Origin of the sequence: Methanolinea sp. (genome assembly GCA_030055515.1) — an archaeon.
GTDB lineage: Archaea > Halobacteriota > Methanomicrobia > Methanomicrobiales > Methanospirillaceae > Methanolinea_A.
In genome coordinates, this window is record JASFYI010000002.1 from 281587 (window position 1) to 337585 (window position 55999).

A 55999-nucleotide genomic window follows, 5' to 3' on the forward strand; every position below is an offset into this window, starting at 1 on the left:
CCGCTCGCTCGTCCCCGCGGGCGCGGTCGTCCTCTCGGCATTCGCGGACATCGCGGTCACGGCGGCCGCGATGAACCTCGTCGGGATCGAGCTCTCGCTCGCGACGGTCGCCGCGCTCCTCATGCTGATAGGGTACTCGGTCGACTCCGACATCCTCCTCACGATGAGGGTCCTCAAGAGGCAGGGGAAGCTTGACGAGAAGCTCGCCGGCGCCTTCCGGACCGGCATCATCATGACGACGACGACCATCGCCGCGGTCTTCGCGATGTGGGTCGTCGCGTCCGTCGGGCAGATCACCGTCGTGCGGGATATCGCGACCGTGCTCCTCATCGGGCTCGCTGTCGACATGGTGAACACGTGGCTCACGAACGCGGGGATCATCAAGTGGTACGTCCTCGCGAGGGGTGGGAGATGAACGCGGACCGGCTGAAGGCGATCCTCGGCCACTGGCAGGTGGCGCTCATGGTCGTCCTCCTCGTGCTCGCGGTGGTCTCGATCGCCCCGCGCGTCGAGGACGGGAAGTTCACGACGAACCTCCAGTACGGCCTCGACCTGCAGGAGGGGACGTGGCTCCAGATGGAGTTCAAGGCCGTGGTCGCGGGGTTCGAGACGAGGGAAGACCCCGACGCGTTCGCCGACGCCGTCCGGCAGAGACTGGATGCCGAGGTGTACCTGCTCGGCGGGAACAAGCTCGAGGTCCGGAAGTTCGTCCCGAGGGAGGAGCTCGAGGCCACCTTCGCTGCGGCGGGGGGCAGGCTCACCACGTACGAGCAGGGGGTCTCCCGGGCAACGGCCGAGGAGGTGAAGAGGATCCTCGAGAACAAGCTGAACGCGCTCGGGACGAAGGACGCCCGCGTCAACCCGCTCGTCGGGCTCTCGGGGGTCTCCCACTACGTCCGCGTCGAGCTTGCGGGCGTCTCGCTCTCGCAGGCAAAGGAGATCGTGGGCAGGCAGGGGAAGTTCGAGGTGCGGATCCACACGGTCGGCAACGAGACCGAGAACGTCTTCTACGGCGACAGCATCACGACCGTGGGGGTCCCGAGCCACGATGCGCCGGGAAGCCCGGTCTGGGGCGTCTCCTTCACGCTCAACCAGGAGGGCGCGGAGAAACTCCAGAAGGCAGCAATAAGGACGGGCGCGGTCCAGGACCCCGAGGCCCACTACCTCGACATGGTCCTCGACGAAAAGGTCGTGTACAGTGCGCCGCTCTCCCCTGACCTCGCGGCGAAGCTCGCCCGCGAGCCGATCCGCCAGCTCTTCGCTTCCACGGGGACGGGGACAGCGGGGCTCGAGGCCGCAAAGAACCTCGAGATCCACCTCCGGGCGGGGGCGCTCCCCGTGGACGTCATTGTCGCGGGATCGGGGTTCGTGCCCGCGGAGCTCTCCGATTACTTCAAGTACATATGCGCGGTCGCCTTCATCGTGGCGGCGATCGCGGTCGGTGTCGTCGTCTACTTCCGGTACCGCGAGCCCGCGATCGTCCTCCCGATGATGGCGACCAACCTCTCGGAGATCGTGATCCTCCTCGGCATCGCGGTCTACATCCAGCAGCTGGACCTCGCCTCGATCGCCGCGCTCATCGCGGTCCTCGGGACGGGGATCGACCAGCTCGTCATCATCACGGACGAGATCCTCCACGAGGGCAAGGTGCCCTCGCCCACGCTCTACACCAAGCGCCTCACGAGGGCGCTCGGGATCATCCTCGTCTCGGCGGCGACCGTCGTCATCGCGATGATCCCCCTCGCGCTCATGGACCTCTCGAGTCTCCGCGGCTTTGCGATCATCACGATGGTCGGCGTCCTCGTCGGGGTGATCATCACCCGGCCTGCCTACGGGGAGATAATCAAGGAGATACTCTCCCGCTGACGCGGGAGAACAATCTTTATCACTCTTTTCCTTCCACTAAGTCTCTTGGGAATCGTGATGGGCAGACCGGTTTTAATCGACTTTTTTGCTGAATGGTGCGGTCCGTGCAAGAGGCAGGGCCCGATCCTCGACGAGCTGAAGCGGAGGTTGGGCGAGAAGGTAGAGATACGGAAGGTCGACGTGGACCAGCACATGGAGATGGCGAACAGGTACGGGATACGGGTCGTCCCGACGCTCGTCATCGAGAAAGACGGCAGGGTCATCCGGAGCTTCGAGGGCGTGACGAGCGCCGAGACCCTCGAGGCGATGCTCGCGCCGCTGGTGGAGTGAGCCCGTGCGGGTCGGGATAGTGGGGGGGACCGGGGACATCGGCGAGGGCCTCGCGATGCGCCTCTCCTCCCGGCACGAGGTGATCATCGGGTCGCGGGACGAGGGGAAGGCGGCAGAGTGCAGCCGGTCCTGCGTCGAGACGCTCCGGGGGAGGGGACTTGCCTGCTCCTGCGAGGGGGCGACGAACCAGGAGGCAATCGACAGGTCTGACATCGTCATCCTCGCGATCCCCTTCCGGCACGTGGAGTCAACGCTCCAGGGCCTCCACGGGTTCTCGGGCAAGATCGTCGTCTCGCCGGTCAACCCGATCGAGAAGGGCGAGTACTTCCGGTACGCACCCCCGCCCGAGGGCTCGGCCGCCCTGATGATCCGGAGGCTGCTCCCCCCCGACGCCCGGCTCTGCACGGCGTTCAACACGGTCGCCGCGAACAAGTGGCGGGCGCTCGACCAGGACCTCCACCTCGCGGTCCCGGTCTGCGGGGACGACCGGGAGGCAAAGGCGGTCGTGATGGCGCTCGCCGCGAGCATCGAGGGGATACGCGCGTACGACGCGGGCCCGCTCGCGGCCTCCTGCATGGTCGAGTCGCTGACCCCCCTCCTCCTCAACATCGCGCGGTTCAACAGGATGCGGGACGTCGGGATCGAGTTCCGGTGAAGAAGGCGGCAGAGGGGGTGGACACGCCCGTGACGGATGTCGCCGCGGAATTTGCGCGCGTGGGAAGGCGCCTCGTCCGGGAGAGGCTTGTCGCGGCGAACTTCGGGAACATGAGCGTGCGCACCGGCGACGGGTTCCTCGTCACCCGGACGGGATCGTTCCTCGACGAGCCCGGCGAGCCCGTTTTCGTCCCCCTCGCGGGCGAGATCCCGCCGGGGGCATCGAGCGAGTCCCGGCTCCACCGCGAGGTGTACCGCCGGACCCCGCACGGCGCGATCGTCCACGCCCACCCCGTCCACGCCGTCGCGCTCTCCCTCTCCTGCGGCGACCGGGTCGTCCCGCGCGACAGCGAGGGCCAGATGTTCGCGCCCGAGATCCCGGTCGTCGGCGGCGCGCCGGGGAGCGCGGAGATGGCGGGAAACGTCGCGGAAGCCCTCACGCGCGTCCGGGTCGCGATCGTCCGCGGGCACGGGACGTTTGCGGCCGCGGGAACGCTCCGGGAGGCATACGTCCTCACCTCCCTCGCGGAGCACAGCTGCGCAGTCCTCCTCCTCTCGGGGCTGGCCGGGAGTGCCGCGCCACCGGGAGATTGAATTATCCGGCCGGGGGGAATAGTACAGGATGGTGCCCGGGAATCCCATGGAAGGAATCGGCGAGAAGTTCGCGAGGCTTCCCCCCCACCTCCAGCGCGAGGTCGAGGACTACATCGACTTCCTCCTCGAGCGGCGCGTCACGGTGGACGACGCGGCCGCCCCGCCAGTTCCCGCGGAAATCCCGCGCGAGGAACCCCCGCTCGGCCCGTCCCCAATCATCGCGGCAGAGGAGATCCCGTTCCGGCCCGCGGGCGACGACCTCTTCCCTCCCCCCGACCCTCCCGCGCGGGCGACGACCCCGGCAACCCCCGCGAGGATAATCGAGATCACCCGGAGGGCAAGGAGGGACAGCGAGGAGAGGGGGAGGGAGATCCTCGAGTGGATCGACTGATGCGCCGGCCACCAGGCGGGGGGAAGACAACAACTATATCCTGCCGGCGGAGAAACATGTACATCCATCCTGTGGGCTCGTAGATCAGGGGTAGATCGTCACGTTCGCAACGTGAAGGCCACGGGTTCGAATCCCGTCGAGTCCATGGTTTTTCGCAATAAAATTTTTCAGGTGGTCTTTTTTGGCGACCGGGGGTCGCGGCGGGGATCATGCAGGGGAAACCTTTTATCCGTTCCCGGTCCACAATTCCCGCATGAACCCGAACGGCCAGAGAATCGTCCTCGCGGCCGTGGTCGCGCTCCTCGTCGCCGCGCCAATCGCCACGGTTGCGTTCTCCAAGTTCCAGGGCAAGGGTATCACGCTCGAGTTCAAAGTGCCGCAGCTCGCGGTCCCCGGGGATCCCTCGCGTATCGTGGTCACGGGGCCGTTCAGCCTGCCGGGCCCGAGAATGGACCTCTCCCTCCTCTCAGGGGCGCAGAACGTCGATTACGGTCCTCCCCCCTCACCCACCCCGGTTCTCTCCCCGCACATGGGGTCAAGCGTGACGTACGAGAACCTCTTCCAGCCCAATACCTGCCCGGGAGGATGCTGCAACTGCTACTGCAGCAGCTGCCGGTGAGGAACGGCAAGCATTTTTTCCCACCGGCGGGGGAATCCCCCGGGAAAAAAGGGTTACCCTACTTTTTTGAGCATCGCTTGGACCTCGGCCTCGAGGGTCGAGCGGAGCCTCCCGATGGCCTCGTCCATGTCGGTGGTCACGGTGATGGTGAAGGAATTCTCGGTCTTCTTGTCGAGGTAGTTCACGGTGTACTCGACCTGTCCGTCCTTCCCCCTCTTCGGTTCGATGATCAGCTGGGCCATGCGACAACGCCTTCTCGCGTGGGTCCCGCGTCCTCATCAGCCTTCCGGTTCCCCGCGATCAGTAACGGCTATATGGATCCCGCCGGAAACCTGAGTGCTGCAGCGGCGCGGCCGCGGGGGCTCGTAGATCAGGGGTAGATCGTCACGTTTGCAACGTGAAGGCCACGGGTTCGAATCCCGTCGAGTCCATCGTTTTTCGGGGTGATTTTTTCCAGGCGACCCCCGTGCGGCGAAAATAGGACGTCCGGGTCACAGCCCCCGGTTGCCTGGGACACCGGGAAAAAAAGGGCGGGGATATCCCCCTTCAGAGGATGATCTCGATGTCGAGCTTCTCGGCGAGTTCCTTGTACCTGTTCCGGATCGTCACCTCGGTGACGCCCGCGACCTCTGCCACCTCGCGCTGCGTCCTGCGCTCGCCGCCGAGGATCGAGGAGATGTAGATGGCCGCCGCGGCAACGCCCGTCGGCCCGCGGCCGCTCGTGAGCTCCCTCTCGCCCGCCTGCCTCAGGATCTCCACGGCCCGGCTCTGGACCTCGCCCTTCAGGTTGAGGCCCGAGCAGAACCGCGGCACGTAGTCGATCGGGGACGTGGGGAGGAGCTTGAGCCCGAGCTCGCGAGAGATGAACCTGTACGTCCGCCCGATCTCCTTGCGGGAGACCCTCGAGACCTCGGCGATCTCGTCGAGCGTGCGGGGGACGCTGCACTGGCGGCAGGCCGCGTACAGGGCGGCGGCCGCGACCCCCTCGATGCTCCGCCCGCGGATGAGGTTCTTGTCGACCGCGTCCCTGTACACGACCGCGGCGGTCTCCCTCACGTTCCGGGGCAGGCCGAGGGCAGACGCCATCCTGTCGAGCTCGGAGAGGGCGAACGCGAGGTTCCTCTCGGTCGCGTTGCTGACGCGGATACGCCTCTGCCACTTGCGCAGCCTGTAGAGCTGGGCGCGGTTCTTGCTCGAGATGGCCCTCCCGTAGGAGTCCCTGTTGCGCCAGTCGATCATCGTCGAGAGGCCCTTGTCGTGGATCGTGAACGTCATCGGGGCGCCGACGCGGGACCTCTTCATCCTCTGGTCGTGGTCAAACGCCCTCCACTCCGGCCCCCTGTCGATGAAATCCTCGTCGATCACGAGGCCGCAGTTCTGGCAGACGAGCTCGGCACGCTCGTAGTCGTGGACGAGCTGGCGGCTCCCGCACTCGGGGCAGACGGACTCCGTGTGGTCCTCTGCCTTCTTCTCCTGCTCCTTTACCCTCTCTTTCAGCCTGCTCTTGAGGACTTCCCTCTCCTTCTGGAGGAGCTTGATCTTCTCGACTTCTTCCACGGCGAATCACTCCGTTTCCCTACCGGGCAAACATCATTTCCCCAGCCGTCACCGCGCACGGCCTCTCGCAGAGAACTGCGGCGAGGGGAGAGGCGACATTCCCAAAAACGTCCACCACCCTGCCGACCGGTTTCATGCGCCTGTCGACGACCTCGCTGTGGAGCCGGGGGAGTCGCGCCGGATCGCACCGGACCACGAGGATACGCCCCCCTACGACGTGAACAGCGGGACCGACTGGTTTCACACGAAAAACCCCTTATTCCTCTGCCTGCGTGGACAGGCTGAAGGATTTAGTAATTTATATATGTGGAAATTTTTAGTATATAAAATTATTGAAAATGTATAAATATCACTTTTTCACCGCGAGGAATTCCCCTATATGAAACGAGAGGATCGACTCGCACTGGGCGGGAGTGAGCCCGGCACCCATTCCCACCACCCTGCGCGCGCGCGCGTCCATGAGGTCGCCGGGCGCGTGGGCGTCCGAGTCGATCACGAGCGTGCACCCCGCCTCGAGGGCAACCCTCGCGACGTGGCCGTTCGTCCTGTTGTGGCCGCACCGCGCCGTGAGCTCCACGGCGACCCCGTTCTCGCGGGCGAGGGCCGCCTCCTCCGCGGTGAGGAACCCCGGGTGCGCGAGGACGTCGACGTCCCTGCAGGCGCACGCCGCCCGGTTCGTCCCGGGCGCGACGGGCTCCGCGGTCGTCTCCCCGTGGACGACCACGATCGCGGCCCCGAGCCTCTTTGCCTCTCGCGCCATCGCGGGAATCATCGCGGGCGGGACGTGCGTGAGCTCGACGCCCGGGTAGAGCGTCACCCCGTACTCCCGGGCGGCGGGGACAAGCCTCCTCACCGCGGCGACGAGCCCTTCGAGGTTCGTTGCGTCCGCGTGGTCCGCGATCCCCACCTCCGTGTACCCGAGGGCCGCGAGCCTCCGCACGAGCTCCGCGGGGAGCATCTCGCCGTCGGTGAGGACCGTGTGGGTGTGCAGGTCGTACATCCCCTCACTTCCTCCCCCCGAGGTGGGCAGAGATCACCCTGAGGAGCTCCTCCTTGCCCCCGTTCCACTCCACGACGAGCCTCCCTTCCTGCTTCCACCAGCGCCCGGGGTAGTGCTTCTGCTCGGCCCGGAAGGAGAGCCCCGCCCTCCGCGCGGCCCGCTCGAGGTCCGCGAGGGAGGGGTCCCGGACCGCCGCCGGGAGCGCGACCCTCCGCCCCGCGCTCCTCGGGAGGGCGGCGTCGAAGTAGCAGGGGTAGACGATCCTCTCGTTCCTCGTCCCCATCCTCTAGTCACCGGTCTCCTGATCCCATTTCAGTCGGATTGTGAACCTATAAACTGTGCAGGAGCGAATGGATAGGTATGCACCACATCGACGTCCGCATCGAGAGGGATGTCTACGATGCCAACCGGCGGATCGCCGGGGAGAACGCGCGGCACCTGCGGGAACACGGCGTCCGCGCCTTCGACCTCCTCGGCGCGATCGGCTCGGGCAAGACTGCCCTCATCGAGAGGCTGGTCCCGCTCCTGCGGGAGAGGGGTTTCAGGCCCGGGGCCATCGCGGGAGACGTCTACGGCGACGACGACTACAGGAGGATCAAGGCGCTCGGCATCCCGGTCGTCAACGCGAACACCGGGAAGGAGTGCCACCTCGACGCGCACCTCGTGGGCCACGCCCTCGAGGAGCTCGACCTCGACGCAATCGACATCCTCTTCATCGAGAACGTCGGCAACATGGTCTGCCCGACCGACTTCCCGCTCGGCGCGGAGAAGAGGGTCGTCATCGTGAGCGCGACGGAGGGCGACGATGTCGTGAACAAGCACCCCATGATGTTCCGGGAGTGCGCAATCGGCGTGATCAACAAGGTGGACCTCGCGCCCCTCGTGGGCGCGGACCTCGAGCGGATGGAGAGGGACATGGCCCGGTACCACCCCGGGATGAAGGTCTTCCGGACGAACCTCCGGAAAGGGGAAGGGGTCGTCCCGCTCCTCGACGCCCTCCTCGCGTGAGCGGGCATGTTTAAGAGGGCTGGACACAAATAATTTAAGACCCGGGCAGGAACAGTTCCTGCCGCGATACGCGACGAAGATGAGGGAAAGGTGAGACACCATGCTCTGGCAGGGGAGGTCAGTGAGGAAGTACACGGGCGCGCGGTACCACCAGCGGCTCGTGAAGAGGAGGAGGGAGATCGGTTCTGCGCCGACAGATAGCCACATCGGGAAGGACCGGCGCGTCGTCGTGAGGACGACGGGCGGCAACGTGAAAGTGAGGACGATGCGCGCGGAGTACGCGAACGTCGCAGACCCGGCGACGGGGACCGTCCGGCGCGTGCGCATCGAGACGGTGGAGGAGAACGTCGCGAACCCCAACTACGTCCGCCGCAACCTCCTCACGAAGGGCGCGATCGTGAGGACCGAGATAGGCCGCGCGCGGATCGTGAGCAGGCCGGGGCAGGAAGGCGTGATCAACGCCGTCCTCCTGAAGTGAGGTCCCGGCGCGTGGTCTGCGCCGGCCGGTCACCGACTCTTTTCCAAGGTACAGGAACGGTGCGCAGGGCTGCCGGGGTCCCGGCACCCGCGGGCGAAAAAGGGGAGATTTAATCCGTGGCCACGAAGGCGGTCTTCCCGACCTTCGCGTAGACGCCGCAGACGGGACAGGTGTACGTGTCGGGCAGGTCCTCGAAGGCCGTCCCGGGCTTTATCCCGTTCTTCGGCTCGCCCCTCTCCGGGTCGTAGATGTACCCGCACACGACGCAGCGGTACCGCCCCGTCGGCGCTTCCAGCGCGGTGAACGCACTCTTCCCGATCTTTGCCTTCCCGCAGACCGGGCACGTGTAGCTGCTCGGGAGATCCTCGAACGCCGTTCCCGGCGGGATCCCGTTCTTCGGTTCACCCCGCGCCGGATCGTAGATATAACCGCACGCTTCGCACCTGTAGGGTTTCATCTTTTTCATGCCAATCCCTCAGTAGTTCCAGTTGCGCGATGCAACACATGAGAGGAAGGCCGGTGAGGGTAATAAATATACCCAATTGCGAATTGCGGACAGAGAATGACTCCCCCGCGGACAACCGCTCGCGAGGGATCGCACTCCCGCCGGCAGCACGCAGGGCACCGCGCGTTCCCGGGCGTTCAAAAGTCGTATCCGGAAAAAGGTGTGCGTGGTGTAGGAGGAGGACTGTGACGGATACGACTTTTGCCGAATATTTTATTCACATTATTATAATATAAATATTTTGATAATGGATAATACCCCCATTTCCCTGCCGGGAAGTCTTCCCTCGTGCCCCCTCGTCTCCCGGCGCGACCCGGGGATCGCCGCGGATTTTCCGCCGGCAGAAGAGGGTCTCCCCGGCCAGTGGCTTCGTCACACGCGGGGGACCGGGGATGCCAATTCGTCGATTGCACGAGTCACCGCGGCCCTCCCGGGAATCCCGTGTCCCCTGCCCGCCGGCACGCCGAACAGTTGATAGCGTCGCGGGAAAAACCATTCCTCCGATGCACGGACGGCCGGGGTGGACGCGGTGAGCCTCTCCATCACGATCGCGGCGCCCTTCCGCCACTCGCACAGGACGGAGCTGCGGAAGAACGAGATCGTGTACTACCTCGCGTTCAAGCAGCACTGGATGAACATCGAGCAGGCGAACCAGGTGATCGCGCGGGCGCTCGAGGAGGGGCTCGTCGCGGTGGAGGGCGACATGATCCGGCCTCTCTTCGACGTCTCGGGCGTCGAGATCCCGCTCGGTTTCAAGCCCGGCCCCTCGGTCTTCCGCAAGTCGGACCCCCTCGACGACCTCGTCGAGCGGATCGCGGAGCGGGCGGGGATGCAGAAGGGGGCGGTGGTCTCGGAGGTGAACCGGATCGTGCAGGAGAAGTTCCAGGGCAACCTCGCGCCCGAGGCGGCGGCTGTCATCCTCGCGAAGCGCCACGGCGTGGAGTTCCGCGATCTTTTGCCCGCGCTCCGGGACCAGGTCCTCTCGTCCTGATTGCGACCCCGGGCCGGACAGCCCTCGGGGAAAAAAGGGAAAGGGAAAATTACTTCTTCTTCTCTTCCGCGGCGGGCTTCGGGATGAGCTCGTCGAGCGGCTTTTCCCCGTACTGGACGACGCGCGCGTTGATCTGGACGAACTCGGGGGTGATCTCGTTCCCGCGGAGGGTCTTCCTCTTCCGCTGCCCCTCGCGCGTGGGCCTGAACCCCGGTCCGCCGGAGAGGAGGACCTTGCGCCGGCCCGCGAACGGGAGGTTCTTCCGGGCAGGGGTCCCGTCCCTGTCGGACCCTCCCGTGATCTCCATCCTGTACCCCGGCAGCCCGAGGATACCCATGTCGACCTCGTCGCCGATGCGCTTGCCTATCAGGGCGCCGGCCGCCCCGCCGCTCACGTCCACCTTGTAGGAGCGGCCCGTCTTCTGATCGGACAGAACGATCTTGAACTCTGCCATCCTGTTTCACACCCCTTGAAAAGGAGCCACCCGCTCTCCCGCGCCCGGCCGGGACCCCGCGGGAACGCGCCGGTCCCCTGCCCGGCAGGGCATCCACGAAGTACCTCTACAATTGGGCGGGTGCCTTAATAAGTCTATTTCCCCCAGAACGGGTTCTCCCTCCGCCTCATCGCGGTGAACTCGGCGAGGACTTCCTGCGTCGGGATGGGGAGGTGGGAGAGGAGCTCTTTCTCGAGGACTTTCACGTGCTTCTCCGGGATGTCCACGAGGAGCTCGTCGCCGACGTCGCACTGCCTCCCCACGGTCGCCCCCTCTATCGCGATCGCGATTTCCGCGCCCGCCTGCGCCTCCCTGATGTTCTCCTGGTTGAGCTGCATCGACTTCACGTGCCCGACCTTCCGCCCGTCCCGCTGGATCAGGTCCACGCCGGTCCGCAGCGTCCCCGCGAGGACCCGCACGCCCACGACGGCTGGGTTGCTCTGGCGGAAGACGCAGTGGGGGAGGATCCGGATCTTCGCCGGGTACACGATCTGCTCGAACTTCTGCTGTTCCGTCCGGCGCCGCAGCTCGTCCCTCCATTGGACGTAGTCCTCGACGAGCTTGTAGATGACGCGCCCCTCGAAGATCTTCACGGGGAAGGAGGGGTCCTTTGCCATCTCGGCCGCGTCCGGGAGGAGGGGCGTCGAGAAGGCGATGATGGCCCTGTAGTAGGGGTTCTTGATCGTCACCGCCTCGACGAGGTCGTGCCTGCTCACCGACCCGACGGCCGCCCGCATCACCCCGATCCCCTTCTCCTCGAGTTCCTTGCAGAGCGCCTCGAGCGCACCGATGGTGTCGGCCTTGATGATCAGCCCCTCGGGCGAGAGGGTGACGTGGATCGTCGCCATCTCCTTCCGGATCTCCTCCATCGCGGCCTCCGCGTCCCCCCTCACGACCCTGATCGGGGAGCCGGCGATCGCGCCCTCGAGGTTCGGCGCGCTCACCTTGATCCCGGCCGCGGCCGTGACGGACCTGACCCTCGAGAACCTGTCCTCGATGAGGATCTCGTGGAGCGGCCGCGGCTGGAGGAGTGCGCGGACCTTCGTCACGGCGAGGCCGTCCTGCTTTGCGACCACGATCTCGTCGCCCACCGAGAGCGTCCCGTCGTACAGGATGACGTCGAGGGTCGTCCCGAGGCCCTTCTCCTCCTTCACCTCGAGGATCGTCCCCATCCCCGGCCCGTCGACCGAGAAGGAGAGGGCCTTCTCCATGTACTTCTGGGCAAGGCCGATCATCACCATCAGGAGCTCGGGGATCCCCTCGCCCGTGTGGGCACTCACCGGGACGATGGCGAGGTTCCGCTGGAAGTCAGTGATGCGGTCGAACCGCTCCGCCGAGAACCCGAGTTCCGAGAGCTGGCCCACGATCTCGTACACGCCCTTCTCGAGGAGGTCTTTTACCCTGTCGTTCTGCCGCGCGAAACTCGCGAGGAACGGCTGGTCGCGGTTCACCTTCCAGCCGTGGATCCGGTCGATCTTCGTCGCGGCGACCACGAACGGCGTCTTGTACGTCCTCAGGATCTGGATCGCCTCGACCGTCTGGGGCTGGAATCCCTGGGTGATGTCCACCACGAGGACCGCCATGTCCGCGAGGGCCCCGCCCCGCGCGCGCAGCGTCGTGAACGCGTGGTGGCCGGGGGTGTCGATGAAGAGGAGGCCCGGGACATTGAGGGGGAGCTTCTCCATCGAGCCGCTCATCTTCCGTATCGCCTCGATGGGGACGAGGGTCGCCCCGATGTGCTGCGTGATCGCCCCGTCCTCCGTGCTCACGACAGAGGAGCCCCTTATCCGGTCGAGGAGCGACGTCTTGCCGTGGTCGACGTGCCCGAGCACGCAGACGATCGGCGTCCTGATGCGCTGTGCCTCCTTCACCTCTCTCCCTCCGGGCCGGCCCACGGGGTCGTGCGCGCGGGGACTGCGCGGGGATGCGCGGGGACCGGTCCGCCCCGCGGGCATCTCCCCTCCAACCCCCCTCCGGTCGTGCATTGTACTAGGAGCCGCATGAATTATATACGCAGCGCAGAACCGCCGCGCCACGCGGGGATATCTTAAAGTCTGCCCGGGTGAAAAAGAAGAGGGTACATCCTGCCAGGGTGGGGTAGTTGGTTATCCTAGGGGACTGTGGATCCCCCGACCCGGGTTCGAGTCTCGGCCCTGGCCTGCTCCCGTTTCTCCCCGGTTTTCGCCCGTAGCGCGGGCTTTCCCGCGTTCCCGGCGCCGCACCCTAGCCCGGGACCATCCGCGCCTCGCACCGCGGGCAGGCGAGGGTGTGGCAGGGGACCGTCACGTGGGCCGCGACCCTGTACCCGCAGACGGGGCAGACGCAGAACGAGGGCGGGACTCCCCCCTCCCCCGTCCTCCATCCCCTCCCCTCTCCTCCGTTGCGCATGCTCCACCCGGGCGTACCTCTCCCGTGCCACCCTATAAACCTGTCCGTCCGCGAAAAAGGGAGGGGAGAGGGACACTTCGGACTGATACCTTTAAATAATGCCAGCCCCTCCCAATATATATAGTTGATTGGTGGAGTGTATGGAGAGTCCAGTTTTGAGGGTCGTCGTCCTCTGCGCGGTCCTTTGCATCTTCTCACCCGTGGCGGCAGAGTCCGCGGCGGGAGCAGCGGGGAATACGGGGATATACAGGTTCCACACGAACGTGGACGGGGCAGAGGTCCTCCTCGACGGCCAGCCTGCGGGCACGACGAGGGACTACATCCTCGACGTGCCGGTCAACCTGTCCGGCCCGTTCTACAGGACGTACACCGTCCAGAAGGAGGGTTACGAGACGTACCGCGGTGTCATCCAGTCCGTCCCGAAGAAGGGCGAGGTCCTCCACGTCTACGTGGTGATGAGCGCAAAGCCCCCGGTCCCGTACGGGAAGGTCCACCTCCTCGTCTCGCCCGCCGGCGCGGACGTGACATTCGACGGGAAGCCCGCGGGGCAGGTCCCGCCGTCTGGGGTCCTCGTCATCTACAACGTCGCCCCCGGTTCCCACCCGGTCGTCGTGAGCAAGGACGGCTACGAGCCTTTCGAGGGGTGGGTGACGGTCTCGCCGAACGAGGCCGTGAAGTTCCCTGTCACGCTCGCCGAGAAGGAGACGGGCACGCTCTCCGTCATCTCTGACCCGCCGGGCGCGAGGGTCCTCGTGGATGGCGCGGAGAGGGGTGTGACGCCCCTGTCGGTCACCGGCCTTGCGGCCGGTCCCCACTCGGTGCGGATCGCGGGGGCGGGGTACCAGGAGTACGTCTCGTCCGTCGACGTCATCGCGGGCGAGACCGCGACCGTGCAGGTCTCCCTCGTCCCGGTGGGGACCACCCCGAACCCCGCCGGGCGGTCGCCCCTCCCGCCCCTCCTCCTCCTCGCGGGGCTCGGCATCGGTGCGGTCCTCGCGGCGAGGAGGTCCCGCTGACCGACCGGCCCCCCCTTCCCCTCCCCCCTTCCCTGCAGCGGGTGACGAAGACCCCACTCTCTCCACCCCGGCCCCGACCGGCACCCTCTTCTCCCCCGGGCACCGAACCGATCACCCATGGGCAGGGAATGGTCCCGGGCGATAGCCCTCCTCCTCGCGGCGGCGTGCATCGCCCTCCCCGCCTGCGGGGCGCACGGGGACGCGCAGCCACCGCCGTGGAACGCGACGTCCCGACAGGTCCAGGGTGGTCTCCCGCGGGAGTTCCGCCCGTCAGTGACGTTCCCCCCTCTGACCACCCCCGCGACGTTCCCCTCGCTCACCCCGTTCCCCACGGTGACCGTTCCCTCGAAGGGGGCGATCCCCACGTGGCCCCCCGCCGCCCCGCAGGGGCCCGCGGCGCGGACAACCCCCGTTCCCGCACCCGCGCGGCCTTCCGCGACGACACCCACCCCCGCGGCGACTCCCCCTGCCACGACCCCCGCGACGCCGTCGCCGTCGGGGACTCCGGCGCCCGCCCCCGCCCCCGCCCCCGACGGGGGAGGAGGGGGACTTCCCGGCGTAGGGGACGGGCTCGCGGTCCACCTCGCCGCCCTCCTCGCCCTCTCGGCTGCAGGCGCCCTCCTCGCCGCGGCGGCCCGCGGGGAGGGCCGGGTGCAGGGGAGAGATCAGGGCGGACCGTCTCCCGAGACCACGCTCTTTGAGGACGGGCCTCCCGGCGGCGGGGGGCCCCCGTTCCCTGCCGCCCTCGCATCCCGGTACGAGGGCGCGCGTTTCCTCCACGAGGGCGGGATCGCCCGCGTCTACGCCGCGCGCAGGAGGTCGGACGGCGCGCCCGTCGCGGTCAAGGTCCCGCTCCGCGGCGATGAGCAGACGGGGAAGTCGTTCCTCCGGGAGATAAGGGCGTGGGAAGCGCTCTCCCACCCCGGGATCGTGAGGGTCTACGGCGCAAACATCCTCCCCGTCCCCTACGTCGAGATGGAGTTCCTCCCCCGCAGCCTCGCGGACATCCCTGTCCCGGTCGACCCCGCGGAGTCCCTCCGGATCGTCGGGAAGGTCGCGGAAGCGCTCGGCTACGCCCACGACCGCGGCGTGCTCCACCGCGACCTCAAGCCCGCAAACATCCTCCTCTCCGCCGGCGGGGAGCCCAAGATCGCGGACTGGGGCCTCTCGCGGGACGAGAAGGCACCCCCGCAGTCGACCATCCACGGGTTCTCGCTCGCCTTCTCCGCCCCCGAGCAGCTCGATCCCGGCAGGTTCGGCGCCGCGTCCCGGGAGACGGACATCTACCAGCTCGGGATCGTCTGGTACTGGCTCGTCACCGGGAAGCTCCCCTTCCCCTCGGGGGACGTCGGGGAGGCACTCCGGTCCCGCCTTGAGGGGAGGGTTCTCCCGCCCTCCGCGCACGTCCCGGCGGCAGCACCCCTCGACCGCGCCATCCTCCGCTGCCTTGCGCCCGGAAGGGAAGACCGGTACAGGGACGCCCGCGACCTCCTCGCGGAGATCCGCGAGATCGGGCGACGCGTGCGGGCCGGGGAGGCGGCCGGGGACGCGGGCACGCCAGGGCAGGGCGATTGAACCGCGGCCATCCACCGAATTTAAGTGCGCCCCCCGTCCAGAATTGGGATCGGGGTGGAAGAAGATGAGAGACACACCGTTGCGCGTGCTCGCGATCCTCGCGTTCGCTGCAGTCCCCCTCGTCCAGCTCCTCTTCCCGTGACGGGGGGAAAAGGGTCCTCCTCCCTCATGTCCACGCCCGGCGGTTCCACCCGGCACACCCACCTCTTTTATCCCGCCGGGCGGCACCAGTGGGTACCCGGGAAGCATGGAGACGTCACGCACCGCCCGGCTCCTCGCGAGGTACAGGGAGAACCCGCGGCTCGCGCGCGGGATGGTGCTGGCCCGCAGGGCATTCCGGGAGGCCATCGCGGCGAACAGGTGGCCGCAGCGGGGGACAGGATAACCTTATCACGTGGCCTCCCCATTCAGGTAGCTGAGGTGAGTCTCGGAACCATGTGCACCGTCGGAGGCCCGGTTGACCTCGAGGTCCCCCCCGAGAGGGTGAAGGGGAACAACTACAGGTGCAGGGAGTGCGGGGAGAAGTTCAGGGGCGTTGGGAAGCACCCTGTCTGCCCCTCCTGCCAGTCGGAAGACGTCGAGGAAGCCTGAAAAAACCTGTTTTCCCGCGAAAATTCCGGGGGGTCGGGAGACCCCCCCCTCAATCCGCGCGATTCTCCCCGCCGAGCCGGAAGGAGCCGGGCGGTACCGCGATCTCCACGCGACAGCCCCCGCCTTCCGTCCGCGTCTCGTAGACCCTGAACCCCTCCGCCGAGAGGATCTCGGCCGCGAGGGAGAGGCCGGGATCGCTCCCCTCCCCGCCGGCCGCGCCGGGGGAGCCCGCGCCGTCGTCCTCGCAGGTGAGGACGATCCCGTCCCCCTCCTCCCTGTACGAGAACGAGATCCGGGTGACGCCCTCCTTTCCGAGCGCGTGGCCGATCAGCGCCGAGATGCCCCTCTCGACGAGCGGGTCGGCGCGGACCGAGAGTCCCCCGCAGTCGAGGTAGATCGCGACGTCCCGGAGGTCGTGCACCGCGGCGGCCTTCCGCACGAGCGACCCGACGTCGTGCCACGCGGGCGGACCGCCCGCCCCGCGCGCGTACTCGCGCAAATAGCCGAGGACGGCCGCGAGTGCCCCCGCGTACTTCTCCTGCTTCTTCACGTACGTGCGGAGGAGCGGGTCGTCCGTCTCCCTCTCCATGCGCCCGAGGTACGCGCGGAGCGCGGAGAGGATCCGGCCGCCGTCCTGGGCCGCCGCGCGGGAGAGGAGGGAGAGCCTCTCGGCGCGGGCCGCGAGCGCCTCGCGGGCGCGGTGGAGATCGGTCACGTCGACGGCGATGACCGCGGCCCGCGCGACCGCCCCGCCGTCCTTGACCGGGCACACCTCGAAGAGGAACCGGGTCTCCCCGCGCGGTGCCTCGAACCGCCGGGCGCGCCCCTCCGAGAGCGCCTCGCGGACGCGGGCCATCACTTCCCGCGCGAGATCCTCGCCGAGGATCTCTGAGAGGAGGGTTCCCCCTCCCCCGGCAGCCCCGCCGGAGAAGACCTCGTGGAACGCGTCGTTTGCCGCGGCGACCTGCCCGTCGGCCCCGACGAGGAACGCGGGCGACCGGAGGCCGTCGAAGAACTCCCGCAGCGCCCGCCCGCCCTCGAGGAGTGCCCTTTCCCTCTCCTTCTGGGCGGTGATGTCCATCGCCGAGAAGACGATCGGGGACCCGGGATCCGAGGGGTCGACGGGCGACGTGCTGATGAGGACAGTGATCTCCCTCCCGTCCCTGCGCACCCACGTCGCCTCGACCGTCTCGCCGGCTGTCTCCCACATCCGCCCGGCCATCTCCCTGCCGACCCGCTCGAACTCCCCGTCGGAAGCGTAGAGGAGGCGGCTCGACTTCCCGAGGAGCTCCTCGCGGGAGTACCCCGTGATCCTGCAGACGGCGTCGTTTGCGAAGAGGAACGTCCTCTCCTTCACGAGCCCTATCCCGATGGGGGCGACCCTGAAGATCCCCGCGAGGAGCTCCTCGCGCTCCCTGAGCTCCTCCTCTGCGACTTTCCGCGCGTGGATGTCGGTCGCGGTCCCCGTGCAGCCCGCAAACCGCCCGTCGCGCACGATCGGCCAGAGCGAGGAGCGGCACCACCGGATCGTCCCGTCGCGGTGCATGACCCTCCACTCGACCTCGACCGGCACCCTCACATCCCCGTCACGGAGTTCCTCGTACTTCCGCAGCGCACCCTCCGCATCGTCAGGCAGGAGGACCTCGGCGAATACCCGCCCCTCCAGTTCCGCGGGCGCGTAGCCGAGGATCCGGGTGACGGCGGGGCTCACGTACGTGATCCTCCCGTCCGCGTCGAGCGAGAAGACGACGTCGCTGATCGTCCCGAGGATCTCCCGGAGCCTCTCCTCGCTCTTTCGAAGGGCCTCCTCCGCCTGCCTGCGGGAGGTGATGTCGACCAGCTGGAGGAGGACTGCAGGCGCGCTCCCCGGGCCGCCCCCGAGGGGCTCGACCGCGGCCGAGGCGCACCACGGGGAGCCGTCCTTCCTCCTCCCGCGGAACTCGAGGTCCCGCATCCCCGCCCCTGTCCCCGCGCACCGGGCGATCGCCTCCCGCACCCGCGGGAGGTCCCCCGCATCGACGATCCCGGGGAGGCCGAGGTCCCGGATCTCCTCCGGGGTGTACCCGGTGACGGGGAGGGCGCGGGGGCTCGCGTAGGTGACAGACCCCTCCCCGTCGAGGACGAGGAGGAGGCTTGGCGCTGTCTCGACGACTTTCCGGAACTTCTCCTCGCTCTCGCGCAGCGCCCGCTCCTCTTGCTCGAGCCTGTGGCAGTACCCGGCGAGCGAGTCCTGCGCGACCCGGAGTTCCTCGAGCGTCGCAGACATGCGCTCGTTCGCGGCGAGGAGTTCCCTCTCCGTCTCCTTGAGAGCGGAGACGTCGGTTGCGAGCACCACGAAGTAGTCGACGCTCCCGTCCGCCTTCCTGACGGGCATCGCCGAGACCTCGACCTCGGCGATCGTCCCGTCCTTCCTGCGGAGCCTCTTTCCGAGCGCGAGCAGCTGCCTCTCGCCGGAGACGACGCGGGCGATCTCGGCCGCCTCGCGCGGCCAGTCCCCGGGGGGCGTGAGATCCTCCCACGAGAGGGAGGAGAGCTCCTCCGGCGTGTACCCGGAAAGCTCGCAGAACTTCCTGTTCACCTGCGTCCACCGCAATTCGGGCGAGGCGACCGCGATCCCTGCGAGGGGGAGCTCGAAGTACGAGCGGAACCTCCTCTCGCTCGCGGCGAGCGCCTCCTCCGACCTCTTCCGCGTGAGGATCTGCCAGAGGCTCGCCATGAGGAGCGTCACCTGCTGGGCATCCGCGTCGGTGTAATCCCACTGCTTGTTCGCGACCCCCGCGACCATCACGACTCGCGGGCCGTCGAGCACGGGGATCCCCATGAACCGGGTGAGGGGCGGGTGGCCGGGCGGTGTCTCCCTCTTGCCCGCGACCTCTCCCGCGTAGTCGTTCACGATGACGGGTCTCTTCTGCCTCACAGGGTCCCCCCACAGACCGGTCGTCTCGAGGGGGTACTCGGTCACCCTCCCCTCGACCCTGCAGACCTCGAGCGCGGACTTCGACCACGCGTGCATCGTGAGGAGGGATCCGTCCCCGCTCACGAACGCGAGGAACCCAAGACTGCTCCCCGTGAGGGCGATCGCCTTCTCGAGGGCGTAGGTGCAGAGGGCGTCCTCGCTCTTCTCCGTCATCTGGGAGAGGTCGATGACCGCCTGGAGACGGACCTGGTTTGCGCGGAGTTCCTCTTCCGCCCTCCTCCTCTGGACGGCCTGCGTGATCATGTTCCGGAGTTCCGCGAACTGCGACTTGGGGTCGCCGCCCTTCTGGAGGTAGAACGAGGCGCCGAGGTTCAGCGCCTCTATCGCGACGTGCTCCCTCCCCCGGCCGGTGAAGACGATGAACGGGATCTCGTACCCCCTCGCCTTCACCTCTTTCAAAAGTTCGATCCCGTTCATCCCAGGCATCTCGTAGTCCGAGACGATGATGTCGAAGTGGCCCTTTTTGAGCTTCTCTAGCGCGTCCCTCCCCGACTCGGAGAGCGTGACCTTCATTTTCCCGTCTCGCTCGAGGAAGATCTGGGTCACGTCCAGGAGGGCGGGCTCGTCGTCAACGAGGAGTACGGAAATCACGGGTGTTCCTCCGGCACGCGCGGGGATAAGTGTATGATAAAGTACCCGCCCGGTCTTAAAAAGGGCACGGGACCGCGGCCCGTCACGGCCGGATCTCTCCCTCCCTCACCATGAGGGTGCCCTTGCCCCTGTTCGCGATGTCCCCGCGGTACACGGCCATCCGGTACCTCTTCCCGCCGAACTCCACCTCGGCCGTCCCCTCGCGGACGAACGAGGGGAGGATCTCGCGCGCCTCCCCGAAGACCATGCAGGTCCCGCCCGTCATGTTCCCGCAGGGCCGGGTGCAGGACCCCCCGATGACGAGTGTCCCGCCCCGCATCTCGACGCCCGGCAGGTCGCCGCAGTCCCCGTGGACGATCACCTCGCCGCCCGAGAGGTACTCGGCGACGAAGTCGCCGGCGCTGCCCATCACCTCTATCCTCCCGCCGCGCACCCCGCGCTTCTCCCCGCGGTACCCCGCGCCGCAGTAGTCGCCGGCGTTCCCCTCGCAGAGGATCTGCCCGCCCCGCATCTCGCGGCCGAGCCACGCGTCGGCGTTGCCCCGGATCAGGATCTCGCCGGCACTCATGAAGTTCCCGCAGTGCATCCCGATGTCCCCCTCGACGACGATCCTCCCCGCGTTCATGTACTCGCCCACGCGCTTGATCCGCCCCGTGTCCCCGGAGAGGACGATCTCGACCTGGTCCGGCGAGACCGCCGGCCCCTCGACCGTGACGAAGAAGAGCTCTTCGAGGAGCCGCTCGCGGTTCCCCTCGTGCACGCGGATGTCGTTTCCCCGCAGGAAGTTCATCGGGACGATCGTCTCTGCCTCGACCGGGACGAGGGGGTTCTCCCGGGGCCTCGTCTTGAGCGTCACCTTCACAGCGCCGCCTCCGTCTCGATGCAGATCCCCCGCGGCACGTACTCGTCCTGCACGGGGTAGTTCCCGAACCTGACCGTGTAGTACTGCTCGAACTTCTCCCGGAATCCGGGGTCGGACGCAACGTCATACTCGGGCGGGACCCGTGCCCGCGTCCAGATGGTGCTGTTCGCCCCCTCGACGACGACGTCCCCGTCCCTCGCGACGACTCGTCCCCTCTTGATCGTGTAGAGCGTCCGGGAGAAGCCCGCGACCACCTGTTGGTAGTCGGCGGAGGGGTCGACCTCGTCGGGCCGGAGCGGGTAGATCGCGACGTCGGCCTGCGCGCCGGGGGCGAGGTACCCCTTCCCGACCCGGGTGATCCCGAGGGCCTTCGCCTGCCCGGCCCGGGTCATCACCGCGATGTCGTACCAGTCCAGTTCCCTCTCGATCGCGAAGAGCGGGACGTAGTGCTCTGTCCTCGGCTCGATCTCCCTCCGCTCTGCCTCGCGCATCCGCCTGCTCATGAGCAGCCCGATCACCTCGGGGTATTTCACGAACGGGGCGCCGTTCGGGTTGTCGGTCGAGAGGAGGCACTGCCAGGGGCTTTTGGCGAGGAGCGCGAGCTCTAGGCCGATCGCCCACATCACGCAGTTGACGAGGCTCTTCCTCCTGTAGGTGACCGGGATGATCCCTGACCCCGTCTCGAGCTCGACGTCGTGGTTGCTCCACTTGTTGTGGTGGAGGAGGTAGAGCCGGAACTCCATCGGGCCGTCGGCGGTCATCGTCGTCGTCCGCCCGAACATCACCTGCCCCATGTCGATGACGACCTGCGGCTTCCCGTTGAGCGACCGCGCGATCTCCTCGGACTTCGAGCAGATGTCCCGCCACGTCGTCCCGCCGTACGAGTGGAACTGGACGTGCGTGAGGTAGAGCGTCTGGCGGTCGCCCCGCGCCGGCGGGGCGAGCTCCATCGTCTCGAGCGTCGTCCTGTAGTTGCCGGGTATCCCGAGGTTGTTGCAGTGGAGGTGGACGGAGTGGGGGAGCCCGAGGAGCTCGTTCGCCTCGATCAGCGTCCGGATGATCTCTGCCGGCGTCACCCCGAAGTGCGGGACAGGCTCGTGGATGCCCGCGAGGTCCTTGCCCCAGCCCCACGCCTCGGTCCCGCCGGGGTTCGTGAGCTTGATCGCGAACCCCTTGACCGCGGCAAGGGTCCAGGCGACCACCGCCGCGGCCCTCTTCACGTCCTTCTCCCTGACGGCCTCCATGACCGACCAGTTCCCATCAAAGAGGGTGTTTGCGAGCATGTCCTGGTGGGGCGTCGCGGCGAACTCCTCGTGGGTGTGCCGCGCCTCGAGCGGGGCCATCGCGCCCTCGAGGACCGTCGTGTACCCCATCGCCGAGTACCTGTACGAGTTGCCGAACGTCGTGGGCACGCTGTAGCCGGACGTGACGTGCATCACGCCCCGGCGCGCCGTCCTGCCCGCCCGCATGTCCTCGGGACTCATGTACCGGCCGAAGTTCACCTTCGTCCCGCAGACGTGCGAGTGCGAGTCTATCCCGCCCGGGAGCGTGAGGCACTTCTTCGCGTCGATCACCACCGCGCCCGGCGGCGCCTCCTCGACGATCCGGCCGCCCGCGATCGCGATGTCCATCACCTCGCCCCTCACGCCGGAGAGGGGGTCGATCACGTACGCGTTCCGGATCAGCATCCCGGCCGTCATCCCCTCGCCTCCCGTACAAGGGCGTAGATCTTCCCGAGGACCTCGACGTCGTCGGGGACGTTGCGGGAGAGGACTTTCCTCGTCCGGAGCGGGACGCCGTCCATCCGGTACGCCGTCCCCTCGGCGTCGATCCCCGTGACCCCCACCGGGATCTGGATGCGCGAGAGGTGCGTCGTCGCGTTCACGTGGGGGTCGATCTGGACGGTGGGGATCCGGGCGAGGTGCGCGGCGCAGGCACGCGGGAAGTGCGCGCCCGGGTCGCTCGCGACGACGAGGCAGGCGTCGCACTCGCCCCTCCGGAGGATGTCGACTGCCGTCGTCTCGCCCGGGTTGTAGAACGCGATCCCCCGCGAGAAGTCGATCGCGAACGGGTAGCCCGTGATCCACGTGAAGACCTCGTTTGACCCGTACACGTTCCAGTGGCCCCGGAGCGGCGAGATCGTGAACTTCGTGTGGCGGTTCAGCTCCTCGACGAGCTCGATCGCGTTGCGGACGTTCTTGTACTTCCCGCGGGACATCGTGAGCCCGAGGCCGAAGAAGACCGCCCCGAACTTCGCGGAGAGGCAGGTCTGCGCGACCCTCTCGAGCTGCTCGCGGGGGACTCCCGCGACGGTGTCCGGGACGAACTCTCCCTTCCCCCGGACGATCATCCGGAGCGCGGTGAGGACCGCGTAGTCCCCGCCCGGCGCGACCCTCACGAACTCGTCGGCGACCTCGGAGGAGTCGGTCTCCCGGACGTCCACGACGATCACCTTCCTCTCGCGGAACGCGGACTTCACGAAGAACCCGTCGGCGTAGGTCGTGTACCTGCTCATGTGGCGGGGGTGGGCCTGGATGGGGTTTGCGCCCCAGTACACGATCACGTCGGCCCTGTTCTTCACCTGCCCGAGCGTGCAGCCCGGGTGGCCGACCTCCTGGATCGCCATGATGGAGGGGCCGTGGCAGACGGTGGAGGTGTTGTCGATGACCGCGCCGAGGAGCTCGGCGAGGTGGACGCCGATCGTCTGGGCCTCGACGACCGTCCCGCTCCACCCGTAGAGGAGGGGGCGCTTCGCGGAGAGGAGGATCTCGGCCGTCTCGCGGATCGCCTCGTCGTACGTGGTCTCCTCCCACTTCCCGCCGCGCCGCCGGATGGGGTGGGGGAGGCGGTGGTCGCCCGTGAACTTCTCGTTCGCGAGGGTGCACCCGTTCTCGACCGCGACGACCCTCTCCCCCTCGACCGTCACGGCGAGGTCGTCGCAGAGGCAGCCGCAGAACGGGCAGACGACGTCCTCAACCCTCGTAGGGCACACCCCCGCAGGCCCCCATCAGCTCCGCGACGGTCGGCGGTCTCTCCTCGGCCGGCTCGATCTCGACGGGGACGGTCTTATAGTCCGGCATCCCGGTCGCGTGCGTCCACGGGTCCACGATCGCGTTCGCGTGCGGCCCGAGGCAGGCGAAGACGATCCCCCTCGGGAGCAACGGGTCCCCCGCGACCCGCATCACCACCGATCCCCCGGGCCCAGTCACCCTGACGGGATCGCCATCCTCGACGAGGAGATCGAGCATGTCGACGGGGTTCATCCGGACCGTTGAGGCCTCCTCGGCGTACACTGGCGTGTTCTTCCGCTCGACGAAACTGCCCTGCCGGATGGTCCTCCCCGTCGTCATCAGGAACTTCATTGCCCCTCCCCCTGCACGTGGACCGCCGAAAGAAGCCTCGCGACCGAGATCGCGCCATTCGGGCAGTTGTCCTCACACGTCTTGCACCCCGTGCACTTCTCGGCGTGCAGGACCCTGCATTTCCCGTCGCTCACCTTGAGGAGGAGGTCTTCGGTCGACGCGTGGCCGCCGTGCGCCATCTGGGCGTCGACCAGCTTGTTGACCGGGCAGGAGACCGCGCAGTTCCCGCACCCCATGCACCGGGCAAGGTCGACGTCGATGCGGAAGGAGAAGGAGAGACCCGTGCGGGCGAGCGCGACGGACTCGAGGATCCGCCCGCTCGAGAGGACGCCGTTCGGGCAGGCCTCGACGCAGAGCCCGCACCGGATGCAGTGCCCCTCGTGGATCCGCGGCTCCCAGCCGGTGGGCGTCCGCACGACCTCGATTGCGCCCGGCGCCGGGCAGACCATCATGCAGTGGAGGTGGTGGGTGCAGGTCTTGCCCGAGAGGACGGGGAAGTTGCGGAAGTAGGGCGGGGCGACGAGCGGCGCGGTCTTCGCCGCGAGGAACTTCTTTACCCACTCGAGCCGGCAGAACTCCCTTGCGTACGCGACGATCGAGAGTGGCATTCCTCACCTCTCCGTGCAGGCGATGCAGGGGTCGGCCGAGACGAACGTGGACGTCACGTCCGCAAGCGACGTCACCCCTTTCAGCATGTAGTGGCAGCACGCCTCGATGTTCATGATCGAGGGGGTCTGGATGGAGATCTCGCGGATCCTGCCCGCCGCGTCGGTCTTCACGAAGTACGTGAGCTCCCCGCGGGGCGCCTCGCCGGAGTATGCGATCTCCCCCTCGCCCGGGATCCCCCCGCCCCGGATCGGGCCGGGCGAAAGCGCGTCGAGGCACTTTTCGATGAGCCCGATGGACTGGTCGATCTCCATGAACCGGACCATCACCCGCGCGAAGTTGTCGCCCTCGGTCCGCGTGACCGGGGAGAACCCGAGGGACCTGTACGTGGGGTGCTCCGTCCGCCTGTCGACGGGAATCCCGCTCGCCCGCGCCGTCGGGCCGACCGCGTGCGCCTCCCGCGCCGCCTCCCGCGTGAGGATCCCTACCCCCCTGCTCCGGAGGGCGATGAGCGGCCCGCCCTCGAACATCTCCCTGTACCGCCGGACCTCGGTCCCTATCCCGGCGAGTGCAGCCCGCAGCGCGGCAGCGTCCTCGGGCCGGAGGTCGAACCGGACGCCCCCCGGGACGATGTACGCGCACGTCACCCTCGCCCCCGTGATCCGCTCGAGCTGGTCCATCACTTTCTCGCGCACGTCGAGGAGGTACATCGCGAGCGTCTCGTGCTCGATCGTGTAGCAGTACGAGAAGTTCGCGAGGAGGTGGCTCTGGATCCTGTCGAGCTCGTTGACGACCACCCGGAGGAGCGCGGCCCGCGGCGGGACGGGGATCCCGCTGATCCCCTCGAGCGCCTCGATGAAGACCATGTTGTGGATGACCGAGCAGATCCCGCAGACGCGCTCGGCGAGGAACATCACCTCCTGCCACGGCCTCCCGCGCATGATCCTCTCGATCCCCTTCTTCATGTACCCTAGCTCGACCTCGGCGGAGAGGACCATCTCCCCCCTCGTCTCGCACTTCACCCGCGCCGGCTCTTTCCAGCAGGGGTGGACCGGGCCGACCGGGATCGAGACGTCGACGGTACGCTTCACTTCGCCTTCACCTCGTAGTCCTCGAATACCGTGGGCGCGACCGCGAGGATCGCGGAGATGATCTCGGTCGGCCGCGGCGGGCAGCCGGGCACCTGCGCCGCGATCGGGATGTGCTTTGCGACCGGGGGGTCGACGAGGGTGCGGGGGCGGGCGAAGAGGCACCCCGAGATCGGGCAGTTCCCGATCGCGATCGCGGCCTTCGGCGGGGGGATCTTCTCCCACAGCCCCCGCAGCTTCTCTTCCCAGCCGGGCGTGAACGCCCCGATGACGAGGAGGATGTCGGCCTCCCGCGGGTTGTTGTGGACGAAGATCCCGTACTGCTCGATGTCGTACCGCGGCGAGAGGCATGCGAGGACCTCGATGTCGCACCCGTTGCAGGACCCGACGTCCACGTACGCGACGTGGATCGACCGGGCGCGGACGAAGTTCTTGACCTTCTGGAGGATCGTCACCCGAGGACCGCCTCCCTGACGAGTGCCTTCCCCCGCGCGACCGCCTCCGCGGGGGGGACGCCCGACGCGGCGAGCGCCTTCGTCCCCTCCACGATCTCGGCCATCGCCCGCGGGGGGACGATCGGGACCGCCCGGGTGTAGAGGTGGGCGGAGAGCGCACCCTCGATCCCGCCGGCCTCGCGGTCGACCCTCTTCCCCTCCTCGTAGCGCGCCGGCAGGTTCTCGAGGAGGATCATGTCCAGCCGCTCCATGAGGATCCGCCGGAGCCGGAGGTGGGGGATCCCGAGGTCAGACGCGATCTCGCGGACGACCCGGTCGTGCCGCGCGCTCTCGAGGATGTGGTACTTCACCGCGGAGAGGTCCTTCTCGAAGAGTACTTCCTTCATGCGATCCCTCCCAGCCGCGCGAGGGTGTACCCGAGGAAGAGGAGGACGGCTGCCCAGAGCGCTGCCTTCTCCCACGCCCCGAGAATCACCCTGTCGCGGACGAAGTACATCGCGGTCGCCGCCGCGAGCGCCGTTCCCGCGAGCAGCCCCTCGACCCAGAGCGAGGGGCGGGCGGCGACCTGCAGCCCGATGATCACGAGATAGATCGCGCACGCCGCCCCTAAAATGACGCGTATCATGCCACCACCCCGAGCACCCAGACGTAGGCGAGGACGAGGCCCGCGACGATCGTCTGGACCGTCACGCTGTCGTACGGCGAGAGCATAGGGCTGAGCGCGCAGGCGAACGAGAGCGAGAGGAGGAGGAGGAGCATCCCCGCGAGCACCGCGAGGAATGGGAGCTCTCCGAGGAAGACGACGAGGAACGCGGCGAGGAGGACGTACGTCTTGAGCCCGTTGCAGACCTCGAGGCCCGCCCGCCACGCGCCGAAGTGCTCGGTCTTGTACCCGCTCACGAGCTCCTTTGACTCGACGATCGAGAACGGCCCGAAAGGCATCTTCGAGAGGAGGACGAGCCACATCGCGATTGCTGCCGGCGGCGCCGCGAGGAGGAGCGGCCCGTGGACCGCCTGGTACGCCACGATGTCCCGGAGCGAGAGGGAGCGCGTGAAGACCGCGATCCCCGCGACGCTCACGAAGAGCGGGATCTCGGACGCGGCCGAGATGACCGACCGGACACCCCCGAACTTCCCGTACGGCGAGCCCGACGAGAGCCCGAATCCGTGCTCCACGATCTTGTGGAGCATGTAGATCGCGAAGAGGACGAGGAGGCTCCCGCCCGAGAGGACGACCGCGAGCGCGGCCGTCCATATCCCGATCGCGACGAGGACGATCCCCACGAAGAGGGCGGCGCTCGCGGTCGCCGGCACCCACGTCGCCTTGAAGGAGAACTTGAGCGCGTGGAGGATCTCCTGCCAGACGGGGGGCCCGGGCCTCCGCTGGATCCGGGCGATCACCTTCCGGTGGATGCCGAGGAGGAGGAGGCCGAAGACCGTGGCAAAGATGGTCTCTGCGATCATGGCTAGTACCCCACGAACGGGATGTCGGGATCCCCCCTCGGCGCCATCCACGCGAGGAAGAGCGCGAGCACGAGGACGGGGAACGCCGCGACCCATGCCGCGACCTCTACGGGGTGCGGGAGGACACCCGCGAGGACGAGCGCGTGCGCGCACCCGCCCGCGAGCGCCGCGGAGACGGCGGCCACGCGGGCATAGTCCCTCACCTTCCCGGGCGTCACAGGAGGAACACCACCTCCGCGACGCGCAGGAAGATGAGGAGGGACGAGAGCGAGCACATGATGACGTACGGTGCCCCGGGCGCCCGGAACATCTCGGCCTTCGCCGCGTAGAACGGGGCCATCCCCTCGCCCATCACCCCGAGGACGAGGAGCGCCTTTGCGACCGGCGGGACGGCGGGTGCCCCCGGCTCGGCGAGCGCGAGCATGGAGAGCGTCCCGGTCGTCCCCGCGACGAGTGCCGCGGCGGCGAACATCGGGACCGTGCCCGCGAGCGCGACGAGCCCGTACTGGAACGCGGCGTCCTGCACGTGCCGCGTCCTCACCGCCGCGACGATCCCCACGTTCGCGATCCCGACGAGCGAGACGAAGAGCGTGTAGTCAAAGACGTCGCCCGTCACCATCGCGCCCATGCAGGCGAGGCCGCAGGCGACCGACATGAACCTCCGGAACCGGAGCTCGGGGAGCGTGATCGTCTTCGCGAGGAGTGCATCCGCCCCGAACGCGATCTCGAGCTGCCTCTCCGGCCTGCTCGCGAGGGCAAAGACCGTGAAGACGAGCGCGAACAGGAAGAGCGTGACCGTGAACGGCGTGAAGTACGCGACGATGTCGCCGAACTCGAGGAAGAAGAACGGGGCGCCCCCGGGCGTGTTCATCCCGGCTCCCCCCACATCGCCCCGACGAGCGAGATCTTTGTGATGACCTTGAGGAGGATCCCGACCGCGGCGCCCATGAGCGCGAGGTACCACAGGTCGGGCGCGAGCATGAAGACGAAGAACGATGCGACCCAGAGCGCCCACGATATCCCGCTCGCGAGCTCGAGCACGTGGAAATCGCCCGAGAACGCGTTGTTCATGAAGTAGAAGACGAGCCCGAGCGCCGCGATCCCCCCTCCCGTGAACCCCGAGAGGACGATCCCGTACACGACGAGGAACGCGGGGATGACGACGGTCGCCGCCGACTTCCGGACGACCTCGATCTCGAGCCCCCGGCAGGGGACCGCCGCGATCCCCTCCTTCGCGATGTAGAGCTGGGAGAGCGCGAGGAGCTCGGCGATCCCGACGACGAGGCCCGGGAGGATGAGCGCCTCGGCGAGGTCGGTCGCGAGGAGGGCGATCGCCGCGATGGACGCGACCTCGACGAGGTCGACGAGGAGGAGCTTGTGGAGGTCGTCGCGCTCCCTGCAGAGCGCGGAGAACCCGACGAACGCCGCGGCGAAGACGACGAGGAGCCCGAACGAGTACTCGTTCCACTCCATGGGGCTACTCCTCCCTCCTGTGGTAGAGGTACGCGGCGACCGCGAACGCGACGAAGAGGATCGTCGGCTCGACGACCGTGTCGAGGCCCCGCGTATTGTACAGGATCTCGTCCAGTATCCCGCCGGGGTGGCCGACGATCGTCGTGCCCATGTACATCGTGTGCTCCGCGAGGAAGAGGGAGAGGGGCGTGAGGTACGCGGTCACGTATCCCGCCGTGGGCGAGTTCTCCGGGTACTGGACGTGGACCTTTGCCTGCGTGAACGGCGGGCCGCCCCTGTCGTAGGGGTCGAGCGGGCTTTCCGGGACGGTCCTCTTCGGGTAGAGCGGGTCGCCATGCGGCGCGAGGGGGAGCGAGAGGAGGGCAATTATCGAGAGGACCGCGCACGCCCCCGCAAAGAGCGGGAGGATGTTTTCGTAGTCGGAGAGGACGCGCGAGATCCGCGGGATGATCACGGCCGCCCCTCCCTCTTCTGGATGACGCGGGCAAAGATGTAGACCGAGAGCGCCGAGACGCACCCGTACGTGAGGAGGGCGAGCGCCTCGTTGTACGCGAGCATCAGGAGGAGGACGCCGATCCCCGGGACCTCGAGCGCGATCAGCCGCGAGAGGTACGTCCTCGGGCGGGGGAACGCCGTCCCGAGCGTCCCGGCGAGGATCAGGAAGAGCCCGAGCGCGAACTCCGGGGTCACCCCTCACCCCCCGGGCAGGCCATCAGGATGAAGATGGTCGAGAGGGGGAAGACGAGCGAGACGGCGATCGCGACGTCGAGCAGCCCCCTCCCGACGACGAACGGGATCGCCCCCGCGACCACGAGCGAGAGCGCGATGATCTTCCTGTACGGGTCCTCCTCCCGCAGGACGAGGATGCAGCCGAGCACGACGAGGAACGAGAGCATGAGGGCGAGCGCGGGGTTCATTGCCTGCCGATCCCCCCCGCGTACGTGCTCGCGATGGCGTTCGACTCGAGCGTGGACCCGACGAAGTACGCGGCCGCGGCCACGATCGCGAGGGGGTGGGGGAGGAGGAGCGCGATCACCCCCGCGATCGCGAAGGAGAGGACGTTGAGGAACGGGAGCTTGCGGAGCGTGTCGGGCTCGAGGGCGACCCGGACCCCCGCGTAGACCGCGATCCCCCCGCACGCGAGGAGTGCGACCTCCCCCGGCGTCACCCGCTCCTCACCCTCCATATCCTGTCGAGCAGCCGGCTCGCGTGGACGTGGGAGATCCCCTGCACCGTGAGGATCGCGACCACCATCCCCGCGATGAACTCGGCCGGCGAGAAACCGAGGAACGAGAAACCGTGCACGATGAACGTCGCGGTGACCGCGCCCGTCGTGCCCGCGTAGCCGGGGTCGTGGCAGATCCTGTTCCCGACGAAGACGAGCAGGGCGGAAAGGAGTCCGCCCGGGATCCCCGCGATGTACACCCCGCAGGAGGCGAGGAGCGTCCCCGCCGAGGCGTCGGGGGAGGAGACGATGTTTCCCATCATCGTCCCGCCGGCAAGCGATCCCCCCTTCGCCTCGATGTGCCGGGCGATCGCGGTCGCCCCGACGACCCCCCCGCGTTCAGGGAGCTTAAAAATCATGTCTATCGTCACGAAGTTGAGCCAGCAGACGGCTGCGGCGGCGAGGATGTGCACTGTGGTCAGGAGAACGGGGTCCATCGGGCCGTCAACATACTGGTGATAGGGTGCCGGAGTCAATAATGTTTTGTTTTGCACATTCGGCGCGATTGGAGGGTTTCTTCCGCGCCGCCTCCCCCCCTCACCGGGCACCCACGCGGGGCTCAAACCCCCTGATCAGCCCGACCGCGAGGATGAGGACCGGGATGATCTCGAGCCTCCCGGTCCACATGAGGAAGGTGAAGACCCACTTGACCGGGTCGGGGCTCGCGGGCGTGAGGTACCCAAGGCCGAGCCCCACGTTGCTCATCGCCGAGATCTCCTCGAAGATGACCTCGTGCGTCCGGAACTCCGTGGGCGCGAGGTGGAGGCAGACGATGGTCGCGAGGAATATCGTGAGCACGTAGAGGACGACGATCAGCATGTTCTTCGAGAGCTCTACGTCCGTGATCCGCTTCGGGATCGCCCTCCCCTCGTGCCGGAACGGGACGACCACCCTCCCCCGCGCGAAGAACCGCCGGAACCACCACACGAGCCCCTCGTACGCGAGGATGATCCTGTTCGCCTTGATGCCCCCGGAGGTGCTCCCCGCCGCGCCCCCGATCATCATGAGGAGGCTTATCACGATGAGGGGCGATGCGACCCACCGGAGGTCCGAGTTCTGCAGCCCGCAGCACGTGAGCCCCGAGACCGTGCAGAAGAAACCCTGCCGGGCAGCCTCACCGAGCGTCATGCCCATGAAGAGGTGGAGGTCGAGGGTGACGACGAGGGAGCCGGCGAGCGCGAGGGCGAGGATGAGCCAGACGACGCGGTCCTGCAGGAACGGCTGGATCCTCCCCCTGTAGATGAAGAAGTAGAGCTTGAACGGGAGCGCCCCCGCGAGCATCACGGGGATGAGGAGGGCCTCGAGGAGCGGATTATGGTAATACAGGATGCCCGCGTCGTGGAGCGAGAACCCGCCGGTCGCGAGGGTGACCATCACGAGGTTGAGCGCGTCCCAGAGCGGGATCCCGGCGAGCATCACCATCCCGGTGAAGACGAGGGTGAGGAAGGCGTAGATCACCCACATCCGCCTCCCCGTCGAGACGACGCTCGGCATGAGGTCCTCGGGCCGCCCCTCGGCCCGGTAGAGCTGGTGCTGGGTGAGGCCCGAGCGCGAGAGCATCGCGATCCCGAACGCGATCACCCCTATCCCCCCGACCCACTGCATGAACGACCGCCAGAAGAGGAGGGTCTTAGGGACGCTCTCGAGCCCGTGGATCACCGAGAAGCCCGTCCCCGTCCAGCCGGACATCGCCTCGAAGATGCTGTCCGTCCAGCTCATCCCGAGGCCGAGGACGAACGGGAACGCCCCGATGACGGCAACGGCGAGCCACGTGAGCGCGACGGCGGCGAGGGCGACGGAGAGCTGGGGGACGTACTCCCTGCGCGGGATGTGCGAGATGAGGAGGCCGAGGAAGAAGAACGTGGCAGGGACGGTCGCCATCGGGAGGAGCATCCCCCACTCCGAGAAGAGGACGAGGACGAGGAGGGGGACGAGGGTGATCCCGCCGAGGAACTCGAAGATGATCCCCATGTCGTGGGCGATGATGGCGAGGGTCTCGAGCCTCTTCATGGCATATCCCCGGTAGGGCGGGCGACGTTATCTTCGTTCTCCCCCACGCGTTCCCGCGCTGCAGGCGGCAACGGGGGATGCCGGAGCTCCATCCCGCGTGACGTCCCGGCAGGAAAAAACAGAAAAGGAGGGTCAGTGCGAGGCTGCACCCGGTGACCGGGGCTGCGGGTCAATCACCAGGCCAGCCCTTCTCCTGCCAAAAAGGCAGAAAAGGTACCATATATGAAGTCACAGAGGCCCGGCGCGGAGGCGCTTGAGGACATCCCGGACGTCCTCCTCCTCGAGCTTCTCGAGGAGTTTCGCGCGCAGGATGGCTCTCCCATCTTCCTGAATGGCCTGGCCGAAAGGTGGCGAACGTCCAGGTCCGCGTATCGTATTGGTTTCTCTCTCCCTCTCCATCCATCCTCTCCGCCGGGATACCTCGCCGGTCTCCCGCCGGGCCCTCATATATGGCACATTTCTGTTAAATCTCAATGTATATAAGAATTGCGCAGAATATTTTTTCTACGCGAGGGTTATCCTTCTCCCAAATTTAATCGGGCCTCTCGCGGACCTGGCAGATATCCTTCGAGAAAAAGGTGCGCAAAGATCGCGTTCCCGCGAGGGGGAAGCGTTTATCCCACCCTGCCGGTCACATGTACAGGGGCGAGGGTTGCCGAGCGGTCAAAGGCGATGGATTTAGGGTCCATTCTCGGAGGAGTTCGGGGGTTCGAATCCCCTCCCTCGCACGTCACGTTCCCCCCTGTTCATCCCCGCGGGACCGGCGCGAGATGGGCAGTTTCCCGCGCAGTGATATCCGCGCGAACCGGAAAAAGGATGAGAGGATTGTCAGGAGTGGATCTGGACCGATCCACCCCCGGGGGTCATCGACGGGGAGGCACCCTCCGGTGCACCCGGCTGGGTGTCGAAGAGGACTTCGCCCGTCGCGCGGTCCCAGATCTCCACGCGGAACCTGTCGACACCCCCTCCGCCCGGTTTCCGCCCGTCGATCGCGGAGAGGATGAAGTCAAATCCGCCGCGACCGTTGACAGTGCCGGATCCCCTGATGTGGGCGCAGGGGCCGGAGATGACGAGGTACCTGAGTTCCGTGCTCCTGAAGTCGATGTTTCCGGCCTTGTACCTGAAGTTGACCTTCCCCGCCGGCGTGGTTGCCCCCTTCTGGTACCTCGCCTCGAATTCGCAGTGGGCCTTGTCCGGGGTGAGGTTCGTGCGGCCCGCGGAGAACGGGCACACCAGGGGTTCGATCCACAACCCGCCGGTCACGAAACCGCCGTTCGGATCGTACACCACGATGTACCGATACTCGGACTGGCCGACGCCGCCATCGTCGTCGGTGACCACGAGCGTGACGGTGTAGATGCCGGCAGTTGCATAGGCATGGGTTGCGCTGACCGGACCCTCGGCTACCGGGACCGTCCCGGATGACCCGTCACCCCAGTCCCACGTCGCGGTGTGGGTATCGTCTCCCGGGTCACTGAAGGAAGATTCCACGCTGACCACCGCGTTAACGGGAACGGGTGCAGCCGGCCCGGATACAGGGCCGACCTCCGGCGCGACGTTGCGCACCGCGATCGCGAGCGTCTCTACGGATGTCGCGCCGTCCTTGTCGGTGGCGGTGAGGGTCACGGTGTAGAGGCCGTTGTCCGCGTAGGTGTGGGAGGGGGAAAGGGTGTCGGAAACGGCCGGGGACCCGTCGCCGAAGTCCCAGGCGAACGTCGGGTCATCGTGGATGCCCGCATCGGTGGCAGTCCCGGTGAACGAGACGCTGCCCCCCTCGTCGATCTCGGTTGCATCCGCACCGATGGTCACGACCGGCGCGGTGTTCGAGACGGAAACGACGATCGACTTCCGAGCAGTTGCCCCATCGTCATCGGTGACGGTAACGACGACCGTGTAATCCCCGTCGTCCGCGTAGGTGTGGGTGGGGAATTCCCCCGTCCCGGAGCTCCCGTCCCCGAAGTCCCACGCGACCGAGGCGATGGTATCCTCGGATCCCGGGTCAGTGCAGGTGACGGAGAACTGCACGGGGGCTCCTTCCGCGACCGTTGGGCTCCCCACGGTCACGGTATTGATTGTCGGTGGCTGGTTCGAGATTGCAACCGGGGCAGAGGCAGATCTCACCGACGTTCCATCGGATACCTCGACGGTGACCGAACCGCTCCAGTCGTCGGTCCAGGTGTGCGTGAGGGTCGGCGAGGAAGACCATGCGGTGTCGAACGAACCGTCCCCGTCAAGGTCCCAGCGGTACGTGAGCGGGATCCCCTCGGGATCAAACGATCCCGCCGCGTTCAGCGTCAGCGGCGTCCCCTCGGATCCCGCGTAGGGACCACCCGCGCTCGCGACGGGGGGATCGTTGGTCGACGGGTAATCGATGACGAGGTTTCCGGAGACGACCAGCTCGACATCGTTGTAGTCCCGGTCACCCCCGCCGGGGAGGTCCTCGAACCCGAGCCACCAGCGCTGGTTGCCCAGGTAGGTGACCGCCGCGTGGACGACGCCGTCAGAGTTGCGGGAACCGGGGCCGGTGTACCACGTGCGCCCACTGTCGTAGTGGATGTCGTAGAAGACGAGCTCGGTCCCCGCGGGGTAACGCCCGATGTTCCACGTCGTCCCCACGGGGGTCTGGTGGATGAGCCCGAGCGGAATCCTCTGGGGACTCGCGAGGCCGAATGCATTCTCGGACCCCGCGTCCGATTTGTAGTACTGGACCGTGACGTCGCAGTCCTCGGAGAGCACGATTGATGCGGGCCTCCGGGTAAATCGCGGCGGTCACGGGGAGCACGAGGCCTCCGGCGAGAAGGAGCGAGCAGAGGCCTGCCATTACGATACCAATCGAATTTCGTCTCATGGATCCCCTCCGGGAGAGGATTGAAAGTCCTCTCCGCGGGAGGGTATATAAAAAAGTGCACGGCAAACGCAGGATTGGAATTTGCCGAAATTACCCTGTATCACGCCTTTATCTCACATTTTCCCACCTCTCCTCTCCATTCCAAATGCTCCCGCTTCCCGGGGGACTCTCACTCCAAGAGTGCCCTGAGCTTCTTCTCGATGTGGGAGGAGACGCGGTAGGAGCCCGGGTCGGCCGCGCCCCCCGTCCAGTACCGGACCGCGAGCTCGAGGTCTTCGTCGGAGATCCCGTGCGCCTCGTGCGGGACGACCTCTGTCAGCCAGGGTCTCCCCGCGCAGCCCTTCGTCCGGCAGAGAGCGACGGTTTTCCCGTCGGAGTAGAGGAAGTACTCCCAGCCGCCGATCATGACCCTCTCCTGCTCTCTCTCCCTCTCGCTCACCCTCTCGAAGTAGTCGTCGATCCCGTTCCTGTCGCCGGGTTCGATCCACAGCCACTGCATCCGTCCGCCGGATTTCGCATGCATGCGTCCTTCACCATCCTTTTTCCCGTCTCTCCCCGAGCCCGGTCGTGCCCTCCCGCGGGCGCGGCAGGAGGGGGAAACTTAATATAATGTATGGTATAGAAGGAAATAGCTTTCCTATAATATATATAATTTACTATTCTTATATAATATAAATATATCTCACGCGGGGACTGTCCACGACCTCCCGGCTCCCTCCCGCGGGGGACGGGGGATGGTCCCCCACGCTCCCCTTTAATAAGCGGGGAGACCCACCTTTCCCCACACGATGCGCGAGCCCCCCGTGAAGAAGACCCTCTACTGGTGCGACGCGTGCGGCGTCCCCCTCCTCGCGAAGACCTGCGTGTGTGGCGGGACGGGGAGGGCGATCCCCCTCCCCGAGCCCTACGACGTCCGCCCCGCGCTCCGGCACGACCGGGAGGTCCTCTCGGCCCTCCTGCGGGAGAGGTTCGGCGACGTCCCGCTCCCCCGGATCGTCCTCCTCAGCAAGGCGGGGGGGCCTGACCGGACCGAGCTCGTCATCGCCCGCGGGGAACGGTTCGGGTGGCTCTCGTTCGACCCGGTCGCCCGGGAGTTCCGGTTCGACATCGCGGCCGGCGGGATCCCCTCCGTCCTCCCGCACGCGACGCGCGGGGTGGTCACGCTCGAGGACGCGGTCGCGCCGGGGAGCGCGCTCCCCGCGGGGAGGCTCGGGGGCAAGAGGGTCAGGGTCCGGACGGACGAGCCCGACGGGACGGTCATCGTGCGGTACAGGGGGCGTGCGGGGACGGGCGTCCTCCGGGAGGGGTACCTCAGGGTGAGGGAGCTCCTCCCCCTCCGCGGCCCGCCCGCCCCGGACCCCCCGTGGGAGGAGGCGGTCCGGAGGAACGCGCACCACCTGCGGAACCTCGAGCGGCACGCGGTCCGCGCGATCCGGCAGCACGCCCGCGACCGGCCGCACGTGAACGTCTCGTTCTCCGGCGGGAAGGACAGCACCGCCGTCCTCGCGCTCGCCCGGAAGGCGGGGGTCACGGACGCGTTCTTCATCGACACGGGCCTTGAGTTCCCCGAGACCCTCGCGTTCGTGAGACAGCAGGGGATCCGGACGGTCCTCCGAGGCGGGGACTTCTGGAGCGCCGCCGAGAGGGACGGGCCCCCCACGAAGGACCGGCGGTGGTGCTGCGACCTCCTCAAGCAGGCGCCCCTCCGCGAGTACATCGCCCGGCAGGGCCCGACCCTCACGGTGCAGGGCAACAGGTGGTACGAGTCGAGGAACAGGGCGGAGCTCGCGCTCGTCCGCGAGAACCCCGCGATCCCCCTCCAGTGCACCCTCTCGCCGATCCGGAACTGGAGGGCCCTTGAGGTCTTCATGTACCTCTGGTGGCGCGAAATCCCGTACAACCCCCTCTACGACCTCGGGTTCGAGAGGATCGGGTGCTACGTCTGCCCCGCGATGCTGGAAGCAGAGGCCGAGCGCCTCGCCGAGGTCCACCCCGACCTCTCCGCCCGGTGGACCCGGTTCCTCGAGCGGTGGGCACGTTCCCGCGGGCTCCCCCCCGCCTACGTCCGCTGCGGCCTGTGGCGGTGGGAGACGCTCCCGCCCAAGATGCGGGAGCTCTGCAGGGTGCACGGGATCGCGGGGGGCAGGACACCCCGGGCGGCGCCCGCCCGGCAGGGAGGATGATGCGAATGGACACGGAAAGGATCCGGAAGGATTTCCCCCTCGTCTCGGAGGCGATCTACCTTGACAGCGCGTCGACCAGCCTCTCGCCCGAGCCCGTCCTCGCGGCGATGCTCGCGTTCGAGCGGCACTACCGGGCAAACGTCGGCCGTGGCGTCCACAGGCTTTGCCGCCGCGCGACGGAGGAGTATGCCGCTGCCCACGAGAAGGTCGCCCGCTTCATCCGGGGCGAGGGCGGGGTCACGGTCTTCACCAAGAACACGACAGAGGCGATCAACGCAGTCGCCCGGGGCCTCGGGTTCGGGGCGGGCGACCGCGTCGTGACGACCATCCTCGAGCACCACTCCAACCTCCTCCCCTGGATGCGGTTGCGGGAGCGGGGGGTCGATCTCAGGATCGTCGGGCTCCGGGAGGACTACACCCCCGACCTTGACGCCCTCGCGGAGGAGGTCTCCCGCGGCGCGCGGCTCGTCGCCATCACGCACGCCTCGAACGTGCTCGGGGTCATCACCCCCGTCGAGGAGGTGGCGCGGATCTGCAAAGAGGCGGGGGCGCTCCTCCTCGTCGACGGGTCGCAGTCGGTCCCGCACCTCCCGGTCGACGCCCGGCGGCTCGGCGCGGATTTCCTCTGCTTCTCCGGGCACAAGATGCTCGGGCCGACGGGGACGGGCGTCCTCTGGATGCGCGAGCCGACCATCCCCCCCTCGGACGTCGGGGGCGGGATCGTCGAGACGGTGACGGAGGAAGGGTACACGCTCGCCGGGGGATACGCGCGGTACGAGGCCGGGACGCCGCACATCGCCGGCGGGATCGGCCTTGGGGCGGCAGTCGACTACCTCGAGCGGGCCGGCAGGGATGCCGCGAGGGAGCACGAGGAGAGGCTCGCGACCCGGCTGATCGGGGGGCTCTCCCGCCTCCCGGGCGTCCGGGTCTACGCACCCCCTGACCCCGCGCGGCGGATCGGGGTCGTCTCGTTCACGGTCGAGGGCGTCCACCCGCACGAGGTCGCACGGCGCCTCGACGCGGAGGGAAATATCATGGTCCGGTCCGGGCACCACTGCTGCATGCCGCTCATGACCCGGCTCGGCCTCCGCGACGGGACGGTCCGGGCGAGCCTGTACATCTACAACACGGCAGGAGAGGTGGACGCCCTCGTCGAGGCGGTCGGGAGGATCGCGGGGAGAGCCTGAACCGGCGCGTGCGCGCCGACCGGAATCCTTACCAGCCCTGACTCTATATTCTCTAGGCAACCTCCACGGCGACCCCGGGGCCTTGATCCGGCCCGCGGGGCGGGAGGGACGCCCCATGACCGCCGACCGCTCGATACGGGACGAGATCTCGGCACTCAAGGAGGAACGCGGCGCCGTCATCCTCGCGCACAACTACCAGGTCCCCGAGGTCCAGGACATCGCCGACCTCGTCGGGGACTCGCTCGAGCTCGCGCGGGCCGCGGTCTCGATGGACTGCGAGGCGATCGTCTTCTGCGGCGTCGACTTCATGGCAGAGACCGCGGCCATCCTCTCGCCGGGAAAGACCGTCCTCCACCCCGTCCGCGACGCCTGCTGCCCGATGGCCGCGATGGTCACCGCGGACGCTCTCTCCCGGTTCGCCGCGCGGTACCCGGGGGCGGCGGTCGTCGCCTACGTGAACACGACGGCGGAGGTGAAGGCGGCAAGCGACATCTGCTGCACCTCGGCGAACGCCGTCCGCGTCGTCCGGTCCCTCCCGCACGAGAGGGTCATCTTCGTCCCCGACAGGAACCTCGCGGCCTGGGTCGCCCGGCACACGGACAAGGAGATCATCCCCTGGGACGGGTACTGCATCGTCCACGAGCAGTACACCGCGGCCGACGTCCTGCGGGAGAAGGCCCTCCACCCGCACGCAGAGGTCCTCGTCCACCCGGAGTGCAGGCCCGAGGTGATCGACCTCTCCGACCACGTCCTCTCGACGTCCGGGATCATCCGGCACGTCTGCGCGAAAGGGCAGGGCGAGTACATCATCGGGACGGAGACGGGGATCATCCACCAGGTGGAGAGGCGGTGCCCGGGCGCCCGGTGCATCCCCCTCTCCCGCACCGCCGTCTGCGAGAACATGAAGAAGATCACGCTCCGGCACGTCCGCGACGCCCTCGCCCGGATGGAGCCGCGGGTCACGGTCCCGCCGGACGTCGCGTCCCGCGCGCGGCGGGCGATCGAGCGGATGCTCGCGGTCGGCTGATTCCCCTCACGTGCCGCGGCGCGCCCTCTTCTGCCTTCCCGCCTTCCTCTCTCCCTCCCCGCCGAGGACCTCGTCCATGCTCCCCGACCGGAAGCCCGCAAGGTCGAGCGTGACGTACGGGATCCCGAGGTCCCGGAGCCTCGCCGCGACCTCCCCCGCCCGGGCGGCGAGCCGCGGGATCTCCCCCTCCCCCACCTCTATCCGCGCGAGGGGCCCGTGCAGCCTCACGCGGACGGGGGAGAACCCCTCGCCCCGGAGGATCTCCTCGGCCGCCTCGATGGTCCGGAGCCTCTCCTCGGTGATCTCCTCGCCGTAGGGGATGCGCGTCGCGAGGCAGGAGTCGGAGGGCATGTCCCAGAAGGAGTAGCCCCTCTCCCGCGCGAGAGCCCTCACGTCCTCCTTCGCGAGCCCCGCCTCGGCGAGCGGGTGGACGATCCCCGCCTCGTCCGCGGCCCGGATCCCCGGCCGGCGCGCGGAGAGGTCCGAGACCGTGACGCCGTCGGCGACCGTCGGGATCCCGAGCTCCCTCGCCCGGTCAAGGAGGATCCGGGCGTCCTCCCTCCTGCAGAGGTAGCACCTGTCCGGCGGGTTGGACGCGATCGCGGGGGGGATCCCGCTCTTCGTGACGACCTCGAGCGAAAGGGAGAGCTCCCGGGCGAGGCGGAGGGCGGTTTCCCCCGCGTGCCGGGGGACGAGGGGGCTCTCGATGAAGACGCACCGCGCGTTCTTCCCGAGGACCTCCGTCGCGACCGCCGCGAGGAAGGCGCTGTCCACTCCCCCCGAGTAGGAGACGAGCATCGCGCCCCTCTCCCGGATCTTCTCGCAGAGGGCGCGGTACTTCCTCCGGAGCCCCCTCGGCAGCCCCGCGCCCTCCCCCTTCACGCCGCTCCCCGTGCCGGCGCCTTCGCCTGCGTCCACTCCCGTCCCTCCCCTGCCGCTCTCACAATCGTGGATCGCCCGCGGGACGGGAAAAAGGTTCGTTTCCGCCGGCGGGCACCCTTAAATCCCCGCACGATAATACGCAACCATAGGAGTGGCGACCCGTGTGCCTCACGTCCCTGATCTCGCGGCTCCTCGGGCGGAAGGAGGGCCCTCCACGCGGGAGGGAGAGGGGAGAAGAGGAGGATGAGGAGGAAGAGGAGCTCCAGGAGCTCGTCGCGCTCGAGATCGTGTGAGGGGGGTGGATTGGGGAGAATGTTGCAGTCTTCCTCCTAGAGAGAAACCGAAAGGGAAAATCCGTACCGGTGCGGGTTTCCTCTCCCGGTGTTAAATATTTGGGTAATTTTTATAAGAATCCGGTCCTACCGACTATGAGCAGGCGAATCGGAATGCCTTTGGTCGTTCGATGAGGTGGAATACTCAAAAATATCCTATCCGTGCCCCACTTTCAGGGGAAGAGTGGGGTACCGGCCACTTTTTCCGGCGTGACGGGTGATCCTTTTGGTCCTCGGGAGGGAGGCCCCGGAGATCGCAGCGCTGTTCTCACTCCTTGAGAAAAGGAATCTCAACGCATTCTTTGAACTCTTCCCTCGCGCCCTCGCGGAACACGGGCGTGACCTCCTTTGCGGGGAGGCAGGGAGGGAACTTGCAAATTCCATAGTCCCCCACTTCAGGGGCGAGAACGGGAAGGACGTACAGGAGGCCTTCATCGAGATCCTCTCGCGGGGAGTCCCGGACACTGCAGAACGTATCGCCTTCTACGAGATCATCGCCGGTGCCCTCGGTGCGTCTGACGCGGGCGGGAAGGATGAGTTCCTCGCCACGCTCTGCCTCGTCGAGCAGTCTCGGGAGATCGTGCGGTTCGCGTACCGTCTCGCGGATCCCTTCGGGGTAGCCCACTACCTCGCCGTCTTCTCTTTCACGACGGGGATCATCCCTGCGCGCCGCGGGGATCACGGGGACCCACGCGACGCGTTACGCAGGCCGCGCGTCACATTCACCGCGGGGAGGGAGGTCCGCCTGGTAATCCCCCCGCAATTCTTCACTTCACACCCGGACAATGGGGAGGTCCGCGTGACTCTCCTCTCCGGCTCTCATGTCCACGCGGAGAGCTTTACACTCGACCTGTACGCGGCAGGTGGCGGGGTTGTGACAGGGATGCGGGAGGTGGAGATCCCCCCGTGGGAAGGGACTCTCTCCGTGCAGCTTGAGCATGCATGCGGTGTCCTGCGCGCGTGGGAGATTCCCGGCATGACGGAAAAGAGACCGTTCCTCGCCTTCAGGGCACGCCGGCGCACCCTCGTCACCGATTCCGAGATCCCAAGGAAGGAGACATGGATTGTCTCCCCGTACCCTGTTCTGTACGCGGAAGGTCTCCTCGAGAGGGGAAGAGTCGCAGGTCTCTGGAGAGACTTTCAGTTTTCCCTCATCCAACCCCTCCCGCACTGCGAGTATTACCTCTCTTTCGCGAATGGCGGGATGTGCCGGATACCCTTCAAGTCAGCAGGGCGGTCCCCGTCCCTCGCCGGGACATTGGTGGAGTACGCCATATTCGATCCCCCACTCCCGTGGTACACCGATGTCCCCCGCCTCATCGTCCCCATGGCCCCCTATCCCGATGAAGCGGCGGGGACGATCGAGATATTCCGGGAGTATGGGACGGGGGTCGAAGAACCTCTCGCGTCGTTCTCCACGGGCACCGCGGGGGAATACGCCCGCATGGACGACCGGATCAATGCCCTCGTCATCGATCTCTCCCACGGTGACCTCCTCGGGACGTCTGCCGCGGGCCTTTACATCGCCCGGTTCTCCGCGTGGGAGGCTCCCCTCCGGTTCGGCATCGCCCCGGGCCTTCGGGTCTTCTTCCACCCCCCGGTGTTCCTGCCCGGCGGGGAGAATCGCTCGCTCGAGGTGGAGGTGGAGGGACCGGACATCGTCGAGCCGCTCTCCCCCTGCGAGGTGGTGAGGGAGGGACTCTTCCGCCTCCCTGCCCCGACGGATCCCAATCCCGCCGCGTCGACGGTGGCGTTCCGACTCGTGTACCGGGACGCGCAACGGGGGTCTCCCACAAGCCTCACTGTCCGCATCAAGCTACCCATCGTGCGCTGCACCCTCGCGGGTCTCTCCGGGGGTCACGAACCCATTCCCCTCGGAGGAGGTGTAACACTCATGAGGGAGACGCTTGAGGATGCCCTCGGGACCGCAGAAGTCATCGTCGAGCGACCAAGGGAGCTTTTGGGCAACTGGATACTCTCGGTCGGTGAGCAGGAATCGCGCCGGAACACCGTCGACGACGAGGGGAACCTCCATTTCCCCCTCGAGGTGTTCAGGGAAGTCATCCTCGCGCACCGAAACGGCACGCTCCCTGTCACCCTCGCGCACGAGGGCATAAACGACGGTGTCCGGACCCAGGTCGACATCCTGTCCCTCGTTGACTGGACAGTGGAGTACACGGACTCCTCTGTGGAATTCCGCGAGGGTAGGGTGACCGTCACTGTCTCGTGGAGGGAGCGGGGGAGGTCAGGGGAGGCAACGTTCGTCCTCACCCGGAATGAGTTAGGGATACCCTCCGGGGAAGAACTGAGCGAGGGGGTACGCGTCGAGCCTTCGGGGACCCAGTGGAAGGAGTACTCGGCCAGTTTCACGTTTCCCTTCGCCGACACCCAGATCGAGTACACGATGGGATTTGCCCGCGGGGATTCGGGGGAGGGGGAGTGGGCTCTCACGCGCGCACTGCAGTTTCCCCAGAAGATCCGCGTCGGGTCGGATCCCCTCGCGATCGCAGAGTGGTATTATAGGCGCGGGGATATTCTTGCATCCTTGAAATGGCTCAAGAATGTCTGCCGTGATCACCCGCGGTATGCAGATGCCCTCGTCCTGCGCGCGCGCTGCCTCTCCTCCCTCGCCGACGGTGCACCGACTCAAGAGGAGGTGAAGGGGAGACTCACGGAGGCGATCGGGGTCCTCGCAGATGCACTCGCGACGGGGGCCGATGGCTCGGCCCGCGTCCTCAAGGCGCACCTGCACAACAGGCTCGGCATCCTCGGGGACGGTGATTGCACCCCGTTCCGCAAGGCAGAGGAGATTCTCGGGGAACTCCTCGGCAGGAACCCCCACGATATCCCGGCTCTCGCCGAGTACGGCATCGCGCTCGCGGGGATGGGGAGGATCCTCGAGGCAGCACACATCTCCCGGTACCTCGATTACCTTGACCCCGGGGAGACGATTCCAGAGACCGCGTACGCGAAGGCGGTGATACTCAGGCTCTTTGCGGAACGGGTGAAGGGAAAGGTAAGTGAAAGGGATCAAAAGGAGATCGGGAGACTCCTCGCGAGGGCCCGTGAACTCGGGGGGTGCGGTACAGTCCGGACGTCGGCACCCGCGGGAGCGAGGGAGTGCGCCGGAGAATCTGACCAGCGGGAACCAAAGTGACGTCGGAGGTGGTCCATGGAGGGGCTGTGTGATTACTCGTTTGTCCGGTGGAAGAATGGCTTTGCGACGTTTGAACAGGCGACGAACCCCTCCGGTTTCGAGCCGTACGAGCACCAGGTGGAAGTCTGGAAGGAGATGGACAATTACTTCAAAAAGTCAAGGTACGGGATTCTCTGGGTGCCGACCGGAGGGGGCAAGACGGTCATCGCCGCGAAGTGGCTCCTCGAGGAGAGAATCGACAAGGGCTACAAGGTGATATGGTTCGCGCACATGGGCATCCTCCTCAAACAGGCGGCAGAGACCTTCCGCGCCGTCCTCCAGAAGTACCCTGCCCTGAAGGGGAAGAGATCGATCCGGTGTGCCCTCGTCCTCTCGCGTAATGTTGGGGGGACCGGGTGGAGGGAGGTCGCGAAGGACTCCTGCGACGTCGTGTTCGCCTCACCGTTCTCCTCGGCGCGGTACATGAACGACATCGCATCCTTCGTGAAGACGGCGGAGAAGGGCGTGTTCGTGGTCGTGGACGAGGTCCAGCACGCGTACGCGCCCACGTACAGGAAGATCCTCGAGAACCTCAGGCAGATGGAGAAGGTGTTCTTCCTCGGGATGAGCGCGACGCCCTACCGGATGGCAAAGGACGAGTCGGTCGGCCTGTGGAAGTTGTTCGACGCGTACGACCAGAAGTCGGGGAAGATGAAGGTGATCGCGCGCGTGCGGCAGGAGACCCTCATCGAGAAGAATATCCTCGCTAAACCGCAATTCCACGACCGCCACACGGAGATCGAGCCCGAGGTCCCCGGGGATGAGCAGCTCCTCGACAGGTTCCACGAGCTCTCGAGCGCGGCACTCCAGTCCCTCTCCGAGAACGAGGCGAGGAACAGGCTGATCTGCGAGGAGTACCTCAGGAACTACAGGGAGAAGAAGGATATCGATATCGAGAGGTACGGGAAGACGCTCATCTTCACGCCCACGATCGAGGGGAACAGGAGACTCTACGAGGTGTTCACCCGGATGCTCCGGGAGAACGGCTACCACAATGTCATCCGCGTCGCTTACATCGACAGCACCGTCCCGGAGAGCGAGAGAGCGCGCATCATCGAGAAATTCCGCACCCCGTGGTCTAAGAACTCCCACGACTCCATTGACATCCTCATCAACGTGGAGATGTGCACCGAGGGGTTCGATGCCCCCCTCACGAGGACGGTCTTCCTCGCACGCCCGACGAGCTCGGACTCCCTCGTCCGCCAGATGATAGGGAGGGCAATGCGGGGACCCCGGGCCGGGGGTAACGCGGTCTGCCACGTCGTCCGGTTCGTGGACCGTCTCCCCGAGGGATACGACCTGATAGACCCCGAGCAGGTGATAGAGGAGGAGAGGAGGGAGGAACCGCCATTCAGCCTCGTCCCGCGCGAGGTCCTCAAAGTGTTCCGGACGGCAGTACAATCCCTCGCAGGGAGGGTCTCGTCCCTCCTCCCGTTCAGGTTCAGCTACATCCCGATAGGCTGGTACTACCTGCAGCCCGATTCCGCTCGTTCTGACGGGAACTACGGGGAGGGCAGAGAGGACGACGAGGCAGGCATCGACGGTGTCTACATCGCCGTCCTCCCCCACCAAAAGAGGGGATTCTCGAGACTCTTTTCTTCCATTGCACACAACGGCCCAGAAATCTTTAGGGAGAGAAAGTACGGGGATCTCGTGAGGAACTACTTTTACGATTGCCCCGACCCCCTCCCTGACGAGGACACGCTCAAAGAATTCATCGCCGCTTTCCCCTCCAAGAAGAAATCGAGAGCTTTCGCCAGCGAGGAAGAAATCTTCGTCCAGTTCAAAGACAGGAGTGCCATCTCCCCGTGGGCCCTCGCCAGGGAAGACGGGTGTTCCCCTCCTGACGCATCGCGGTTCTACGAGAAATACCCCTTCTTAAAAGAGTTCTACCCCCGCGACGCGGAACTCCTCCACGACATTGCCCTCTGCGGGCTGTATAGGACGTTGGATGAGCGCACTCCCCCCGGGATCGATCCCGGGAAGTGCGAGGAATTCGTCAAGGCCAGCATCCACGAGGAGAGGGTGATCCCCATGAAGGAGATCCTCGATGACCTCGCGAAGGAATCCCCTGACATTGCGAGACTTCCCGGTGCCGCGTTGGTCTCCCCGGTCGAGTTCCGGTGGGACAAAGAGGGTTTGCCCCCCGCGCCCCTCGGGTTCTGCCGATTCTCAGACGGCAAGGTGGAGCTCCACCTCGCCGACGTGCTCCAGAAAAAGGCAGTCCCCCGGGCGGTAAGGGAGTACGCGATCTCCCACCTCCTCGCCCACGCCGCGGCCCCCTACGCGCACTACGGCCCCGTCCACTCCGCGAGGGAGCGGCAGTTCCGGCCGACGAGGACCGCGGCGAGGCAATTCCTCAGCCTCCCCGTGTGGGAGGACAGGGAGGTCGTCGCGGAGGACGGCGCGTGGGCGAGGGTGTGCCGCGCGTACCTCACCCTCGTGCTCCGCGTTGCCATGGAAGTGGAGACCCCGATTCTCGACGAGTTCCTATGAAGGGACCCATGAGAGATCCAATCCCGCACACGGATGGTGGATAATGTCACTCGACCCGTTCACAACATCCTCTGACCTTTCCCGCCGGTACATCTCGTACATGAAGAGCACGTTCTTCATCAGGGAGAAAAAAATACGGGAGCAGTTTGAAGATGCCCTTTCTAAGGCAAGATTCGTGAAGGGGCCGCTCCTCGAGGTTACCCCTCCATTTACGAAGGGGGCTTCATTGACATCCCTCATCGCGGAGGGTGTCCTCAGCCGTGAGTTCGAAGTTCTCGGCCTTGAGAAACTCCCCCGCACGCTCTACGCCCACCAGGAGAGGGCGATCCGCCGCCTCGTCACCGGGAAGAGGAACGCCATCGTCGCGACGGGGACAGGGAGCGGAAAGACCGAGACATTCCTCATCCCCATCCTCAATGCGCTCATGAGGGAGAGAGAGAACGGGACCCTTGGCCCCGGAGTCCGGGCCCTCCTCCTCTACCCCATGAATGCCCTCGTCAACGACCAGGTGCAGAGGTTGCGGGAGCTCCTCGCGGGATACCCGCACATCACCTTCGGGCAGTATACCGGGGATACCCCGGAAGAGGAGGAACAAGCGAGGGAGAATTACATTCACGAGCACGGGTCCCACCCCCTCCCTCACGAGCTCATCTCCCGGGAGCGGATGAGGAGGACTCCCCCCCACATCCTCCTCACGAACTACGCGATGCTCGAGTACCTCCTGTTGAGGCCAAGTGACATGGACCTCTTTGAGGGGGAGCACGCGGGGAAGTGGGCATTCATCGTTCTGGATGAGGCCCATACCTACACAGGTGCGAAAGGGATCGAGATCGCGATGCTCCTGCGGAGGCTGAAGAACAGGGTCCTGCGGGACGGGCGGAGGCTCCAGTGTATCGGGACGAGCGCGACGCTCGCCCGTGGGGCATCCGACTTCCCGGGGATCGTCCGGTTTGCCCGTGACCTCTTCGGCGAGCCGTTCGAACCCGAGGACATCATCCTCGGGGAGAGAGTCGATCCCCCTGTCCCGGCGGTGACAATCTCGCTCCGGCCGGAACGGATCCTGGAGTGGGCGAGGGAGATCGAGTCGGGCACGGAACCGGACATTGCCACGGCACGGAGGGTTCTCGAACAGGACGGGATCCCCCCCGGTCTCCTCGGAGAATGGGCAAAGTCGTCGGGGGGTTCGTTCCGCGCCTTCCTCTCCCACGTGCTCACGCACGAGTCGACTATCGTCACGCTCCGGGAATTCCTGCGTACAAATGATACCCCCGCCCTCGAGGACGTCGCGGCGCACCTCTTCCCCGGTGATCCGCGCCAAAACGAACTCACGAGATCCCTCCTCTCCCTCGCGGTCCGTGCGAGGGAGTCGGGCACGGAAAACCCGCTGATCCCAGCACGGTACCACTTCTTCGTGAGGGCGATCGAGGGATCGTTCATCGCGTTCACGCCGGACCCCATCGTCCAGATCGAGCCTGTCCAGGACGTGAAGACACCGGCAGGGACGTTCCGCGCATTCGAGATGGCCGTCTGTGAGAATTGCGGTGCCGTGTATCTCGTCGGGAACAGGAGCAACGATGTCCTCACGCACCCCCACCCGATATTCTATGACTATGCCCCCGCCGAGTACTATCTGCTCTCCCCCGCGACCACGCTCGGAGGGGAGGACGAGGACGAAGAGGCCCTCGCCGCGGCTCGCCTGAGCACCGGCGAAGAGTGGATCCTCTGCGCGAGGTGCGGCAAGATCAAGAACGCGAAGATCCTCAAGGACTCCTGCCCGTGCATCCAGTCGCACGCCATCCATCTCACCAAGGTGAACGCGAGGGAGAGGGGTGTGCACACCTGCCTTGCGTGCGGAAAGACCAATTCGGCCCGCCCGATCGTCCGGAGGGTCGTCACCGGGAGCGACGCCATGGGATCGGTCCTCGTGACCGAACTCTTCGCGCACATCCCCCTCCGCGAGATCAGGGTGAAGAAGGAGCCGCGCGTGGCCGACCCCGAGTGGGGTGTTGTGACAGCGGAGGGGGCAGATGAACCGCGCACGGCGAGGAGAGCGAGGAAACTGCTCGTCTTCTCGGACAGCCGGCAGGACGCTGCCTTCTTCGCGCCATACCTCATGAGGACGTACCACCAGATTCAAAAGAGGGCCCTCCTCCTCCAGATTCTCAAGAAATACCAAAAGAGCATCATTGCGAACCAGTGGTCTTTGAATGATTTCGTATTGTCGCTCGTGCTCGAGATAAAAACCCTCTCCCTCTGCGATCACGACCGTTCCAACCAGGAGATCGAGAACATCGCGTGGAAGTGGCTGCTCGACGAGTTCTTCTCGTTCGAGGACCGCATCAGCCTTGCGCAGCTTGGTCTCCTCGACTTCATGCCAGTGAGACCACCCGGTATCGGCATGTTCAGAATCCCGCTCAAGGAGAGCCCATGGAACCTCTCTGACGACGAGATCTGGACCCTTCTTGCCATCCTCCTCACCACGCTCAAGAAGAAGAGAGCCTTCCACTTGCCTGAGACGGTGCGCGGGGACCGCGACATCCTCGGACCAAGCGGGGCACCCGCCTATGTCCGGCTCAAAACACGGGGGACGCGGACACAGATTTCCACGTGGGTGCCTCAGGGCCAGAAAACGAACCAGAGGCTTGACTTCATCACCCGCCTCGCCGCGCGGCTCGGGGTTACCCTCCCCGAATCGGGGGCGGGGAGCGCGCGGGACATCCTCGAAAAACTCTGGACACACGTCCTTTCGCCGGGAAGTCCCGGATCGCATTTCGAGAGGTTCTTTACGGACCAGAACCTCGGGACCGAGGGGATCGCGTACCAGCTCTCTCTCTCCCCGTGGGTTGCTCGCTCCCCCCTCCTCGACAGTGAGACGGTGTGGTACAGGTGCGACACGTGCCACAAGGTCACCCCCCACAACCTCCGCGGGGTCTGCCCGACGTTCCGGTGCCCGGGGGCCCTCCAAAAGATAAACCCCTCGGAGGTATTCGGGGAGAACCACTACTTCCAGCTCTACACGGGGACCACGCCGAAACGGTTCCTCGCGAGGGAGCACACGGCCCAGCTCGCGCGGTCCTACGCGACGAAGGTCCAGTCCGACTTCATCAACGGCGAGGTGGACGTCCTCTCGTGCTCGACGACGTTCGAGCTTGGCGTGGACGTCGGGGAGTTAGAATCGGTCTTCTTACGCAACATGCCCCCCCGGCCCGCAAACTACATCCAGAGGGCGGGGAGGGCCGGGAGGAGGACGGACTCGACCGCGTTCTGCCTCACGTTCTGCCAGCTCAAGTCCCACGACTTCCACTACTTTCAGGATCCGGCACAGATGGTCCGGGGGAAGGTATCCCCGCCGTTCTTCGATATCAGGAACGAGAAGATCGTGCGGCGCCACATGCTCGCAATGGCCCTCTCCGCGTTCTGGAGGGCCCCGGAGTACACGCGTTTCTTCGGGACGGTGAACGAGTTCTTCTTCGGCGAGGGTCCGACTGGCCCCGAGCTCTTCCGGGAGTTCCTCAGGAAAAAACCGGCGGCGCTCCTCTCCGCGTTCCGCGAGGTGGTCCCCGAGGGCCTCGCGTACCTCCTCGACGACGCGGACGGGGAGTGGCGGTTCGCCGCGGAGATGTTCGACCCGGAGAGGGGGCCGTTCTCCCTCGCGACGAGGGAGATCCGCAGTGACATCGAGGCGCTCGGGAGGGCCAGGAGAGACCTCTTCCAGAAGGGCAAGAAGACCGACCACATCCTCAACATCCAGAACATGCTCCTTGGCAAGCGGGTCATCGACTACCTCGCGTCGCGCAACGTCCTGCCGAAGTACGGGTTCCCCGTGGACGTCGTCGAGCTCGCGGTCTACTCCCGCGAAGGGGCCAACCTCGACCTCACGCGCGACATGAAGATCGCCCTCTCGGAGTACGCGCCCGGAGGCGAGGTGGTCGCGGACGGGAAACTGTGGAAATCCCGGTACGTGAAGAGGCTGACCCGTTTCGAAATGGATCTCGAGCAGAAGTACTACGTCATCTGCCAGAATTGCAGCTGGTACAAGACGTCGTTTAAAGAGGAGGACATCCCGGATGTCTGCGAGGCGTGCGAGACCCCCCTCAATCTCCCACGCAGGCTGATCAAGCCTGCTTTCGGTTTCATCGCGGACTGGGATGGTTCGTCCCCTGTGGGGATGAAGAGACCGGAGAGGACGTACTCAACGAGGGTCTTCTACACGGGGGAGAGCGAGGAGAAGGTCACTATCCCCCTCCCCCTCCCCGACGGCCGAACCCGCCTGATCGCAACGAACGCGGAGAACGGGCGCTTTGGGATCCTCAATTTCGGGAAGAACCGGGCCGGTTTCAAGATCTGTAGCCTCTGCGGGTACACGGTGCCGGGCGACAAGGACGTGCCAAAGACGCACAAGACGCCGTTTGGCGAGCAGTGTCGCGGCGGCGTGTTCGAGACGTTCGACCTCGGCCACGAGTACCTGACGGACATGGTCAAGCTGGTCTTTGAGAATTACGACCCCGCCGTCCCGAACGCGGAGGGGATCGGGTTCTGGCAGTCCCTCCTCTACGGCATCCTCGACGGCGTCTCCGACTGCCTCGACATCGAGAGGAACGACATCGACGGCTGCATCTACTTCGAGAGGGGGAGGAGGACGGCACTCGTCCTCTTCGACGCGGTGCCGGGCGGCGCGGGGCACGTCCAGAGGATCGCAAACGAGGGCAGGCTCATCGAGGTGCTCGAGAGGACCCTTTGGAACCTCTCGCGGTGCGCGTGCGGGGGCGAGGAGGGCGATGCGAGCTGCTACGGGTGCCTGCGGAACTACGAGAACCAGTACTGCCACCCGAACCTGAAGAGGGCCCCTGTCATCCGGTTTCTCGCCCGTTGCCTGGAGAAGACGACGTAGACATCCGATGAAAGGAAAGAGGTCCGCCCTCCCGCGGATCGTTTCCGCACGGTTTTTCCCCGCCGGCGGCGATAATTCCCGCGATGTTCCCGCGGAGAGCCGCCGCCCTGTGCCTCGCCTGCCTCTTTCTCTCCCTCCCTGCCGCCGCGGCGACCGGGCCCGGGTGGACGTTCTCTCCCCCCCGCGGGAAGATCTCGGGGTTCGCGGTCTCGGGCGACGGCGCGTACACCGCGGTCGGGACGACGATGGGCCGGCTCGTCCTCCTCGACGGATCAGGCGCGGTCCTCTGGGAGAAGCAGTTCGCAGGACCGCTCGCGGTCGCCCTCGACGGGGCGGGGACGATGGTGGTCGCGGCGGAATCGGAGTCCCGCGAGAAGATGAAGGGCACGCTCCGGGGCTTTACCACGGGCGGCGCCCCCCTCTGGGTCACCCACCCGGGGTACATCTGCGGCTTTGCGGCCGCGGCGGACCTCTCGCGCACCGCCGTCGGGACATCACAGGGGGAGGTCGTGGTCTACGACCGCGAGGGGTGTGTCGCGTGGCGCGAGGCCGACCTCTTCAAGCCGTGGAGCACAAGCTGCGTCGCCCTCTCCCCCGACGGGAAGTTCCTCGCCTACGCGCTCCACGAGGCGACGCCCGCCCTGTACCTCGTCGACCTCTCGTCCCACAGGAAGAAGGCACTCAAGGTGCACTCCGCGACGTACGGGAGCCCGATCCGGGCCGCGCGGTTCTCTGCCGACGGTAAGACCCTCCTCTGCGTCCAGGGCGAGGGGAGCACGGACACGGTCGCGCTCTTCTCGACGGGGGGCACGCTCCTCTGGAAACGGTCCCTCCCGCGCGTGACCGCCGCGGAGTTCGCGGACGCGGGCGAGGCGATCGTCGCCGGGTCGGCAGACGGGACCGTGCGCGTCCTCGACAAGGGGGGCAACGTCACCCTCTCGCGGGACGTGGGGAGCCCTGTCCTCTCCCTCGCGGTCACGCCGGACGGGGCCGCGATCCTCGCGGGGACGGAGAGGGACGGGATCGTCGCCCTCTCCCGCGGGAACGAGACGCTCTGGCAGTGTGTCCCCGACCGGTTCCCGTGGGCCGCGGTCACCGCCCTCGCCGTCGCGGGGAACGGCACGCGGGTCGTCGCGGTCGTGAACGGGAACGAGGTGATCGCGCTCTCGCGGGAGAACGACGCGGGACGCGGGGGCGACCCGGCCGGAGGCACGGGGAGCGGGGAGGAGGAGGGATCGCCCGCTAAGAAGGACAACGTGGCGGCGCGAGAACCGGTCCCGTCCGGGGATGGCGGGGAAGTCACGAACGCGACGGGGACACCGTCCCCGGGCCCGGGGGTCGGCGCGGGGGAGAGGAGGGGGTGTCTGCTCCCCGGACTCCCGGGGATCACGAGGGATACACCCGCAAACAGGAGTGACCTCTTCGCAACCCTCGTCGCGGGGCTCGAGGGGGGACTCGGCGGCCGCCCGCGGGGGAACTGACCAGCCGCGGGGAGGACGGTCGGGGGATCCCTTCGTTTTCGCCCGAACGGGGGAAAGGTGCATCATGCCCCCGCGCGGGAGACCCGCCGGTTTGCCCGGGAGTTGCCGCGGTGCGACAGGGAGGGGGGTTTGGCGAAAAAACGCGGGCGGCGGGGGCATACGCCGTCCCGTTGCCGCGGTAGTCGGCTGCAGAATTGTTGGGGAGCGGGGAAGGAGGGGGACAGTCCTGCCCTTCCCCGTCGCACGGCGAGAACATGGTGCCCTTGAGAGATCTGCCGGCCCTGTTATTGCGTCCCCTCAGGGTCTCATCCCTCCGTGCGGTTCCGGGGGAGGTCTCACGTTTATCCCCGGCAGGGCCTGCCTTGCACCGAGCGCCCCACGGGGGATTGCACGGCGGTGCCCGCCCAGAATCGCGCCCTCAGAGGAAGATCGCGAAGAAGAACGCCGAGAGTGTCCCGATGACGAAGAGCACGATGACGACGTACGCGAGGTTCTGCACCATCTCCGAGAGCCGCGCGGTCTCCCCCAGGCCCTTGGCGAGGCGGTCCTCGAGGCGCGAGATCCGCGCGGAGATCTCCCCCTGCTGCGCCGCCACTTCCCGGACCAGCGAGAGCCGGGAGTCGAGCCCCGCGACCTTCCCCGAGAGCTCCCGCATCTCCCCTCGGAGCGCGGCGAGTTCCCCAGGCAGGGGGTTCGTGGCAGAGAGGATCGCGTCCTCGCGGTCGGCGAGCCGCTGGATTTGTTCAGAGAACGTGCCGGTGTCGGGGATCGCGTCGACCCTCTCGCGGAGCGAATCGATGTGCCCCTCCACGCGCGAGAGGAACGTGGACACCTCCTGATGCTGCCGCTCTCCCCTCTCCCGGAGGTGTCCCAGCGAGGTGGAGATCTCCCTGATATTCTCCCCGATATTTTTCCCTACCTCCTGTGCCTCCCCACGGAGTGCCTTAAGATCTTCCGAGAGATGTGCGAGGGAGGAGACCGCTTCCACGTCCCGGTGGATCTCCCCGCCCATCTGCCCGAGCATGGAGAGGAGGGTATCTGCTTTCACTGAAAGGCCGGAGAGCCCGCGGGAGAGCGCGTCGAGCCGCCCGAGGACCTCGGCCGCGTCCGCGCCCTTCCTTGACTGGCTCTCCTCGAGCCCGCGGAGTGCCTCCCGGCATTCTCCCATCTCCCTTGCCAGCTGCTCGAGCCGCGCCTGCAGCGACGATAGTTCGTCGATCTTCTCCTCAAGCCCGGCGACAGCCTCCTCGAACACGTCCACTTTCTTCGAAAAGGATGCCAACTTCTCTTCCGCGTCGAGAATGATCCTCTTCTGTTCCTCGGGGGGTAGGAGCACGGGGCCCATTGCGCACCGATGTGTGATTCTCCCTCCCCGGTATTAAATGGTGGGTGAATTTCACGGCCCGCAACGGCCGCGGAATCCCGGGGAGGACCCGCGCCGGTCAGCGGTGTGCCCTCCCGCCTGCCGGGCGATCCCGCTGTGCCCGCCGGTAGACCGGGTCGCGCCGGGGAGATGGAAGCCTGTTCCCGCGGTCCGCCGGGGGAACCGGGGATCCTGCCATCGCGTCCCCCGCTGCGCGCAAGCCCGTGTGCGGTCCGCCGGGGCGAGGTCGCGGTGGCCCCCTGTTCGGCATCCCCGCGGTTGCCTGACGACCCTGGATGCTCGTTCCACGGGACCCGCGTTTCCGGTTCCACGCCGCGCCACGAACCTTTCCGGCGTGCCCGGGATAGTATCTGCCCGGCGCCTGGAAACCGTGCCGGCAAAACGGGTGAACCACCCGTAAACCTCTCCATGCTATACGAACGGACGGTGGATCTGCAGGCCGGGACGGGCGGGGGGTCTCCGCACGGAAAAACACCTGTCCGCAAGAGCCGCCCGCTAGGTCGCGGTCTCAAAGTCTCCCCGCCGTTCCCCCACATTCACGCGATAAACTCCAGGAGAGTCCAGGAGAGCCTATCTTCCGAGTCCCTGTTCCCCGGCGTATCACGGGATCGTCGGTCCTCGCATATACAGCCCGGAGACGGCCGGAGTGGCCCCCGTGCACGCGGTGCGCCGACTTCCCCCGGTGTGAGGGGGGCCTGGGTGATCGAGTGGCCGCCGCGCACGCGGTGCGCCGGGTTTCGATGGCCCGGCTGGCGCCCCGGTCCGCCCGTGTCCCCCATGCGCATACGATGCACCGTGATATACCCGAATGCTCCCATGATGCTTCCAACGAGGTCCCCCTTGCACGCCCCATGCCGGGGAATCACACTTCCCTTTTCGCGGGGGACCGCGGCCTAGATACCCCGGAGGTACGAGTGCCCGCAGGGGAACGCGGGTTTAATCTATTTTTCCCGGGAATTACCTTCGTTTCCATGCGCATTCCCCGGGGAATTTCCCCGGGGATGATTGGGGCGGGAGTTCCGATCCGTGGGTCCCGCAAGGACGCGGGAGGGTGGTTCCCCCGGGACAGGGGCCGGGACGCCTCCCAAAATCTATTTATTCCCGGTGGACGAGGCTCGATTGGCATGTGGAAGTACATGGCTTCATATGACAAGACGGCACTTGTCCGCGCAATCCCGGAGAAGGGGATCTACGAGATGTATCGTGGATTCGGGAAATGGAAGACGGATCCCTATGGGTATACGCTCTGGTCCGGCTGGTCGAGCTTGAACCTCAACTATGACGAGATCGAGGAGGACCAAATAAAGGAGGTGATGGAGAACATCGACAAGACCATCATCGAGTTCATGAAGCAACAGAAAGAGGAGAACTCCTGATCCTTTTTTCCTGTTTTCCTTGTGCGATACCCCCTCGGGCGCGAAACCCGGGGTATATTCATGGTGCACCCTTTTTCCAGCAGTGCACGGGGAGAGGGGGCGGTCCCCGGGTTCGCGGGGGGTCCCGGAGAGTGAATGCGCAAGAGAGGATTGGAGAGTAGGTTCATCCCCACGCACGTGGGGAACTCGTTGCCATGTGCGGGACACTGCACAACGGGATTGGTTCATCCCCACGCACGTGGGGAACTCAACGACGTCGAGCTGATGAAAGAAGGGTCGATCGGTTCATCCCCACGCACGTGGGGAACTCGCTGTTTTGTGTAGTCTGCCAGGGCATCCTCATGGTTCATCCCCACGCACGTGGGGAACTCCTTGATAAGGTCGCTGGCCATCCGCAGCAGCTCGGTTCATCCCCACGCACGTGGGGAACTCTTTTGTTCCAGATTCCTGGCGACATCTATGGTGCGGTTCATCCCCACGCACGTGGGGAACTCACACTCGTGCATGATTAACCAACCGAGAGAATAGGTTCATCCCCACGCACGTG

Annotated in this window: 57 protein-coding genes, 4 tRNA genes and 1 CRISPR repeat array (2 of these 62 running past the window's edge); of the genes, 27 read left to right on the forward strand and 34 right to left on the reverse strand. The window is 66.7% G+C overall.

From position 1 onward, the window contains the following. From QFX32_05630 to QFX32_05665, 8 genes are all read left to right on the forward strand, one after another. Positions 1 to 415, forward strand: partial view of a protein translocase subunit SecF gene (locus QFX32_05630; GenBank protein MDI9633523.1) — the end only. It extends 440 nt beyond the left edge of the window; 415 of the gene's 855 nt are visible here — the last part of the coding sequence; the start codon falls outside the window, past its left edge; it ends in the stop codon at positions 413 to 415. Further along, the gene (locus tag QFX32_05635; protein ID MDI9633524.1) at positions 412 to 1866 is read left to right on the forward strand and encodes a preprotein translocase subunit SecD; all 1455 of its coding nucleotides are present in this window, start codon (positions 412 to 414) and stop codon (positions 1864 to 1866) included. Before QFX32_05630 ends, QFX32_05635 begins: the two co-directional genes overlap by 4 nt. Before the next feature lie 57 nt (positions 1867 to 1923). Further along, positions 1924 to 2196: a thioredoxin family protein gene (locus QFX32_05640; GenBank protein MDI9633525.1), complete on the forward strand. Its 273-nt coding sequence runs from the start codon at positions 1924 to 1926 to the stop codon at positions 2194 to 2196. A gap of 4 nt (positions 2197 to 2200) precedes the next feature. Continuing rightward, on the forward strand, positions 2201 to 2851 hold the full coding sequence (npdG, locus tag QFX32_05645; protein MDI9633526.1) for an NADPH-dependent F420 reductase: 651 nt from the start codon (positions 2201 to 2203) through the stop codon (positions 2849 to 2851). Then, the gene (locus QFX32_05650) at positions 2848 to 3444 is read left to right on the forward strand and encodes an aldolase (protein ID MDI9633527.1); all 597 of its coding nucleotides are present in this window, start codon (positions 2848 to 2850) and stop codon (positions 3442 to 3444) included. The genes npdG and QFX32_05650 overlap by 4 nt, the downstream gene beginning before the upstream one ends. Positions 3445 to 3490: 46 nt before the next feature. Then, a complete protein-coding gene (locus QFX32_05655) occupies positions 3491 to 3835 on the forward strand; it encodes a hypothetical protein (protein MDI9633528.1) in 345 nt (114 codons plus the stop codon). Positions 3836 to 3908: 73 nt separating this feature from the next. Continuing rightward, a tRNA-Ala gene (locus QFX32_05660) sits at positions 3909 to 3980 on the forward strand. 108 nt (positions 3981 to 4088) lie between these two features. Next, positions 4089 to 4454 (forward strand): hypothetical protein, encoded by a 366-nt coding sequence (locus QFX32_05665; GenBank protein ID MDI9633529.1) that lies wholly within the window; start codon positions 4089 to 4091, stop codon positions 4452 to 4454. A gap of 53 nt (positions 4455 to 4507) precedes the next feature. Here QFX32_05665 and QFX32_05670 read toward each other — a convergent pair whose 3' ends face one another. Further along, entirely contained in the window at positions 4508 to 4696 is a 189-nt protein-coding gene (locus tag QFX32_05670) for a hypothetical protein (GenBank protein MDI9633530.1), read from the reverse strand. A gap of 117 nt (positions 4697 to 4813) precedes the next feature. Between QFX32_05670 and QFX32_05675 the strand changes: the two genes are divergently transcribed. Continuing rightward, a tRNA-Ala gene (locus QFX32_05675) sits at positions 4814 to 4885 on the forward strand. 115 nt (positions 4886 to 5000) lie between these two features. Here QFX32_05675 and QFX32_05680 read toward each other — a convergent pair. The 4 genes from QFX32_05680 to QFX32_05695 form a co-directional block, all read right to left on the reverse strand. Then, a complete protein-coding gene (locus tag QFX32_05680; GenBank protein ID MDI9633531.1) occupies positions 5001 to 6011 on the reverse strand; it encodes a transcription initiation factor IIB in 1011 nt (336 codons plus the stop codon). A gap of 19 nt (positions 6012 to 6030) precedes the next feature. After that, entirely contained in the window at positions 6031 to 6255 is a 225-nt protein-coding gene (locus QFX32_05685; GenBank protein ID MDI9633532.1) for a Gar1/Naf1 family protein, read from the reverse strand. A 105-nt stretch (positions 6256 to 6360) separates the two neighbouring features. Further along, a complete protein-coding gene (locus tag QFX32_05690; protein ID MDI9633533.1) occupies positions 6361 to 7011 on the reverse strand; it encodes a histidinol phosphate phosphatase domain-containing protein in 651 nt (216 codons plus the stop codon). Between the two features lie 4 nt (positions 7012 to 7015). Then, entirely contained in the window at positions 7016 to 7294 is a 279-nt protein-coding gene (locus QFX32_05695; GenBank protein MDI9633534.1) for a signal recognition particle subunit SRP19/SEC65 family protein, read from the reverse strand. A 77-nt stretch (positions 7295 to 7371) separates the two neighbouring features. Between QFX32_05695 and hypB the strand changes: the two genes are divergently transcribed. Both hypB and QFX32_05705 read left to right on the forward strand, forming a co-directional pair. Next, positions 7372 to 8019 (forward strand): hydrogenase nickel incorporation protein HypB, encoded by a 648-nt coding sequence (hypB, locus tag QFX32_05700; GenBank protein MDI9633535.1) that lies wholly within the window; start codon positions 7372 to 7374, stop codon positions 8017 to 8019. Positions 8020 to 8119: 100 nt separating this feature from the next. Next, positions 8120 to 8497, forward strand: coding sequence for a 30S ribosomal protein S8e (locus tag QFX32_05705; protein ID MDI9633536.1), 378 nt, complete (start codon positions 8120 to 8122; stop codon positions 8495 to 8497). Between the two features lie 109 nt (positions 8498 to 8606). On the opposite strand, the gene QFX32_05710 is transcribed toward QFX32_05705, so the two are convergent. After that, positions 8607 to 8963 (reverse strand): rubredoxin, encoded by a 357-nt coding sequence (locus tag QFX32_05710; GenBank protein MDI9633537.1) that lies wholly within the window; start codon positions 8961 to 8963, stop codon positions 8607 to 8609. A gap of 559 nt (positions 8964 to 9522) precedes the next feature. Between QFX32_05710 and QFX32_05715 the strand changes: the two genes are divergently transcribed. Continuing rightward, entirely contained in the window at positions 9523 to 9993 is a 471-nt protein-coding gene (locus QFX32_05715) for a DUF2240 family protein (GenBank protein ID MDI9633538.1), read from the forward strand. Between the two features lie 49 nt (positions 9994 to 10042). Here QFX32_05715 and QFX32_05720 read toward each other — a convergent pair whose 3' ends face one another. Together QFX32_05720 and infB are read right to left on the reverse strand one after the other, a co-directional pair. After that, on the reverse strand, positions 10043 to 10447 hold the full coding sequence (locus tag QFX32_05720) for a 30S ribosomal protein S6e (protein MDI9633539.1): 405 nt from the start codon (positions 10445 to 10447) through the stop codon (positions 10043 to 10045). A gap of 134 nt (positions 10448 to 10581) precedes the next feature. After that, positions 10582 to 12357, reverse strand: a complete 1776-nt coding sequence (gene infB / locus QFX32_05725) for a translation initiation factor IF-2 (GenBank protein ID MDI9633540.1) — start codon at positions 12355 to 12357, stop codon at positions 10582 to 10584. A 215-nt stretch (positions 12358 to 12572) separates the two neighbouring features. On the opposite strand from infB, the gene QFX32_05730 reads away from it, so the two are divergent. Beyond that, positions 12573 to 12645, forward strand: a tRNA-His gene (locus QFX32_05730). Between the two features lie 64 nt (positions 12646 to 12709). On the opposite strand, the gene QFX32_05735 is transcribed toward QFX32_05730, so the two are convergent. After that, complete coding sequence (locus tag QFX32_05735; GenBank protein ID MDI9633541.1) at positions 12710 to 12874, reverse strand: hypothetical protein; 165 nt, start codon at positions 12872 to 12874, stop codon at positions 12710 to 12712. A gap of 140 nt (positions 12875 to 13014) precedes the next feature. Here QFX32_05735 and QFX32_05740 point away from each other — a divergent pair, with 140 nt between their 5' ends. The 4 genes from QFX32_05740 to QFX32_05755 all read left to right on the forward strand — a co-directional run bounded on the left by QFX32_05740 (position 13015) and on the right by QFX32_05755 (position 16056). Continuing rightward, positions 13015 to 13890 carry a PEGA domain-containing protein gene (locus QFX32_05740; GenBank protein MDI9633542.1) on the forward strand — a complete coding sequence of 292 codons (876 nt, stop codon included), beginning with the start codon at positions 13015 to 13017 and terminating at the stop codon, positions 13888 to 13890. Positions 13891 to 14007: 117 nt separating this feature from the next. Continuing rightward, positions 14008 to 15465, forward strand: coding sequence for a serine/threonine-protein kinase (locus QFX32_05745; protein ID MDI9633543.1), 1458 nt, complete (start codon positions 14008 to 14010; stop codon positions 15463 to 15465). A 247-nt stretch (positions 15466 to 15712) separates the two neighbouring features. Next, positions 15713 to 15850: a hypothetical protein gene (locus tag QFX32_05750; GenBank protein MDI9633544.1), complete on the forward strand. Its 138-nt coding sequence runs from the start codon at positions 15713 to 15715 to the stop codon at positions 15848 to 15850. A 50-nt stretch (positions 15851 to 15900) separates the two neighbouring features. After that, positions 15901 to 16056 (forward strand): hypothetical protein, encoded by a 156-nt coding sequence (locus QFX32_05755; GenBank protein ID MDI9633545.1) that lies wholly within the window; start codon positions 15901 to 15903, stop codon positions 16054 to 16056. Between the two features lie 49 nt (positions 16057 to 16105). Here QFX32_05755 and QFX32_05760 read toward each other — a convergent pair whose 3' ends face one another. From QFX32_05760 to QFX32_05860, 21 genes are all read right to left on the reverse strand, one after another. Further along, positions 16106 to 19624, reverse strand: coding sequence for a PAS domain S-box protein (locus tag QFX32_05760; protein ID MDI9633546.1), 3519 nt, complete (start codon positions 19622 to 19624; stop codon positions 16106 to 16108). An 82-nt stretch (positions 19625 to 19706) separates the two neighbouring features. Continuing rightward, on the reverse strand, positions 19707 to 20486 hold the full coding sequence (locus QFX32_05765) for a formylmethanofuran dehydrogenase subunit C (GenBank protein MDI9633547.1): 780 nt from the start codon (positions 20484 to 20486) through the stop codon (positions 19707 to 19709). Beyond that, positions 20483 to 22186, reverse strand: a complete 1704-nt coding sequence (locus QFX32_05770) for a formylmethanofuran dehydrogenase subunit A (protein ID MDI9633548.1) — start codon at positions 22184 to 22186, stop codon at positions 20483 to 20485. Before QFX32_05770 ends, QFX32_05765 begins: the two co-directional genes overlap by 4 nt. Then, a complete protein-coding gene (locus QFX32_05775) occupies positions 22183 to 23478 on the reverse strand; it encodes a formylmethanofuran dehydrogenase subunit B (protein MDI9633549.1) in 1296 nt (431 codons plus the stop codon). Before QFX32_05775 ends, QFX32_05770 begins: the two co-directional genes overlap by 4 nt. Next, complete coding sequence (locus tag QFX32_05780; GenBank protein ID MDI9633550.1) at positions 23459 to 23848, reverse strand: molybdopterin dinucleotide binding domain-containing protein; 390 nt, start codon at positions 23846 to 23848, stop codon at positions 23459 to 23461. Before QFX32_05780 ends, QFX32_05775 begins: the two co-directional genes overlap by 20 nt. Further along, entirely contained in the window at positions 23845 to 24456 is a 612-nt protein-coding gene (locus tag QFX32_05785) for a 4Fe-4S binding protein (GenBank protein MDI9633551.1), read from the reverse strand. The genes QFX32_05780 and QFX32_05785 overlap by 4 nt, the downstream gene beginning before the upstream one ends. Before the next feature lie 3 nt (positions 24457 to 24459). Beyond that, positions 24460 to 25545: a nickel-dependent hydrogenase large subunit gene (locus QFX32_05790; GenBank protein MDI9633552.1), complete on the reverse strand. Its 1086-nt coding sequence runs from the start codon at positions 25543 to 25545 to the stop codon at positions 24460 to 24462. Then, positions 25542 to 25997, reverse strand: coding sequence for a hypothetical protein (locus QFX32_05795; GenBank protein MDI9633553.1), 456 nt, complete (start codon positions 25995 to 25997; stop codon positions 25542 to 25544). Before QFX32_05795 ends, QFX32_05790 begins: the two co-directional genes overlap by 4 nt. Beyond that, on the reverse strand, positions 25994 to 26383 hold the full coding sequence (locus QFX32_05800) for a DUF1959 domain-containing protein (GenBank protein MDI9633554.1): 390 nt from the start codon (positions 26381 to 26383) through the stop codon (positions 25994 to 25996). The genes QFX32_05795 and QFX32_05800 overlap by 4 nt, the downstream gene beginning before the upstream one ends. Beyond that, positions 26380 to 26622: a hypothetical protein gene (locus QFX32_05805; GenBank protein MDI9633555.1), complete on the reverse strand. Its 243-nt coding sequence runs from the start codon at positions 26620 to 26622 to the stop codon at positions 26380 to 26382. The genes QFX32_05800 and QFX32_05805 overlap by 4 nt, the downstream gene beginning before the upstream one ends. Then, complete coding sequence (locus QFX32_05810) at positions 26619 to 27461, reverse strand: NADH-quinone oxidoreductase subunit H (GenBank protein ID MDI9633556.1); 843 nt, start codon at positions 27459 to 27461, stop codon at positions 26619 to 26621. Before QFX32_05810 ends, QFX32_05805 begins: the two co-directional genes overlap by 4 nt. Before the next feature lie 2 nt (positions 27462 to 27463). Further along, a complete protein-coding gene (locus tag QFX32_05815) occupies positions 27464 to 27679 on the reverse strand; it encodes a hypothetical protein (protein ID MDI9633557.1) in 216 nt (71 codons plus the stop codon). Further along, complete coding sequence (locus tag QFX32_05820; protein ID MDI9633558.1) at positions 27676 to 28332, reverse strand: hypothetical protein; 657 nt, start codon at positions 28330 to 28332, stop codon at positions 27676 to 27678. Before QFX32_05820 ends, QFX32_05815 begins: the two co-directional genes overlap by 4 nt. Then, positions 28329 to 28934 carry a DUF2105 family protein gene (locus QFX32_05825; protein MDI9633559.1) on the reverse strand — a complete coding sequence of 202 codons (606 nt, stop codon included), beginning with the start codon at positions 28932 to 28934 and terminating at the stop codon, positions 28329 to 28331. The genes QFX32_05820 and QFX32_05825 overlap by 4 nt, the downstream gene beginning before the upstream one ends. 4 nt (positions 28935 to 28938) lie before the next feature. After that, positions 28939 to 29388 (reverse strand): DUF2106 family protein, encoded by a 450-nt coding sequence (locus QFX32_05830; protein ID MDI9633560.1) that lies wholly within the window; start codon positions 29386 to 29388, stop codon positions 28939 to 28941. Beyond that, positions 29385 to 29624: a DUF2107 family protein gene (locus tag QFX32_05835; protein MDI9633561.1), complete on the reverse strand. Its 240-nt coding sequence runs from the start codon at positions 29622 to 29624 to the stop codon at positions 29385 to 29387. Before QFX32_05835 ends, QFX32_05830 begins: the two co-directional genes overlap by 4 nt. After that, positions 29621 to 29851 carry a DUF2108 domain-containing protein gene (locus QFX32_05840; protein ID MDI9633562.1) on the reverse strand — a complete coding sequence of 77 codons (231 nt, stop codon included), beginning with the start codon at positions 29849 to 29851 and terminating at the stop codon, positions 29621 to 29623. Before QFX32_05840 ends, QFX32_05835 begins: the two co-directional genes overlap by 4 nt. Beyond that, complete coding sequence (locus QFX32_05845; GenBank protein ID MDI9633563.1) at positions 29848 to 30120, reverse strand: DUF2109 domain-containing protein; 273 nt, start codon at positions 30118 to 30120, stop codon at positions 29848 to 29850. The genes QFX32_05840 and QFX32_05845 overlap by 4 nt, the downstream gene beginning before the upstream one ends. Beyond that, positions 30099 to 30596, reverse strand: coding sequence for a hypothetical protein (locus QFX32_05850; GenBank protein ID MDI9633564.1), 498 nt, complete (start codon positions 30594 to 30596; stop codon positions 30099 to 30101). Before QFX32_05850 ends, QFX32_05845 begins: the two co-directional genes overlap by 22 nt. A gap of 100 nt (positions 30597 to 30696) precedes the next feature. Continuing rightward, positions 30697 to 32169 (reverse strand): TrkH family potassium uptake protein, encoded by a 1473-nt coding sequence (locus tag QFX32_05855; protein ID MDI9633565.1) that lies wholly within the window; start codon positions 32167 to 32169, stop codon positions 30697 to 30699. Positions 32170 to 32397: 228 nt separating this feature from the next. Next, entirely contained in the window at positions 32398 to 32616 is a 219-nt protein-coding gene (locus QFX32_05860; GenBank protein ID MDI9633566.1) for a hypothetical protein, read from the reverse strand. A 198-nt stretch (positions 32617 to 32814) separates the two neighbouring features. Here QFX32_05860 and QFX32_05865 point away from each other — a divergent pair. Then, positions 32815 to 32897 (forward strand) — tRNA-Leu (locus tag QFX32_05865). A gap of 100 nt (positions 32898 to 32997) precedes the next feature. Here the strand turns inward: QFX32_05865 and QFX32_05870 are convergent. After that, positions 32998 to 34905: a PKD domain-containing protein gene (locus QFX32_05870; GenBank protein MDI9633567.1), complete on the reverse strand. Its 1908-nt coding sequence runs from the start codon at positions 34903 to 34905 to the stop codon at positions 32998 to 33000. A gap of 281 nt (positions 34906 to 35186) precedes the next feature. Further along, on the reverse strand, positions 35187 to 35540 hold the full coding sequence (locus QFX32_05875; protein MDI9633568.1) for a hypothetical protein: 354 nt from the start codon (positions 35538 to 35540) through the stop codon (positions 35187 to 35189). A 265-nt stretch (positions 35541 to 35805) separates the two neighbouring features. On the opposite strand from QFX32_05875, the gene QFX32_05880 reads away from it, so the two are divergent. The 3 genes from QFX32_05880 to nadA all read left to right on the forward strand — a co-directional run bounded on the left by QFX32_05880 (position 35806) and on the right by nadA (position 39414). Further along, positions 35806 to 37200, forward strand: a complete 1395-nt coding sequence (locus QFX32_05880) for a phosphoadenosine phosphosulfate reductase family protein (GenBank protein MDI9633569.1) — start codon at positions 35806 to 35808, stop codon at positions 37198 to 37200. Positions 37201 to 37205: 5 nt separating this feature from the next. Then, positions 37206 to 38387: a cysteine desulfurase gene (locus QFX32_05885; GenBank protein ID MDI9633570.1), complete on the forward strand. Its 1182-nt coding sequence runs from the start codon at positions 37206 to 37208 to the stop codon at positions 38385 to 38387. A 115-nt stretch (positions 38388 to 38502) separates the two neighbouring features. Further along, entirely contained in the window at positions 38503 to 39414 is a 912-nt protein-coding gene (gene nadA, locus QFX32_05890; protein MDI9633571.1) for a quinolinate synthase NadA, read from the forward strand. Between the two features lie 6 nt (positions 39415 to 39420). Here the strand turns inward: nadA and larE are convergent, their stop codons facing one another. Further along, positions 39421 to 40332 (reverse strand): ATP-dependent sacrificial sulfur transferase LarE, encoded by a 912-nt coding sequence (gene larE / locus QFX32_05895; protein ID MDI9633572.1) that lies wholly within the window; start codon positions 40330 to 40332, stop codon positions 39421 to 39423. A 125-nt stretch (positions 40333 to 40457) separates the two neighbouring features. On the opposite strand from larE, the gene QFX32_05900 reads away from it, so the two are divergent. The 5 genes from QFX32_05900 to QFX32_05920 all read left to right on the forward strand — a co-directional run bounded on the left by QFX32_05900 (position 40458) and on the right by QFX32_05920 (position 52692). Continuing rightward, complete coding sequence (locus QFX32_05900; GenBank protein MDI9633573.1) at positions 40458 to 40589, forward strand: hypothetical protein; 132 nt, start codon at positions 40458 to 40460, stop codon at positions 40587 to 40589. A gap of 256 nt (positions 40590 to 40845) precedes the next feature. Then, positions 40846 to 43785, forward strand: coding sequence for a hypothetical protein (locus QFX32_05905; GenBank protein MDI9633574.1), 2940 nt, complete (start codon positions 40846 to 40848; stop codon positions 43783 to 43785). Between the two features lie 15 nt (positions 43786 to 43800). Next, the gene (locus QFX32_05910; GenBank protein MDI9633575.1) at positions 43801 to 46320 is read left to right on the forward strand and encodes a DEAD/DEAH box helicase family protein; all 2520 of its coding nucleotides are present in this window, start codon (positions 43801 to 43803) and stop codon (positions 46318 to 46320) included. 43 nt (positions 46321 to 46363) lie between these two features. Then, positions 46364 to 51211, forward strand: a complete 4848-nt coding sequence (locus QFX32_05915) for a DEAD/DEAH box helicase (protein MDI9633576.1) — start codon at positions 46364 to 46366, stop codon at positions 51209 to 51211. A gap of 83 nt (positions 51212 to 51294) precedes the next feature. Then, positions 51295 to 52692 (forward strand): WD40 repeat domain-containing protein, encoded by a 1398-nt coding sequence (locus QFX32_05920; GenBank protein ID MDI9633577.1) that lies wholly within the window; start codon positions 51295 to 51297, stop codon positions 52690 to 52692. Positions 52693 to 53110: 418 nt separating this feature from the next. Here the strand turns inward: QFX32_05920 and QFX32_05925 are convergent, their stop codons facing one another. Then, positions 53111 to 54037: a hypothetical protein gene (locus QFX32_05925; protein ID MDI9633578.1), complete on the reverse strand. Its 927-nt coding sequence runs from the start codon at positions 54035 to 54037 to the stop codon at positions 53111 to 53113. Between the two features lie 1175 nt (positions 54038 to 55212). Here QFX32_05925 and QFX32_05930 point away from each other — a divergent pair. After that, positions 55213 to 55452, forward strand: coding sequence for a hypothetical protein (locus QFX32_05930; GenBank protein MDI9633579.1), 240 nt, complete (start codon positions 55213 to 55215; stop codon positions 55450 to 55452). A 160-nt stretch (positions 55453 to 55612) separates the two neighbouring features. After that, a CRISPR array of direct repeats spans positions 55613 to 55999; the repeat unit is 28 nt; unit sequence GGTTCATCCCCACGCACGTGGGGAACTC; it runs 6601 nt beyond the window's last position.

What these genes read in the sequence shown, in the direction of transcription:
- QFX32_05635 (MDI9633524.1), top strand. Translation starts at nt 412, where the DNA reads ATGAACGCGGACCGGCTGAAGGCGATCCTCGGCCACTGGCAGGTGGCG.
- QFX32_05640 (MDI9633525.1), top strand. Translation starts at nt 1,924, where the DNA reads ATGGGCAGACCGGTTTTAATCGACTTTTTTGCTGAATGGTGCGGTCCG.
- QFX32_05655 (MDI9633528.1), top strand. Translation starts at nt 3,491, where the DNA reads ATGGAAGGAATCGGCGAGAAGTTCGCGAGGCTTCCCCCCCACCTCCAG.
- QFX32_05665 (MDI9633529.1), top strand. Translation starts at nt 4,089, where the DNA reads ATGAACCCGAACGGCCAGAGAATCGTCCTCGCGGCCGTGGTCGCGCTC.
- QFX32_05670 (MDI9633530.1), bottom strand. Translation starts at nt 4,696, where the DNA reads ATGGCCCAGCTGATCATCGAACCGAAGAGGGGGAAGGACGGACAGGTC.
- QFX32_05690 (MDI9633533.1), bottom strand. Translation starts at nt 7,011, where the DNA reads ATGTACGACCTGCACACCCACACGGTCCTCACCGACGGCGAGATGCTC.
- QFX32_05695 (MDI9633534.1), bottom strand. Translation starts at nt 7,294, where the DNA reads ATGGGGACGAGGAACGAGAGGATCGTCTACCCCTGCTACTTCGACGCC.
- hypB (MDI9633535.1), top strand. Translation starts at nt 7,372, where the DNA reads ATGCACCACATCGACGTCCGCATCGAGAGGGATGTCTACGATGCCAAC.
- QFX32_05705 (MDI9633536.1), top strand. Translation starts at nt 8,120, where the DNA reads ATGCTCTGGCAGGGGAGGTCAGTGAGGAAGTACACGGGCGCGCGGTAC.
- QFX32_05710 (MDI9633537.1), bottom strand. Translation starts at nt 8,963, where the DNA reads ATGAAAAAGATGAAACCCTACAGGTGCGAAGCGTGCGGTTATATCTAC.
- QFX32_05720 (MDI9633539.1), bottom strand. Translation starts at nt 10,447, where the DNA reads ATGGCAGAGTTCAAGATCGTTCTGTCCGATCAGAAGACGGGCCGCTCC.
- QFX32_05735 (MDI9633541.1), bottom strand. Translation starts at nt 12,874, where the DNA reads ATGCGCAACGGAGGAGAGGGGAGGGGATGGAGGACGGGGGAGGGGGGA.
- QFX32_05740 (MDI9633542.1), top strand. Translation starts at nt 13,015, where the DNA reads ATGGAGAGTCCAGTTTTGAGGGTCGTCGTCCTCTGCGCGGTCCTTTGC.
- QFX32_05745 (MDI9633543.1), top strand. Translation starts at nt 14,008, where the DNA reads ATGGGCAGGGAATGGTCCCGGGCGATAGCCCTCCTCCTCGCGGCGGCG.
- QFX32_05750 (MDI9633544.1), top strand. Translation starts at nt 15,713, where the DNA reads ATGGAGACGTCACGCACCGCCCGGCTCCTCGCGAGGTACAGGGAGAAC.
- QFX32_05755 (MDI9633545.1), top strand. Translation starts at nt 15,901, where the DNA reads ATGTGCACCGTCGGAGGCCCGGTTGACCTCGAGGTCCCCCCCGAGAGG.
- QFX32_05770 (MDI9633548.1), bottom strand. Translation starts at nt 22,186, where the DNA reads ATGACGGCCGGGATGCTGATCCGGAACGCGTACGTGATCGACCCCCTC.
- QFX32_05780 (MDI9633550.1), bottom strand. Translation starts at nt 23,848, where the DNA reads ATGAAGTTCCTGATGACGACGGGGAGGACCATCCGGCAGGGCAGTTTC.
- QFX32_05785 (MDI9633551.1), bottom strand. Translation starts at nt 24,456, where the DNA reads ATGCCACTCTCGATCGTCGCGTACGCAAGGGAGTTCTGCCGGCTCGAG.
- QFX32_05800 (MDI9633554.1), bottom strand. Translation starts at nt 26,383, where the DNA reads ATGAAGGAAGTACTCTTCGAGAAGGACCTCTCCGCGGTGAAGTACCAC.
- QFX32_05805 (MDI9633555.1), bottom strand. Translation starts at nt 26,622, where the DNA reads ATGATACGCGTCATTTTAGGGGCGGCGTGCGCGATCTATCTCGTGATC.
- QFX32_05810 (MDI9633556.1), bottom strand. Translation starts at nt 27,461, where the DNA reads ATGATCGCAGAGACCATCTTTGCCACGGTCTTCGGCCTCCTCCTCCTC.
- QFX32_05820 (MDI9633558.1), bottom strand. Translation starts at nt 28,332, where the DNA reads ATGAACACGCCCGGGGGCGCCCCGTTCTTCTTCCTCGAGTTCGGCGAC.
- QFX32_05825 (MDI9633559.1), bottom strand. Translation starts at nt 28,934, where the DNA reads ATGGAGTGGAACGAGTACTCGTTCGGGCTCCTCGTCGTCTTCGCCGCG.
- QFX32_05840 (MDI9633562.1), bottom strand. Translation starts at nt 29,851, where the DNA reads ATGAACCCCGCGCTCGCCCTCATGCTCTCGTTCCTCGTCGTGCTCGGC.
- QFX32_05845 (MDI9633563.1), bottom strand. Translation starts at nt 30,120, where the DNA reads ATGGAGGGTGAGGAGCGGGTGACGCCGGGGGAGGTCGCACTCCTCGCG.
- QFX32_05850 (MDI9633564.1), bottom strand. Translation starts at nt 30,596, where the DNA reads ATGGACCCCGTTCTCCTGACCACAGTGCACATCCTCGCCGCCGCAGCC.
- QFX32_05855 (MDI9633565.1), bottom strand. Translation starts at nt 32,169, where the DNA reads ATGAAGAGGCTCGAGACCCTCGCCATCATCGCCCACGACATGGGGATC.
- QFX32_05860 (MDI9633566.1), bottom strand. Translation starts at nt 32,616, where the DNA reads ATGAGGGCCCGGCGGGAGACCGGCGAGGTATCCCGGCGGAGAGGATGG.
- QFX32_05875 (MDI9633568.1), bottom strand. Translation starts at nt 35,540, where the DNA reads ATGCATGCGAAATCCGGCGGACGGATGCAGTGGCTGTGGATCGAACCC.
- QFX32_05880 (MDI9633569.1), top strand. Translation starts at nt 35,806, where the DNA reads ATGCGCGAGCCCCCCGTGAAGAAGACCCTCTACTGGTGCGACGCGTGC.
- QFX32_05885 (MDI9633570.1), top strand. Translation starts at nt 37,206, where the DNA reads ATGGACACGGAAAGGATCCGGAAGGATTTCCCCCTCGTCTCGGAGGCG.
- nadA (MDI9633571.1), top strand. Translation starts at nt 38,503, where the DNA reads ATGACCGCCGACCGCTCGATACGGGACGAGATCTCGGCACTCAAGGAG.
- QFX32_05910 (MDI9633575.1), top strand. Translation starts at nt 43,801, where the DNA reads ATGGAGGGGCTGTGTGATTACTCGTTTGTCCGGTGGAAGAATGGCTTT.
- QFX32_05915 (MDI9633576.1), top strand. Translation starts at nt 46,364, where the DNA reads ATGTCACTCGACCCGTTCACAACATCCTCTGACCTTTCCCGCCGGTAC.
- QFX32_05920 (MDI9633577.1), top strand. Translation starts at nt 51,295, where the DNA reads ATGTTCCCGCGGAGAGCCGCCGCCCTGTGCCTCGCCTGCCTCTTTCTC.
- QFX32_05925 (MDI9633578.1), bottom strand. Translation starts at nt 54,037, where the DNA reads ATGGGCCCCGTGCTCCTACCCCCCGAGGAACAGAAGAGGATCATTCTC.
- QFX32_05930 (MDI9633579.1), top strand. Translation starts at nt 55,213, where the DNA reads ATGGCTTCATATGACAAGACGGCACTTGTCCGCGCAATCCCGGAGAAG.